53 protein-coding genes (2 of these 53 only partly in view) are annotated in these 56,360 nt (G+C 58.3%); 29 read left to right on the top strand and 24 right to left on the bottom strand.

Features of this window, described 5'->3' with window-relative positions; all coding sequences use genetic code 11:
* Positions 1 to 804, top strand: the 3' portion of a protein-coding gene (locus EA797_RS04965) for an AI-2E family transporter (protein WP_122164040.1). 273 nt of this gene lie to the left of the window's left edge; 804 of the gene's 1,077 nt are visible here — the last part of the coding sequence; its start codon lies off the left edge, out of view; the stop codon is at positions 802 to 804.
* On the opposite strand, the gene EA797_RS04960 is transcribed toward EA797_RS04965, so the two are convergent.
* A complete protein-coding gene (locus EA797_RS04960; protein ID WP_122164039.1) occupies positions 805 to 1,794 on the bottom strand; it encodes a patatin-like phospholipase family protein in 990 nt (329 codons plus the stop codon).
* Positions 1,795 to 2,001: 207 nt separating this feature from the next.
* On the opposite strand from EA797_RS04960, the gene selD reads away from it, so the two are divergent.
* The 8 genes from selD (at position 2,002) to EA797_RS04920 (ending at position 10,171) form a co-directional block, all read left to right on the top strand.
* The gene (gene selD / locus EA797_RS04955) at positions 2,002 to 3,036 is read left to right on the top strand and encodes a selenide, water dikinase SelD (protein ID WP_122164038.1); all 1,035 of its coding nucleotides are present in this window, start codon (positions 2,002 to 2,004) and stop codon (positions 3,034 to 3,036) included.
* Complete coding sequence (mnmH, locus tag EA797_RS04950) at positions 3,036 to 4,145, top strand: tRNA 2-selenouridine(34) synthase MnmH (protein WP_122164037.1); 1,110 nt, start codon at positions 3,036 to 3,038, stop codon at positions 4,143 to 4,145. Before selD ends, mnmH begins: the two co-directional genes overlap by 1 nt.
* Before the next feature lie 27 nt (positions 4,146 to 4,172).
* Positions 4,173 to 4,451, top strand: a complete 279-nt coding sequence (locus EA797_RS04945; RefSeq protein ID WP_122164036.1) for a hypothetical protein — start codon at positions 4,173 to 4,175, stop codon at positions 4,449 to 4,451.
* A gap of 72 nt (positions 4,452 to 4,523) precedes the next feature.
* Positions 4,524 to 5,126, top strand: coding sequence for a flavin reductase family protein (locus tag EA797_RS04940; protein ID WP_122164035.1), 603 nt, complete (start codon positions 4,524 to 4,526; stop codon positions 5,124 to 5,126).
* A 218-nt stretch (positions 5,127 to 5,344) separates the two neighbouring features.
* A complete protein-coding gene (locus tag EA797_RS04935) occupies positions 5,345 to 6,262 on the top strand; it encodes an AAA family ATPase (RefSeq protein ID WP_122164034.1) in 918 nt (305 codons plus the stop codon).
* 29 nt (positions 6,263 to 6,291) lie between these two features.
* Positions 6,292 to 7,254 (top strand): DUF58 domain-containing protein, encoded by a 963-nt coding sequence (locus EA797_RS04930; protein WP_122164033.1) that lies wholly within the window; start codon positions 6,292 to 6,294, stop codon positions 7,252 to 7,254.
* Entirely contained in the window at positions 7,251 to 9,275 is a 2,025-nt protein-coding gene (locus EA797_RS04925; RefSeq protein WP_122164032.1) for a transglutaminase TgpA family protein, read from the top strand. Before EA797_RS04930 ends, EA797_RS04925 begins: the two co-directional genes overlap by 4 nt.
* 98 nt (positions 9,276 to 9,373) lie before the next feature.
* Positions 9,374 to 10,171, top strand: a complete 798-nt coding sequence (locus EA797_RS04920) for an acyl-CoA thioesterase (RefSeq protein WP_122164031.1) — start codon at positions 9,374 to 9,376, stop codon at positions 10,169 to 10,171.
* 56 nt (positions 10,172 to 10,227) lie between these two features.
* On the opposite strand, the gene EA797_RS04915 is transcribed toward EA797_RS04920, so the two are convergent.
* Together EA797_RS04915 and EA797_RS04910 are read right to left on the bottom strand one after the other, a co-directional pair.
* On the bottom strand, positions 10,228 to 11,700 hold the full coding sequence (locus tag EA797_RS04915; RefSeq protein ID WP_122164030.1) for a methyl-accepting chemotaxis protein: 1,473 nt from the start codon (positions 11,698 to 11,700) through the stop codon (positions 10,228 to 10,230).
* A gap of 111 nt (positions 11,701 to 11,811) precedes the next feature.
* Complete coding sequence (locus tag EA797_RS04910; protein WP_122164029.1) at positions 11,812 to 12,621, bottom strand: TatD family hydrolase; 810 nt, start codon at positions 12,619 to 12,621, stop codon at positions 11,812 to 11,814.
* A gap of 173 nt (positions 12,622 to 12,794) precedes the next feature.
* On the opposite strand from EA797_RS04910, the gene EA797_RS04905 reads away from it, so the two are divergent.
* Positions 12,795 to 14,204 (top strand): MltF family protein, encoded by a 1,410-nt coding sequence (locus tag EA797_RS04905; protein ID WP_122164028.1) that lies wholly within the window; start codon positions 12,795 to 12,797, stop codon positions 14,202 to 14,204.
* Positions 14,205 to 14,208: 4 nt separating this feature from the next.
* Here the strand turns inward: EA797_RS04905 and EA797_RS04900 are convergent, their stop codons facing one another.
* From EA797_RS04900 to EA797_RS04880, 5 genes are all read right to left on the bottom strand, one after another.
* A complete protein-coding gene (locus tag EA797_RS04900; RefSeq protein WP_122164027.1) occupies positions 14,209 to 15,237 on the bottom strand; it encodes a lipase secretion chaperone in 1,029 nt (342 codons plus the stop codon).
* A 49-nt stretch (positions 15,238 to 15,286) separates the two neighbouring features.
* On the bottom strand, positions 15,287 to 16,222 hold the full coding sequence (locus EA797_RS04895) for a triacylglycerol lipase (protein WP_122164026.1): 936 nt from the start codon (positions 16,220 to 16,222) through the stop codon (positions 15,287 to 15,289).
* A 291-nt stretch (positions 16,223 to 16,513) separates the two neighbouring features.
* On the bottom strand, positions 16,514 to 17,011 hold the full coding sequence (greB, locus tag EA797_RS04890; RefSeq protein ID WP_122164025.1) for a transcription elongation factor GreB: 498 nt from the start codon (positions 17,009 to 17,011) through the stop codon (positions 16,514 to 16,516).
* Between the two features lie 72 nt (positions 17,012 to 17,083).
* Entirely contained in the window at positions 17,084 to 19,585 is a 2,502-nt protein-coding gene (locus tag EA797_RS04885) for an ABC transporter permease (RefSeq protein ID WP_122164024.1), read from the bottom strand.
* Complete coding sequence (locus EA797_RS04880) at positions 19,582 to 20,268, bottom strand: ABC transporter ATP-binding protein (RefSeq protein ID WP_122164023.1); 687 nt, start codon at positions 20,266 to 20,268, stop codon at positions 19,582 to 19,584. The genes EA797_RS04885 and EA797_RS04880 overlap by 4 nt, the downstream gene beginning before the upstream one ends.
* Positions 20,269 to 20,278: 10 nt before the next feature.
* Here EA797_RS04880 and EA797_RS04875 point away from each other — a divergent pair, with 10 nt between their 5' ends.
* From EA797_RS04875 to EA797_RS04865, 3 genes are all read left to right on the top strand, one after another.
* Positions 20,279 to 20,884 carry an arylesterase gene (locus EA797_RS04875; RefSeq protein ID WP_122164697.1) on the top strand — a complete coding sequence of 202 codons (606 nt, stop codon included), beginning with the start codon at positions 20,279 to 20,281 and terminating at the stop codon, positions 20,882 to 20,884.
* Positions 20,885 to 20,928: 44 nt separating this feature from the next.
* Entirely contained in the window at positions 20,929 to 21,210 is a 282-nt protein-coding gene (locus EA797_RS21950) for a hypothetical protein (protein ID WP_122164022.1), read from the top strand.
* Positions 21,211 to 21,280: 70 nt separating this feature from the next.
* Positions 21,281 to 22,243, top strand: a complete 963-nt coding sequence (locus tag EA797_RS04865; protein WP_122164021.1) for a L,D-transpeptidase family protein — start codon at positions 21,281 to 21,283, stop codon at positions 22,241 to 22,243.
* A 75-nt stretch (positions 22,244 to 22,318) separates the two neighbouring features.
* Here the strand turns inward: EA797_RS04865 and EA797_RS04860 are convergent, their stop codons facing one another.
* Positions 22,319 to 22,573: an Lpp/OprI family alanine-zipper lipoprotein gene (locus EA797_RS04860; protein WP_122164696.1), complete on the bottom strand. Its 255-nt coding sequence runs from the start codon at positions 22,571 to 22,573 to the stop codon at positions 22,319 to 22,321.
* A 413-nt stretch (positions 22,574 to 22,986) separates the two neighbouring features.
* Here EA797_RS04860 and EA797_RS04855 point away from each other — a divergent pair, with 413 nt between their 5' ends.
* On the top strand, positions 22,987 to 23,277 hold the full coding sequence (locus EA797_RS04855; RefSeq protein WP_122164020.1) for a GNAT family N-acetyltransferase: 291 nt from the start codon (positions 22,987 to 22,989) through the stop codon (positions 23,275 to 23,277).
* Positions 23,278 to 23,317: 40 nt separating this feature from the next.
* Here EA797_RS04855 and EA797_RS04850 read toward each other — a convergent pair whose 3' ends face one another.
* Positions 23,318 to 24,394: a 3-deoxy-7-phosphoheptulonate synthase gene (locus tag EA797_RS04850; protein WP_122164019.1), complete on the bottom strand. Its 1,077-nt coding sequence runs from the start codon at positions 24,392 to 24,394 to the stop codon at positions 23,318 to 23,320.
* Positions 24,395 to 24,657: 263 nt separating this feature from the next.
* Here EA797_RS04850 and EA797_RS04845 point away from each other — a divergent pair, with 263 nt between their 5' ends.
* Entirely contained in the window at positions 24,658 to 25,608 is a 951-nt protein-coding gene (locus EA797_RS04845) for a putative 2-dehydropantoate 2-reductase (RefSeq protein ID WP_122164018.1), read from the top strand.
* A 192-nt stretch (positions 25,609 to 25,800) separates the two neighbouring features.
* Positions 25,801 to 26,775: an HTH-type transcriptional regulator CysB gene (gene cysB / locus EA797_RS04840; RefSeq protein WP_122164017.1), complete on the top strand. Its 975-nt coding sequence runs from the start codon at positions 25,801 to 25,803 to the stop codon at positions 26,773 to 26,775.
* A gap of 96 nt (positions 26,776 to 26,871) precedes the next feature.
* Here the strand turns inward: cysB and EA797_RS04835 are convergent, their stop codons facing one another.
* Entirely contained in the window at positions 26,872 to 27,606 is a 735-nt protein-coding gene (locus tag EA797_RS04835) for a phosphoadenylyl-sulfate reductase (RefSeq protein WP_122164016.1), read from the bottom strand.
* 183 nt (positions 27,607 to 27,789) lie between these two features.
* Here EA797_RS04835 and thrH point away from each other — a divergent pair, with 183 nt between their 5' ends.
* Entirely contained in the window at positions 27,790 to 28,407 is a 618-nt protein-coding gene (thrH, locus tag EA797_RS04830) for a bifunctional phosphoserine phosphatase/homoserine phosphotransferase ThrH (RefSeq protein WP_122164015.1), read from the top strand.
* Between the two features lie 91 nt (positions 28,408 to 28,498).
* On the opposite strand, the gene pabB is transcribed toward thrH, so the two are convergent.
* Genes pabB through rloA form a run of 4 tightly spaced genes read right to left on the bottom strand, consistent with a single transcriptional unit; the run spans position 28,499 to position 32,944 of the window.
* On the bottom strand, positions 28,499 to 29,839 hold the full coding sequence (pabB, locus tag EA797_RS04825; protein ID WP_122164014.1) for an aminodeoxychorismate synthase component I: 1,341 nt from the start codon (positions 29,837 to 29,839) through the stop codon (positions 28,499 to 28,501).
* A gap of 50 nt (positions 29,840 to 29,889) precedes the next feature.
* Positions 29,890 to 30,873, bottom strand: coding sequence for an alpha-L-glutamate ligase-like protein (locus tag EA797_RS04820; RefSeq protein WP_122164013.1), 984 nt, complete (start codon positions 30,871 to 30,873; stop codon positions 29,890 to 29,892).
* Between the two features lie 3 nt (positions 30,874 to 30,876).
* Entirely contained in the window at positions 30,877 to 32,403 is a 1,527-nt protein-coding gene (rloB, locus tag EA797_RS04815) for an osmotic stress tolerance membrane protein RloB (RefSeq protein WP_122164012.1), read from the bottom strand.
* Positions 32,404 to 32,407: 4 nt separating this feature from the next.
* Entirely contained in the window at positions 32,408 to 32,944 is a 537-nt protein-coding gene (gene rloA, locus EA797_RS04810) for a retropepsin-like aspartic peptidase RloA (protein ID WP_122164011.1), read from the bottom strand.
* Between the two features lie 247 nt (positions 32,945 to 33,191).
* Between rloA and EA797_RS04805 the strand changes: the two genes are divergently transcribed.
* The 5 genes from EA797_RS04805 (at position 33,192) to prpF (ending at position 39,996) form a co-directional block, all read left to right on the top strand.
* Positions 33,192 to 33,914, top strand: coding sequence for a GntR family transcriptional regulator (locus EA797_RS04805; protein WP_122164010.1), 723 nt, complete (start codon positions 33,192 to 33,194; stop codon positions 33,912 to 33,914).
* On the top strand, positions 33,911 to 34,798 hold the full coding sequence (gene prpB, locus EA797_RS04800; protein WP_122164009.1) for a methylisocitrate lyase: 888 nt from the start codon (positions 33,911 to 33,913) through the stop codon (positions 34,796 to 34,798). The genes EA797_RS04805 and prpB overlap by 4 nt, the downstream gene beginning before the upstream one ends.
* Positions 34,799 to 34,884: 86 nt before the next feature.
* Positions 34,885 to 36,012, top strand: a complete 1,128-nt coding sequence (prpC, locus tag EA797_RS04795; RefSeq protein WP_122164008.1) for a bifunctional 2-methylcitrate synthase/citrate synthase — start codon at positions 34,885 to 34,887, stop codon at positions 36,010 to 36,012.
* A 75-nt stretch (positions 36,013 to 36,087) separates the two neighbouring features.
* Entirely contained in the window at positions 36,088 to 38,691 is a 2,604-nt protein-coding gene (acnD, locus tag EA797_RS04790; RefSeq protein WP_122164007.1) for a Fe/S-dependent 2-methylisocitrate dehydratase AcnD, read from the top strand.
* A 117-nt stretch (positions 38,692 to 38,808) separates the two neighbouring features.
* A complete protein-coding gene (gene prpF / locus EA797_RS04785; protein WP_122164006.1) occupies positions 38,809 to 39,996 on the top strand; it encodes a 2-methylaconitate cis-trans isomerase PrpF in 1,188 nt (395 codons plus the stop codon).
* Between the two features lie 94 nt (positions 39,997 to 40,090).
* On the opposite strand, the gene ppsR is transcribed toward prpF, so the two are convergent.
* Positions 40,091 to 40,909 carry a posphoenolpyruvate synthetase regulatory kinase/phosphorylase PpsR gene (ppsR, locus tag EA797_RS04780; protein WP_122164005.1) on the bottom strand — a complete coding sequence of 273 codons (819 nt, stop codon included), beginning with the start codon at positions 40,907 to 40,909 and terminating at the stop codon, positions 40,091 to 40,093.
* A 155-nt stretch (positions 40,910 to 41,064) separates the two neighbouring features.
* Between ppsR and ppsA the strand changes: the two genes are divergently transcribed.
* From ppsA to EA797_RS04745, 7 genes are all read left to right on the top strand, one after another.
* The gene (gene ppsA / locus EA797_RS04775) at positions 41,065 to 43,437 is read left to right on the top strand and encodes a phosphoenolpyruvate synthase (protein WP_122164004.1); all 2,373 of its coding nucleotides are present in this window, start codon (positions 41,065 to 41,067) and stop codon (positions 43,435 to 43,437) included.
* A 187-nt stretch (positions 43,438 to 43,624) separates the two neighbouring features.
* Positions 43,625 to 44,113 (top strand): ribonuclease E activity regulator RraA, encoded by a 489-nt coding sequence (gene rraA, locus EA797_RS04770; protein WP_122164003.1) that lies wholly within the window; start codon positions 43,625 to 43,627, stop codon positions 44,111 to 44,113.
* Positions 44,114 to 44,130: 17 nt separating this feature from the next.
* Positions 44,131 to 45,171: a zinc transporter ZntB gene (locus EA797_RS04765; protein ID WP_122164002.1), complete on the top strand. Its 1,041-nt coding sequence runs from the start codon at positions 44,131 to 44,133 to the stop codon at positions 45,169 to 45,171.
* 53 nt (positions 45,172 to 45,224) lie between these two features.
* Complete coding sequence (locus EA797_RS04760; protein ID WP_122164001.1) at positions 45,225 to 45,467, top strand: CrfX protein; 243 nt, start codon at positions 45,225 to 45,227, stop codon at positions 45,465 to 45,467.
* 2 nt (positions 45,468 to 45,469) lie between these two features.
* The gene (locus tag EA797_RS04755; RefSeq protein ID WP_122164000.1) at positions 45,470 to 46,294 is read left to right on the top strand and encodes a mechanosensitive ion channel family protein; all 825 of its coding nucleotides are present in this window, start codon (positions 45,470 to 45,472) and stop codon (positions 46,292 to 46,294) included.
* Positions 46,295 to 46,400: 106 nt separating this feature from the next.
* The gene (sigX, locus tag EA797_RS04750; protein WP_122163999.1) at positions 46,401 to 46,967 is read left to right on the top strand and encodes an RNA polymerase sigma factor SigX; all 567 of its coding nucleotides are present in this window, start codon (positions 46,401 to 46,403) and stop codon (positions 46,965 to 46,967) included.
* A 99-nt stretch (positions 46,968 to 47,066) separates the two neighbouring features.
* Positions 47,067 to 48,059, top strand: coding sequence for an OmpA family protein (locus EA797_RS04745; RefSeq protein WP_122163998.1), 993 nt, complete (start codon positions 47,067 to 47,069; stop codon positions 48,057 to 48,059).
* A gap of 765 nt (positions 48,060 to 48,824) precedes the next feature.
* Here the strand turns inward: EA797_RS04745 and EA797_RS04740 are convergent.
* From EA797_RS04740 to mnmA, 8 genes are all read right to left on the bottom strand, one after another.
* Positions 48,825 to 50,420 carry an isocitrate lyase gene (locus EA797_RS04740; protein WP_122163997.1) on the bottom strand — a complete coding sequence of 532 codons (1,596 nt, stop codon included), beginning with the start codon at positions 50,418 to 50,420 and terminating at the stop codon, positions 48,825 to 48,827.
* Between the two features lie 511 nt (positions 50,421 to 50,931).
* Positions 50,932 to 51,738, bottom strand: coding sequence for a secretin N-terminal domain-containing protein (locus tag EA797_RS04735; protein ID WP_122163996.1), 807 nt, complete (start codon positions 51,736 to 51,738; stop codon positions 50,932 to 50,934).
* The gene (locus EA797_RS04730; protein ID WP_122163995.1) at positions 51,735 to 52,364 is read right to left on the bottom strand and encodes a DUF7931 domain-containing protein; all 630 of its coding nucleotides are present in this window, start codon (positions 52,362 to 52,364) and stop codon (positions 51,735 to 51,737) included. Before EA797_RS04730 ends, EA797_RS04735 begins: the two co-directional genes overlap by 4 nt.
* Positions 52,365 to 52,370: 6 nt before the next feature.
* On the bottom strand, positions 52,371 to 52,796 hold the full coding sequence (locus tag EA797_RS04725; RefSeq protein ID WP_122163994.1) for a GNAT family N-acetyltransferase: 426 nt from the start codon (positions 52,794 to 52,796) through the stop codon (positions 52,371 to 52,373).
* A complete protein-coding gene (locus tag EA797_RS04720) occupies positions 52,789 to 53,955 on the bottom strand; it encodes a ribosomal protein uL16 3-hydroxylase (protein WP_122163993.1) in 1,167 nt (388 codons plus the stop codon). The genes EA797_RS04725 and EA797_RS04720 overlap by 8 nt, the downstream gene beginning before the upstream one ends.
* A 76-nt stretch (positions 53,956 to 54,031) precedes the next feature.
* Entirely contained in the window at positions 54,032 to 55,402 is a 1,371-nt protein-coding gene (gene purB / locus EA797_RS04715; protein WP_122163992.1) for an adenylosuccinate lyase, read from the bottom strand.
* Positions 55,403 to 55,511: 109 nt separating this feature from the next.
* Entirely contained in the window at positions 55,512 to 56,135 is a 624-nt protein-coding gene (gene hflD, locus EA797_RS04710; protein ID WP_122163991.1) for a high frequency lysogenization protein HflD, read from the bottom strand.
* Positions 56,132 to 56,360 carry the 3' end of a tRNA 2-thiouridine(34) synthase MnmA gene (gene mnmA, locus EA797_RS04705; RefSeq protein ID WP_167468766.1) on the bottom strand. It continues 902 nt past the right edge of the window, so only the last 229 of its 1,131 coding nucleotides appear in the window; its start codon lies beyond the right edge, outside the window — the gene reads right to left on this strand; it ends in the stop codon at positions 56,132 to 56,134. The genes hflD and mnmA overlap by 4 nt, the downstream gene beginning before the upstream one ends.

The following is a 56,360-nucleotide window of genomic DNA, read 5'->3' as shown; positions in this document are numbered from 1 at the left end:
CTGGTGCACAACCTTCAGGTCCAGGGCCTGCCAGCACCTCCGCAATGGCTGGGTGAATTACCGCTGATCGGTGACAGCCTGCTCAATCTCTGGAGCACGCTGGACGAGCAGGGCACGGCCCTGTTTGCCACAATCCGGCCCTATGTCGGTCAGGTCGGCAACTGGTTGCTGGTACGCAGTGCACGTATCGGTGGCGGGATGCTGGAACTGGCGCTGAGCCTGGTGCTGGTGTTCTTCTTCTACCGTGACGGTCCCAAACTTGCGGCTTTCGTCCACAGCCTGCTTCACCGCTTGATCGGTGATCGCGCCGACCATTACCTTGAGCTTGTGGCTGGTACGGTTCAGCGTGTCGTCAACGGTGTGATCGGCACTGCTGCTGCCCAAGCGATCCTGGCGTACGTAGGGTTCACCATTGCCGGCATTCCGGGTGCGCTGATCCTTGGATTGTTGACCTTCGCTTTCAGTTTTCTGATGGTTCCGCCGCTGATCTGGGGGCCTGCAGTCGCCTGGCTCGCTTGGCAGGGCCAATACGGCATGGCGGTGTTTCTCGGGATCTGGGGCATGTTCATCATCAGCGGTGTGGACAATGTCCTTAAGCCTTATCTGATCAGTCGTGGCGGTAATCTGCCGCTGGTAGTGGTTCTACTTGGCGTGTTCGGCGGGGTACTGGCGTTCGGTTTCATGGGCTTGTTCCTTGGCCCCACGTTGCTTGCGGTCGCCTACAGCCTGCTTGGTGATTGGCTGATCAAGGAGATGCCGGAAGCTGCCGCAGCGGAGACACCTCAAGTCTCAAAGGGACAATGACTACAGCTGCTCTTGCTCATACTTGTCCAGCGTGTCACGGGCGATGATCTGGCCGAGCTTGATCAGCTCCGGCGCTTTGTAGAATTCATAGAAGCGACACGCGCGCTTGGGGATGTTGATTAGGACGTTCGGTGGGTAGCCGGCAATCTTGTACTGAGTCAGCGAGGATTGCATCACCTCGAAACTCTGGTTGATCAGCTCAAGCAGCGAGGCGGGGCCGCCCACATCCACCACCATCGAACCTTCCGCAGATTTCGGAGCGCTTTGCGCCGATGGTGCGCCAGGCGGCTGGGCGTCTGCGCCGGATGCCTCGACCCCATTGAGCTCCGCAATCTGCTCTTCCAGCCCCTTGCTGCGCCAGAAGGGTATATGCGAGCTGATCGAGCTGACCATGGCGTCGAAGCGACCCGGTCGGATTACTTCCGGCAGCGGATACTGCCGATGATTGTTCGCATTGAGGTTGACCGCGATGATGAGGTCACTATGGCTGGAAACCACCGGTACGATCGGTAAGGGATTGAGAATCCCCCCGTCAACCAGCATCCGGTTGCCCTGCATCACCGGGGTAAACAGGCTTGGAATAGCTGCCGAAGCTCGCATCGCCAGTTCCAGATTGCCTTCCTGAAACCAGATTTCCTGTTGATTGGTCAAGTCAGCCGCGACGGCGGTGAACGGAATCGGCAGGTCTTCGATATTGATCGAGCCCAGCATCTCCCGGATGCGGCCGAATATCTTCTCGCCGCGTATCGCGCCAAGGCTGAAACTAGGGTCGACCAGCCGCAGCATATCGAGGTAGTCCAGGCTCTCGATCCAGTCGCGATACTCATCCAGCTTTCCGGCTGCATAGATCCCACCTACCACCGCACCCATGGAGCAGCCTGCAATGCAGCTGATTTCATAACCGCGCGCCGTGAGCTCTTCGATTACACCGATGTGCGCATACCCGCGCGCGCCACCCGAACCCAATACCAGTGCGACCTTGTTGCCCATGCGATTCTCCCTTTGGCAGTGGCCCTAGCTTCAAGGCTCATGGCCGTGTCATCAAGGGGTGATGGTGCCTAAATGCTTTCGATCGAGGCTTCGGCCAACAAGTCAATCGCCGCGTTGCGGGACTCGACCACATGGCGAATGCCGTCCTCCGATGGGCTTCTTGCTACAATCGGCGCCCGTTCTGCCAGCATCACGAGAGCCTTCCAGATGAGCGAAACCATCCGCCTCACGCAATACAGCCACGGTGCCGGCTGCGGCTGCAAAATCTCACCCAAGGTGTTGGATGTCATCCTCGCAGGCAGCGGGGCACAGAACCTCGATCCGCGTCTGTGGGTCGGTAACGCGTCGCGTGACGATGCCGCGGTTTACGGGATCGATGACGAGCGTGGCGTGGTATCGACTACAGATTTCTTCATGCCCATCGTCGACGACCCGTTCGATTTCGGTCGCATCGCTGCCACCAATGCCATCAGCGATATCTACGCGATGGGCGGGGACCCATTGATGGCTATCGCCATTCTTGGCTGGCCCGTTAACCTGCTGCCACCGGAGGTCGCTCGCGAGGTGATTGCTGGTGGGCGAGCCGTGTGTGACGCCGCTGGAATCCCCCTGGCTGGCGGCCATTCGATAGATGCCCCCGAGCCCATCTTCGGCCTGGCCGTGACCGGACTGGTGAACAAGGCGCAGATGAAGCGAAACGATACGGCGACCGCAGGATGCCGGCTCTATCTGACCAAGCCGCTAGGTATCGGCATCCTGACGACAGCAGAAAAGAAAGCGAAATTGCGCGCCGAGGACATCGGGCTCGCCAGGGACTGGATGTGCACCCTGAACACACCCGGCAGCCGTTTCGGCAAGCTCGCGGGTGTGCGCGCCATGACAGATGTGACCGGTTTTGGCCTGCTTGGCCATTTGGTGGAAATGGCCGACGGCAGCGGGCTGACAGCCGAGATCGAATACGCGCGAGTCCCGCGTCTGCCAGGGGTGGAGTATTACCTTGAACAAGGCTGTGTGCCGGGCGGCACGGGGCGCAACTTCGATAGCTACGGCGAGCGCATCGGTGCGCTCGACGAGGCCCACAAGCAACTGCTGTGTGACCCACAGACCAGCGGGGGGCTTCTGGTGGCCGTCGATCCAGAAGGTGAGAATGAGTTCCTTGCCCTTGCAGCTGAGCTTGGCCTCACTCTTGAGCCGATCGGGCAGATGGTCGAAGCCGGCGCCTTTGCTGTCGAGGTTCGTTGATGCGTCGCGATACCGACAATTTCCGCGAGCTGTTCCTCAATGACGTGCCGATGATGGATGCCCGGGCCCCGGTCGAGTTCGCCAAAGGCGCATTTCCGGGCACCGTCAATTTGCCGCTGATGAATGATATCGAGCGGCAGAAGGTAGGCACCTGCTACAAGCAGCAGGGTCAACAAGCAGCCATCGAGCTCGGTCATCGGCTGGTCAGCGGCCAGGTCAAGACCGAGCGTATCCAGGCGTGGGTCGACTTCACCCGCAATCACCCGCATGGCTACATCTATTGCTTCCGTGGCGGACTGCGTTCGCAACTTGTCCAGCATTGGCTAAAAAGCGAGGCGGGTATCGACTACCCACGCGTTACGGGTGGCTACAAGGCAATGCGTCATTTCCTTCTGGAAACCGTCGAACAGGCCGCTGCGCAGGACGACTTCGTGCTGGTGGGAGGCATGACGGGCACTGGCAAAACCGAAGTCCTTGCGAGGCTGGACGACAGCGTCGATCTCGAGGGTATCGCCAATCATCGGGGGTCAAGCTTCGGCAAGCGCGCCACACCGCAACCGGTGCAGATCGACTTCGAGAACATGCTCGCCATCCGCTTGCTGAAGATGCAGGCCGCCGGCGCGCGGCAGTTCATCCTCGAAGACGAAGCGCGGCTTGTCGGGCGGTGTTCGATACCTTTGCCATTATTTGAGGGGATGAAGAACTACCCGTTGGTATGGCTGGAGGACAGCCTGCCAGGACGGATCGACCGGATTCTCAAGGATTATGTGATCGACCTCTGTGCCGAATTTGTCATCGAACAGGGCGAGCAAGGATTCACGGCCTTCGCCGAGCGTTTGCAGGAAAGTCTGGTCAATATCAGCAAGCGGCTGGGTGGCGATTGCTACAAGCGCCTGGCCGCGGTAATGGATCAGGCGCTTGCCGAGCAGGCGAATACCGGAGCAGTCGATCTGCACCGGGAGTGGATCGAAGCGCTGCTTAAGCAGTACTACGATCCGATGTATGTCTACCAGCGTGAAAGCAAGGCCGCTCGCATCGAGTTCGCTGGGGAGCAGGAAGCGGTAGTGGAGTATTTGCGCGAGCGTGGCACGCGCTTGAAACAACATTAAGCAGGTCTCGAAAACGAGGATGTATCGATGAAAAACATGATCTGTTTGTCGCTCATAGCGCTGGCCTTGACCGGTTGCGCAGGCAAGACGGCTTATCGGGACAGCTGCGCATCACAGCTGAATGCCGCGTGGGAAGAGCAGAGTCTTGCAGAAGCAGAAGGGTTTGCCGGGACTGTCAGCTATTCCAAGGCGATGGCACTGCTGACCGGGGCCAAGACCCAGCAGCAGTTCGAGGCCTATCAGGGCTGTGTGGAAAAGGCCAAAAAAGCACGGTTCTATCTTCGCGAGTCGCGTGCCGGTCGTTGACTTCAGGCGGCACCTGTTCAGGTGCCGCATCCTTTGCCCAGCGCGAATGCCTGGGAGCAGCAGGATTATCGAATGCAAGTCGAGTTCTCATCCCTTTCGCCTGTCGAAGCCTACCGTTGGCTGACTTCCACTATCACACCACGACCGATCGCCTGGGTTTCTACCCGTTCACTCGATGGCGTGAGCAACTTGGCGCCGTTCAGCTTTTTTCAGGTGATCAGTAGCGATCCGCCGACACTGCTGATCAATGTCGGTTTGAAGGATGGTCAGCCAAAGGACACGGCGCGTAACGCGCGCGACACAGGGGAGCTTGTCATCCAGCTGGTGAGCGCTGATCAGGCAAATGCGATGAATGCCTCTGCCGCGACATTGCCGCATGGGCTCAGCGAGTTCGAGCATTGTGGGATCGCGAGCGAATCAGCCCATCGGGTAACGGTTCAGCGAGTTGCCGGCGCGCCGGTTGCCTTCGAGTGCCGTGTCGCCCAGATCCTGCCCTATCCGGAGCAGACGCCCAATTGCGAGCTCATCTTCGCGGAAGTGTTGCTCGCGCACATCGACGACAGGGTGCTCGACGATTCGGGGCGAATTGATCCTGCTCGTCTTGATCTGGTTGGCCGCCTGGGCGGTAGCAGCTACAGCTATACACGTGATGGCTTTCAGCTGAAGCGTCCGTGAACTGCTGAAACGCGTAGACCCAGAACTCGACAGGCCGCTTTATCATGCGGCTCGGTGTTAATTCGCGTCATTCGGATCGCGCCCGAAGTAACTGAAGTGTTTGGTAAAGGCTCAGGTCGGGATCAAGTTGGCACTTAGCACCAACCGATGCGCTTTCGGCGCTTTGCCAGGCGCATCAGGACCAGTAGGATCGAGCGATACCGGCATAGGAGAGTTGCATGCGCGCCCGATTGGATGTCTGTCTGCGAGCGGTCAATGAAGTTCTGCTCGGCAAGCAATCGCAGGTACGATTGGCCATGGCTTGCCTTTTGGCCAGGGGGCATCTTCTGGTAGAGGATCTGCCCGGCATGGGCAAAACGACCCTCAGTCATGCGCTAGCGAAAGTGATGGGGTTGGATTTCCAGCGTATCCAGTTCACCTCCGATCTGCTGCCTGGCGACATTCTTGGCACTTCCGTTTTCGATAAGGACAGCGGCCAGTTCGTTTTTCATCCAGGCCCCATCTTTGCCGAGCTGGTGCTGGCCGATGAAATCAATCGGGCGACGCCCAAGAGCCAAAGCGCGTTGCTCGAAGCGATGGAAGAGGGGCAGGTCACCATCGAAGGAGCGACCCGGCCGTTGCCAGAGCCATTTTTCGTGGTGGCTACCCAGAATCCGGTCAGCTCCGGGGGCACCTTTGCTTTGCCGGAGTCTCAGCTGGATCGCTTTCTGATGCGCCTGTCGCTGGGGTACCCGGCCAAGGCTGCAGAGAAAGCGTTGTTGCTTGGCGACTCACGCCGAGATCTGCTCCTGCGTCTGCAGCCTCAGATGGACCACGCCGGACTGGCTGCGATCCAGGAAGCTGTAAGTGAAGTCCGCGTCAGCGACGCGTTGGTCGACTATGTATTGCGATTGGTCGAGGCCACGCGGACGCAACCGCAATTTGCCTGGGGACTATCTCCCCGCGGCAGTTTGGCGCTTCTGGCGGCCGCACGAGCCTGGGCCTTTATCGAAGGGCGCGAATATGTGATTCCCGAAGACGTGCAGGCAGTACTGCCTTCTGTGGTGGGTCATCGACTACGCGAGCGCGCCGATGCCAGCGGCCATGGAGGTGGCGCGCTGGTGCAATGGTTGCTGCGCGAAGTTCCCGCGCTGTGAAGCAGGACTTGGGCTGAGGGGGAGGGTTTATGCGACTGCTACCCCGGCTACGTGACCGCTGGCTGCTGAAGCGCATTCCACCAGGGCCCAGCGTGCGGCTCGACCAGCGCCGTATTTTCATCATGCCGACCGCGGTGGGCATGAGCTTTGTCATCGCTCTGGTCCTGATGTTGATCGCTGCGATCAATTACGAGAATAGCCTGGCTTATGCCCTGACCTTTTTGCTCGGCTCGGTGTTCGTTGTGGCAATTCTGCACACGTGGCGCAATCTCGCCGGCCTGGAGTTGCAGGCCGGTGGATCCGAGGCGGTGTTCCTCGGCGAGCACGCACGCCTGCGGGTGCGCCTGGAAAGCCGAAATCGGCTTTATCAGGCTGTCTCTGTCGGCTGGCCCAGGAGTGGCCTGCAACAGGTGGACGTCCCGGCTGGAGGCACTTGTGAAATCGAGCTGAGCCTGCCTACTGAGAAACGCGGTTGGTTGAGGCCAGGGCGATTGCGCGTCGAGAGCCGATTCCCGCTGGGGATTCTGGTGGCCTGGAGCTGGATCGATCTGCAGCTGGCGACCCTTGTCTATCCGCAGCCGCTTGACGGCGATCTTCCTCAGATAGGGGGGAATGCCGAACAGGAGGCCGAGGGCGTGCACGCCCACGGCGTCGGTATCGATGATTACCAGGGTTTGCGGCCATGGCAGCCTGGCGACTCGCGCAAGCGCATGAACTGGAAAGCCTATTCGCGTGGTCAGGGCCTACTCGTCAAGGACTTCACCGCTCTGGCTGGCGAGGATCCGCTGCTGGACATAGATGCGCTCGACGGTGATCTTGAATCCCGCTTATCACTACTATGCCATTGGGTGGTGGAGTTGTCGGCACGGCAACAGCCTTTCGCCTTGTCGCTTGCAGGTTCAACTATCGGTGCGGGCGCCGGCGTCGAACATCGCAACCGATGCTTACGCGCGCTGGCACTGTTCGGTCTGCCGGTGGAGGTGCAGCAATGAGCACTGTGCAGCCAATTCCCCGGACCGGTCTGGTCTGGTTGTTGGTGGCGCAGGTGCTGGTCATACTCCCGCATCTGTCCCACCTGCCTTTGTGGATCATCGGACTTTGGCTGGGTTGTGCGGCATGGCGCATACAGATTTTCCGCATGCGCGCCCGTTACCCGCGAGCCTGGGCGAAAGCGCTGATGATGTTGGGTGCTGCGGTCGGTGTGTATTTCTCGCGCGGCGGATTGATCGGGCTCGACGCCGGCGTGGTGCTGCTGATTGCCGCATTCATTCTCAAGCTTGTGGAAATGCGCAGTCGGCGAGATGCGCTGGTGCTGGTTTTCCTCGGCTTTTTCGCTGTGGTCACCAGCTACCTGTTCAACGACAGCCTGCTCGCAGGGATTTACAGCCTCGCACCGATCATCGCGCTGCTGGCGGCCATGATCGGACTGCAGCAGAGCACCACTGACACACATCCCTGGCCAACCTTACGCCTTGCTAGTTCCCTGTTATTGCAGGCGATCCCACTGATGCTGGTGCTGTTCGTGCTATTTCCTCGGCTCGGACCTCTCTGGTCATTGCCGCAACCCAAAGACCGCGGCGTGACGGGGCTGGCCGACAGCATGTCGCCTGGCGATATTGCCGAACTGAGTCGTTCCAGTGCCTTGGCCTTTCGTGCAAGCTTCGAAGGACCGATTCCCGATCGTGACAGGCTGTACTGGCGGGCAGTGACCTTCGAGCGTTTCGATGGGCGGCGCTGGTCCCAGTCCTTCTCTTCGCAGATACCACAGGTGCCTGAGTGGACGCCGCAAGGCGCGCCGGTCGACTACAGCATCGTCATGCAACCGAGTGGGCGACCCTGGCTGTATGCATTGGACGTCGCGCAGGTCGATGCCGGCGGTGCGCGCTTGATGGCAGATTTCCACCTCGAGCGCCCGCGAGCAGTCGATAAGCCGCTGCTCTACCAGGCCAGATCCTGGCCTGAGGCGCTGCGCGAGCCCCGTGCTGCAGCCGCGACACTGGAACGGGCCTTACAGCTCCCCGAAGGTGGCAATCTCCGCAGCCGGGATTGGGCAAAATCGCTTCGGAGCCAGCATCAGACGGCTTCAGCGACGGTGCAGGCTCTGCTCAGCCATTTCAACCAGCAGCCGTACGGTTACACGTTGCGTCCGCCCCCGGTCGGTGCGGATATCGTCGATGATTTCCTGTTCGAGACACTCAATGGCTTCTGCATTCACTACGCGGGTGCCATGACCTTCGTGCTGCGTGCGGCCGGGATTCCCTCACGAGTAGTGGCCGGTTATCAGGGTGGTGAAATCAACCCCTCGGGCAACTACCTCTCGGTTCGCCAGCTCGATGCCCACGCCTGGATCGAGTACTGGGACGCGGAAAAAGGCTGGGTCAGTGTGGACCCGACCTTTCAGGTGGCGCCGGAGCGAATCGAGTTGGGTCTGGAAGAAGCACTCGCCGGGGAGCAGGACCTGATGCAAGGCGCCCTGATGGGGCTGCGCAACTATCGTGATATCGGCTGGCTGAATGAATTGCGATTTGGCTGGGACAGCCTCAATTACGGCTGGCAGCGTTGGGTACTCAACTACCAGGGCGAGCGGCAGCTGGAAGTACTGCAAGGAGTCTTCGGCAAGATGGATGCGCGCAAGCTCGGCCTGCTGATGGTCGTGTCGGGGGCGTTGTTGATCGGCCTACTGGCGCTCATGTTGCTCAAGCCCTGGCGCCGTGAGCGTGATGCGCAGCTTCGTCAGTTTCATCGCTTCGAGCGACTGCTGGCTCGACAGGGCATCGCCCGGCTAGCGGGTGAGGGCGCACGGGACTTCGCTCAGCGTGCGGCAGAGCATTTGCCGGATGCCGCCGGACCTATCAGGGAGTTCGCCAGCCTTTACGAACAGGCGCGTTATGCGGGATATCCGGCAGAGAAAGCTGAATTGCGAGCGGCACTTGCCCACTTGCGCCGCCAACTGCCCTGGCGTCGTGTTAAGTCTCCAGGCAGGGGCCGGGAGAGCGATGCCGGTGATCCATAGCGAGATGCAATGCCAGGTCATCACCAAAGGCTCAGCTGCACCGTGAGCGACGCGAGCGGCGATAAGATCTATCCGAACAACCATGAGTCGAGGTGGGAATGACCCTGTCCGAGTTGATACAAGCCGTGCGTGAGAACCCCCAAGAGGTGGTCGTTCCATCCAGTTGGGGGCAGGGGCGAGCAGGCTTTGGAGGGTTGGCTGCGGCGCTGGTGTTCGAGGCGATGCAGGCCAATGTGCCGGGTGATCGTCCGGTGCGGTCGCTGGCGATTACCTTTGTCGGGCCGCTCGCAGTCGATGTGCCTGTCAGCTTCGAGGCCGAGGTGCTGCGTGAGGGCAAGGCAGTGAGCCAGGTATTGGGCCGCGCTGTTCAAAATGGTCAGGTGGTGACACTGGTGCAGGGCAGTTTTGGAGCGCCACGTGTCTCCGCTGTCAGGGTAGAGGCCGTTCCCGCGCCGGAACTTCCTCCGGTGGAAGAGTGCCAGGAGCTGCCGTATGTCGGCGGCGCGACGCCTGAATTCACGCGCCATCTGGCCCTGCGCTGGGGCATCGGAGGCCTGCCGTTTTCCGGTAACACCTCACGCGAAATGGGCGGGTGGGTTCGCCAGCGTGGCGAGGTGGACAGAGAGCCTGTGACCGTCTCGCATTTGCTGGCACTGGTCGATGCATGGCCGCCGGCAGTGCTGCCGCATCTGAAAAGCTTTGCGCCTGGCAGTTCGCTGACGTGGACTATCGAGTTCGTGCAGCCGCTGCCGTTGCTCGATACCCATGAATGGTGCCGCTACCGTGCCGAGATCGAGCACGCTCAGGATGGTTACGGCCACTGTGCGGCGGCGCTATGGACAGGAAGTGGGGAGTTGATTGCCTTGAGCCGGCAGACCGTTACAGTCTTCGGGTAGCGACTTGCCAGATAGTTGTAATCGGGCAAGAGAGCCTTTCGCCCGATTCACAACATTCAAAGTTTGAGTTGCTGGATGGCCTTACTCAGTTCGCCAGAGAGTGCGGCCAGCTCCGCGCTGGTCTTCGCCGACGCGGCGGTTTGTTGCACCGTCTGCTCGGTGACATCCCGTATGCCCGTCACCGACCGGTTAAGCTCCTCGGCCACATCGCTCTGCTGTTCGGCTGCCACTGCGATCTGAGTGTTGCTCTCGCGCATCTGCGCAACAGCAACGGTGATAGCTTCCAGTGCGACGCCTGCCTCACGCGCTTCGCGCACACAATCGTCCGCCTGGAGAGAGCTTTCCTGCATAAACTCCACGGCATCCCGAGTCATGGCCTGCAGGCCTGCAACCATCTGCGTGATTTCGTCAGTCGAAAGCTGAACGCGTTTGGCCAGGTTGCGAACTTCATCCGCTACCACCGCAAAGCCGCGACCCATCTCGCCCGCCCGAGCCGCTTCGATGGCCGCGTTCAGGGCCAGCAGATTGGTCTGCTCGGCGATGCCGTGAATCACACTGACCACGCCGTTGATTTTCTGACTGTCAGCGGCGAGCTTGCCGATCGTTTCGGAGGTCTGCTGCACACCTCGGGATAGATTGGAAATGGACCGCTCAACCCGGACCACTACCCGGTGGCCTTCGCCAGCAAGGCGATCCGCGCTTTGTGACTGATCACTGGTTTCGCGTGCATGTTCGGCAATGTGGTGAACTGTGGCAGTCATCTCATTGATCGCAGTCGCCGCCTGATCGGTTTCACTCTGTTGGGCGAGCATGCCTTTGCGAACGCCACCCATGCTGGCGGCCAGTCGTCCGGCGTTCTCGTCAAGCCGCCCCGCTGCCTGGGCCACGGTACCGACGATGCGTTGATAGCCCGCTTGCATGGCATTGAACGCTGCAGCCATCTGACCGACTTCATCGCGGCTATCCAGGGGCACGCGAACCGCAAGATCGCCGCTGCGCTCCACGTGGATCATCACATCCTTGAGGGTGTTGAGATGGCTCAGGAGAAACTTGATCAACAACTGCGAAGCGGCCAACAGGATCAGCATCAACACTGCCACGGCTATCGCATAGCTGAAGAAATGCTCGGCCAGCAACTGACGTGTACTTGGGGCGCGAGCCTGTACCGCGAGCTTGTCACCGTTGCCTCTGGCGACCAGGTAGGCGCCAATGACTGGCGAGGTAGCAAGCAGTCGGTCGTGATCGATCTCAGCCCAGCCTTGCGCTATGGCGACCGGCGTACCGTCGACCGTAACTGCCTGTCCAGCGGAGAAAACCTGAATATCCCGGCCCTGTGGTACCGGACTCCCTTCAGGCCAGGCCCGGAGCAGGGCGCCCAGCTGCTCGGCTGTGCTTTGCGCGTCGTGGCTTCGCGATTGCTGTTCGAGTTGCAGAGCGAAAAGTACCAGCAGCAGCGTCGTAGCGAACGCCACCATGTTCAATGCCCAGAATTTGTATTTCAGGGAGAGATCGCGAATCCATAAAGCCATTGAATGCTCTTCTTTGGTCGGTGCCGGTAGGGTTAGCCCGGTCGGTGGCATTGCGCAATTTGTGAACCCGTTCTGTTAACGGCAGAAAGCGGCCTGGCTTGAGGCGTCCGATCAAGTTTTCAGTGGCTCGATCCCAAAGAAATTCTGTGCGCACGCGGTAGTGCTCTGCGCCAGCTGCTCCTCGCTCACGCTGCGATGCAGCGAGACCTCGCGCAATACCTCAGGGAGAAATGCTGGTTCGTTTTGACCACCCTTGGGTTTAGGGCGCAACGTGCGTGGCAGCAGATACGGCGCGTCGCTTTCCAGCATCAATCGTGTGGCCGGAATCTCTCGCACAAGTGAATGCAGATGCGTCCCCCGGCGCTCATCGCAGATCCAGCCAGTTATACCGATATGCAGATCTAGATCTAGGTAGGCGTAAAGCGCGCGTTTTTCTCCGGTAAAGCAGTGCACGACCGCGGCCCGTAGCCGATCTCGAAACGGACGGAGGATTTCAACCAGACGCACGTCCGCGTCCCGCTCGTGAAGAAACACGGGTAAACCGGTTTCCACTGCCAGCTGCAGATGTTCTTCGAGCACGCGTTCTTGCTGCACACGCGGTGACAGGTCCCGATTGAAATCCAGGCCGCATTCGCCAACCGCACGTACCTCGGGCTCGGCGAGCAGGCCTTTCAGCAAACCGGACGTCTCGGAACTCCACTGGCTGGCATCATGTGGATGGATACCGGCGGTGCAAAACAGGCGCTGCTGGGAGTCGTCAAGTACTCGGCAAAGCCTCAAGGCGGCTTCGCTTTCATCGAGGCTCGTACCGGTCAGGACCATTTGCTTCACGCCAGCGGCGTAGGCTCGCTCCAATACCGCGCGTGGATCGCGGGCAAACGTGGGATGGGTCAAGTTGACGCCTATGTCGACTAGCTGCATGAACCGTCTCGCTTATGAATTCAAAATATAACCATTTGAATCAGTGACTTAAAAAGTTTATCTAATGTCTTGTAAGAAGTTGGGCTGGCGGCTTGGTTGAGGCTGTGAGAATCTTCGCCGCCCGCAGCAGGATGGCTGCCTGCATTTTGTCTCATTCGAGCCGATACAGCTTCATGACCCGACTATTCGCCTTACTGCTTTGTCTGCTGGTGCTAACGCCCTGGCCAGCGATTGCGCGGGTGATGGGTCCCCAGGCCTGGCAAACACCGGCAACCGTACGCGATCTGGCTGAGATTCGCCGTAGCGGCGTGCTGCGGGTATTGGTCAATCAGAGCCGCAATAGCTCCGGCGAAGTAAAGGGTGAAGCCATTGGGGTGGAATCTGTCCGGTTGCGTGCTTTCGAACAGTACTTGAATCGCGGTAGCAAAGGTCCGGCGATCCGTTTGAAGTTGATTCCCAAAGCCAAGGATCAACTGCTGGGCGCATTGCAACGGGGAGAGGGTGATCTGGTCGCACCGGGAGAGTTATTGCCGCTTGGCACGGCGCGCCAGGTCAGTCGCAGTCGCGCCGTTGTCATGGATGTTCGAATGGTGCTGGTCAGCCGGCAGGGCAGCCATCGATACAAGAGTTACGAGCAATTATCAGGGCGCAGTGTCGCCCTGCCGGCCGGGAGTGCTGCCGGTGCCGCTCTGGAAGTGATCAATCAGAACCTGATGAAGGCTGGGCGGGCGCCAATCGTGGTCGAGTGGGTCGATCCGACACTGGCAGTGGAGGACGTGCTGGAAATGGTTCAGGCCGGCGTCTATCCGGCGACTGTTGTGGAGCAGACCATTGCGCAGCGTTGGGTGAAGGTGCTGCCCAAGTTGCGGGTCGATTCGCAGCTCACGCTGGGTAATGCAGCCGATATGCACTGGTTCCTGCGCAAGGATGCAAGCATGTTGCACGCCAGCGTTGACCGCTTTCTCCAGGCTTACACTGCCCCCGTGAATCAGGACGCAGCGTTCGAGAGCGTCTATCGAAGGCTTTACCGCGTCCAATATCCGCTCGACCGCACTGGCAGGCAGCGCCTTGAAAAGGTCCGTCCGACGTTGCAGCTGCACGCCCGGCAGCAGGAGATCGACTGGCTCAACTTGGCCGCGCTGGCTTTCAAGGAGTCGACGCTGAATCCGGCTGCCCGTGGCGCATCTGGCGCAACGGGGCTGATGCAGGTCACTCCAGCAACCGCGCGTAGTATGGGTGTCACTGACATCGGTAAGCTGGACAACAACGTGCTTGCCAGTGCGAAGTACTTGGCAAATATCCGTCGCAATTACTTCGCCAGTTCAAGGTTGAACGAGCGCGAGCGCATGGCCTTCGTCCTGGCCGCCTACAACCTTGGCCCGCAGCGCGTTCAGAGTCTGCGGGCCGAGGCGCGTCGGCAGGGGCTCAATCCGGACCAGTGGTTTTTTCAGGTCGAGCGGGTTGCCATGGCTACGATGGGAATGGGCGTGGTCAGCTATGTCAACGCTGTAAACAAGTATTTTCTGGCCTATACCCGCGAGCGGTATCTTCTCGAGGGCGGACCACAAAGCGCCGCTAATTGACTGGTCAGGTGTCCGTCGTGGTCAACAGGCGCTCCGCCGCTTCCAGTCGTAGCCGCTCGCTTTCGCCGAAGCTGTCCAACGCCAAACGATCGATTGCCGCTCGCTTATCAGCCTCTCCGAGGCCGCGGCTACTGAGAATCTTTTTTTTCTCTTCTTGGTAAGTGGTGATTCTGGTCTGCCATTCACGTCGTTCGCTATCCAGTGCTTCCAAGCGCGCTGTTGCTGCGTTGCCTACCAAGCGTTGCCGCATGATGCGCAGATCCATGGAGCCGCCGCCGCTGGCCTGCAATGCCAGGGTCTGTTCGCGCAGTTCGGTCTGCATTTGCAGCGCGACTGTGTCCTGTAGCTCAGGTGGCAAGTTGCTGCGTAACCGATCCAGCGCCGCTCCTTGATCCGTTGCGTTCAGCGTTTGGTCGTGACGGATAGCCAGTCGCTCTAGCGTAAAGCTGTCAGCCGCTTCTTCCAGCGCAAAGAACGCCTGGTGGGTAGCGTCATCGAAAATGCCGGCGCGCAGCTGCCGTACCGCTTGCAATCGCGCTCGCATGGCGTCGAGGTCGGGTTGCCGGGCGTGATTATTTTCCAGCACCATCAGCTGGCGTTTGTAATCCAGATACTGCCCTAGGAGTTGTGTGGCACGACCCGCTGCGGGTTGAGGCAGTTGCGCTTGTATGTACTGCCGTAGCCTTGTAACGCTGGCGTCAATCGATTCCTCGCCTATGGAGGCAAGGAAGTAGTCGAAGACACGGCGGATATCGCCATCGATAATCAGGTTGCCTGCTGAGTCTGCGTGAAGCCGGCCATCGACCTGCGTACCGGAAAAGGAGGGTGGGAGCTGGCTTGGCCCAGGTGGTTGTGCGGATCGTGCGAGCTGCGGTTTCGAAACTCTCTGTTCCGACACATGAGGCTTGTGTGAGACGGGCTCTGCCACGTCGGGCGTTTGTACCCTCAGGGGTTCGGGTGAGTCGTGCCAGTACACTGCGACGCAGACGGTGACGGTGACGGTCAAGAGTAAGAGGGCGGCAAGAATCTTCATCGGGAAGCCTTATGCTCAAGGAGCGGGGCTCGTCGGCCCCGCTCGTTTCTCAGAGACCTGCGTTTTTCAGCCGGTTGGCATGCTGGCGGTAGACAGTCACCGGACTGGTTTCGAACAGGCTGGTCAGTCCGAACACCTGGTTGACCTCGTCCAGATGGTTCATCCGGTAGTTGTCGCGGATGACCATGCCCATATGCGAGCTGCAACGACCCACCAGTCCGTCATTGGCTTCCGAAAATGCCAGCGAGCCTGCGCCCATCATGGCGTCACTCACATCCAGCGGATTGGTGAGCGGGCTGGTTCCGCTCCATGAGTAGTAGCGAACGCCATTTACCTTATAGGCGCCCTCGCCACATTGGCTGGTGGGAATGCCCTGCGGATACTTCGCGTTGAAGCGGGCTGCGCCTTCGCTATTGAGCGATTCAAGCGTGCCCAGGGAGTTCTGCGGATTTGTGCTGGGGCTGCCGGACAGGAAGTGGATCAGCGCACCCATGCCGTTGACCAACCCCGCGATGATGGCTTCACCTCCCGACCCCTCGGGGATCTTGCGGATCAGGTCCGCCACATCCGAGCCCTTATGTGGCGCGCCGACACTGGTAACGGATGCGATCAGGTCGGGACGTACGGCCGCGACGTAGCGTACGGTCGGGCCGCCATGGCTGTGGCCTATCAGATTCACTTTGGGTTTTCCGCTGATGGCGACAATCTCTTCGACCTGATGCAGCAGTTCTTCGCCTCGTAACTCCGACGTGTTGAGTTGGCTGACTTCCGTCACGAAGACCTGAGCTCCATCGCGACGGAGCGCCTGCGGAATGCCGTACCAGTAATCAATGCCAAGGATGCTGTCGAAACCGAGCATGCCGTGGGCAAGAACGATAGGGTATCGCGTCTGCGTATAGCCGCTGGACGTGCTTGCTTGCACGTTGCCTGAAATGGCGATGGCCGTGCCGAGGCAGAGAGCGAGCAACGTTTTATTTTTATTCATATGTGCACTCAATCAGTGGGTGAACAGGACATGGGCAATCCTTCGCCATTCACCGCGCACTGCGCGTACTGCAAGCAAGGCAATCGCAGCAATCATGCCAACCTACCGTAGCAGCGCAGCGGCGCGCTCTAATACGGCGATTGGCTTGAATAGGCAGACTTGGCTGATCGAGGCGTTTGTTACCGGATGGAACAAACGATGAGTAGGTTGGTGATGGTTGCGCAGATTCGGCGCTGATCGGCGCCTGATCGAAGATTTTGGTGACTGAACGGTCGAAAATGTACTACCCGGTCAGATGTACTCGATAGCCACGATGTACCAGGTTTTGGCGCCGGTTGGAGTCTGGACCTGCACTTCTGCATCGAGGGGCTTGCCGATCAGTGCGCGCGCCAGGGGCGAGTCAATGCTGATCGAGCCATGGCGCAAGTCCAGTTCATCTGGTCCGACGATGCGATAGCGCGCTTGATCGCCTTCCTCGTCTTCGACCGTTACCCATGCGCCGAAATAGACTTTCCCCGGATCGCTGGGTTTTTCGGCAACTACCTTGAGCTTTTCCAGCCGCTTGGTGAGGAAACGAACGCGACTGTCAATCTCGCGGAGCATTTTCTTGCCATAGGTGTATTCGGCGTTTTCCGAGCGATCTCCCTGAGCAGCGGCCTCGCTCACCGACTGGGTTACCTGAGGTCGTTTGACGTGCCATAGCTCATGCAGCTCAGCGCGCAGCCGTGCTTCTCCCTCGGGCGTAATCAGTGGCGTGCCTGCAGGGCGGGGTGGACGGTAACGGCTCATGGTCTTTCCAATTAAAGCGCAAGGCTGAACATTCTATAGGCTATAGGCACTCGTGCTACTCGCCTGCGCAGCTCAACTTTCTCTCAACACATTGAGCGGGCTCGCATTGAGAGCGCGCCGGGTCCCCAGCACCCCTGCGCTACCCACCAGCAGGGCTCCGATCAGTGGAAGCAACAGCAGCCAGGGATGAGGCTGCCAACGGAGGTCAAACACGTAGTGGTAGAGCAGGGCACTGACCAGTTCGCAACCTAGTGCGGCGAGAAGCCCGCTGGCGGCGCCCAGGACGCCGAACTCGGTCCGCCGCGCTCGAAGCAGCAACCTGCGTTCTGCCCCCAGTGCCCGCAGCAATGCGCCCTGGCGGATTCGTTCATCCAACGTTGCCTGCAGGCCTGCAAACAGCACAGCCAGGCCGGCAGCCAACACGAACATCAACACGTATTCCACTGCCAGCGACACCTGCGCGAGTATGCTGCGCAGTTGGGCAAGTAGCGCTTCCACCTGCAATATCGTCGCCGCGGGGAAGTCTCTGGCCAGCTGCACCAGTTCACGATCCTTGCCCTTCGGAAGATGGAAGCTGGTCATGTACGTTGCTGGGACGTCCTGCAGGGTCTGTGGCTCGAAAATCATATAGAAATTGGGCTGAAAGCTGTCCCAGTTGACCTCGCGCAAGCTGGTTACGCTAACGTCGCGGGTCAGGCCCCCAACAGTGAAGCTGAGCTTGTCTCCCAGTTTTACCTGAAGGCTTTCTGCGAGCTCTGCTTCCACCGAAACACCCGGCAGCTCGCCTGGCGCGCCGTCCCACCACCGGCCCGCTGTGAGTCGGTTATCCGAGGGTAGCTCCTGCGCCCAGGTCAGACTGAGGTCCCTGCGAATGGCCCGCTCGCCTTGGCTTTCCTTGGTTACCAGCTGGCGCACGGGTTCGCCATTGATGGCAACCAGGCGACCAGGGACCACTGGGTACAGCGGGGCCGCGTGATTGGACAGTGTCCCGATTCGGGCGGCGAAGGCGTCCTTATCGGCGGGCAGAACGTTTAGTACGAAATGGTTCGGTGCGTCTGCGGGCAGTTGATCTTGCCAGGTATCCAGCAGTTCCCCGCGCAGCAAGGCAATCAGCGCCATGGCAAGCAGGATCAGGCCGAAAGCCAGCGATTGTCCGGCTGCAGCCAGGGGGTGGCGCAGTAGCTGACCGAGACCAAGACGCCACGTCAGGGATGCGCCCGACAACGCGCGCCGCAGCCCTTTCAAGGCCAATAGCAGCAGGCCGCCAAGAACGAGTGTCGCGACCAAGCCGCCGCCCAGTAGCGCGAGCGTGATCTTAAGGTTCAGGCTCAGGCGCCACATGATCAAGCCAAGCGCCACTACCGCTGCGCCATACACCAGCCATGAACTCGGAGGAATGGGCATCATGTCGCGGCGTAGGACACGCAGCGGCGGTACTCGGCCCAATGCCGCGAGGGGCGGCAATGCAAAGCCTGCAAGAGCGACCAGGCCGGTGGCTATCCCAGCCAGGGCTGGCCAGAGTGTGGCGGGCGGTACTTCGCTGACCACAAGATCGCGCAACAGGAAGAACAGCCCGTGCTGAGCCGCCCAGCCCAGCAGTGCACCAACCGCACTTGCAACCAGGCCGAGATACGCGAGCTGAAGGGTATACAGCGCCAGTGCTTCATTCCGGGAGAGCCCCAGGCATCTCAAGAGGGCGCTTGCATCGAAGCGGCGTGCGGCAAATCGCGCCGCTGACAATGCCACCGCTACACCTGCAAGCAGCACGGCTGCGAGGCTGGCCAGGTTGAGATATTGCTCGGCGCGCCCTAAGGCGCCGCCTATCTGGCGGTTTCCGTCCTTGGCCGTTTCGACGCGCTGGTGGGGTTGAAGATCGGTCTTTATGGCTGATTCGTATGCGGCCAACTGCGCTGGCTCGCCCCGCCAGAGTTCGCGGTAGCTTACCCGGCTACCCGGTTGCACCACGCCAGTGGCGTCTAGGTCATCGAGATGCATCAACACACGGGGCGTGAGGCTGTAAAAGTCTCCCACCCTGTCCGGTTCGTATGTCAGCACCCGGTTGAGCTTGAGTTGCTTGTTGCCAACTTCGATAGAGTCGCCAATCTGCAGATTCAGCGCTGCGAACAGCCGTGCTTCAGCCCAGGCTTCGCCAGGGCGTGGGCCAGGTCCGGTTTGTTCAGGCTGATAAGGTGCCGCCGCGCTGCGAAGTTCACCGCGCAAGGGGTAGTTGTCGTCGGCGGCCTTGACGCTGGTGAGCTGTAGATTGTCATCTGTTGCAACGACGCTGGAAAACTCCACGACCCGAGCATGCTCAAGCCTTTGCTCAATGCCTGCGTCGATCTGTCCAGGCTCGGCGGGCGAGCTGCCGCGCAGCACCAGGTCTGCTCCCAGGAACTCGGTCGCGCGCAACAGCATGGCGTCGTTCAGTCTCGCGCCGAAGTAGCCGATGGCAGTGCTTGCCGCGACCGCAATCAGAAGCGCAAAGAACAGCACCCGTAGCTCACCGGCGCGCGCGTCTCTAAGCAGCTGGCGCAGCGCGAGACTTGCCAGACGACTGATAGGCACCTGCTTCATCGAGTCGACTCATCACGCAGCTCGCGACCGCCGTCCAGGCGAAGCAGGTGCTCGCAGCGCTGGGCCAGGCGCTCGTCATGGGTGACCAGTACCAGCGTGGTACCACGTTCACGATTCAGTTCGAACAACAGCTCGGTGATGGTTGCACCGGTATGACTGTCGAGGTTGCCGGTGGGCTCATCGGCGAATAGCACCGCGGGTTCGGCTGCGAATGCGCGTGCGACAGCGACACGCTGCTGCTCGCCACCAGACAGTTGGCGAGGATAGTGATGCAGGCGTGCAGCTAGCCCGACGCGGTCGAGTAGTTCTGTTGCTTTCGCTTGCGCGTCTCTGCGCCCGTGCAGTTCCAGCGGAAGCATGACGTTTTCCAGCGCATTAAGGCTGTCCAGTAGCTGGAAGGACTGAAACACGAAGCCGACGTTCTCGGCCCGTACGCGGGCGCGCTGATCTTCATCCAGAGCACCCAATAGATGACCCGCCAGATGCACCTCGCCCGAGCTGGGGAGGTCGAGCCCCGCGAGCAATCCGAGCAATGTTGATTTGCCTGACCCGGATGTGCCGACGATGGCGAGGCTTTCGCCTTTGTCGAGGCTCAATGACACATCGTCGAGTATCGCCAGCTCGCCTTCCGCGCTGGGTACCACTTTGCTAAGGTTCCGGGCGTACAGAATGCTGGCGCTCATGGAGATTCCGATGCGAAATTGGCTAAGAGGTGGGGCCCTGGTATTGCTGTGCTGGGCTCATGGAGCCTTGGCGGGGACGGTGCTGGTGGTCGGAGATAGTATCAGTGCCGCTTTCGGGCTGGAAACCAGCGAGGGGTGGGTACACCTGCTCCAGCAACGCCTTGATACAGAGAACCGCGATTATCGTGTGGTGAATGCATCAATCAGCGGCGACACCAGCGCAGGAGGCCTGGCAAGGCTACCTACCTTACTTGCTGAACATAAGCCGGACGTGGTGATCATCGAGCTGGGTGGCAACGATGGGTTGCGTGGCCAGCCTCCAGCTCAGATGCATCAGAACTTGGCATCGATGGTCGATCGATCACAAGAGGCCGATGCCAAGGTCGTGCTGCTCGGCATGCGCCTGCCTCCAAACCTCGGCCAGCGTTACACGACTGCTTTCGCGCACGTCTTTGACTCGCTTGCCGAGGAAAAAGATCTGCCCTACGTGCCCTTTCTTCTTGAGGGTGTCGGTGGGATAGATGGGATGATGCAAGCTGACCGCATCCATCCCACTGCCGGGGCTCAGCAACAACTGTTAGACAACGTCTGGCCTGTTCTCGAGCCCTTGCTTTGAGGCGTGCGCGCGGCTACTGTCGCGCCCCTCGTCAGGAGCCTCAGATGCCGCGCCCAGCCTGGTCCCTTTTCGCCTACCGCCTTATCGTCCCAGACGAGCAATTCGATCTGTTCGCATGTCGCGAAAACCGGCTGCATCTGGCCGTGCGGCAGTTGGAATTGAACGGAAGGGTGGATCGCACGCTTTGTGGCGGTTTCTTGCCGGCGAGTCCTCGGTGGCAGGATCTGGAACGCTCGATTCTAAAAGACCGCCGGCTCTGCCCTGCTTGTCGTGACGCCCTCAGTGCGCAGAGAAAGGGCCTTCCGTCTGCCGCCAGTGTCTGGTAGCTCGGCGCGCGTAGCCGCTTCGAGTACAATCGCCACCACTACGACATCTGTATCTCCAAGGAAACCCTGAATGCTCTCGCGTGCGTCTGCAGTCGCCTCCTGTGTGTCATTCGCTGCTTTGTTGTTGGCCGGACAAGCTGCCGCTCTTGAATTACCGCTGCCACCAGAAGGTGAGGATGTGGTTGGGCAAATTCAGGTTGTCAAAGCCAAGTACGAAGACACCTTCGCAGCGTTGGGCGAGACGCACGACTTGGGTTATCTGGAACTGGTTGCGGCCAATCCCGGCGTGGATCCATGGCTACCTGGCGAAGGGACGGACATCATTCTGCCCACCAGGTACATCCTTCCGCCCGGGCCGAGGGAGGGCATCGTCATCAACCTGCCGGAGTATCGCCTCTACTATTACCCCAAAGGCGAAGACGTGGTGCACACCTTTCCCCTCGGAATTGGTCGAGAGGGTTGGGGGTCACCAGTCGGCAATACCCGCATCACAGCGATGATCAGCGATCCGGCCTGGTATCCACCGCAGTCCATACGTGATGAGCACGCCGCCGATGGCGATCCGCTGCCAAAGGTCGTTCCGCCTGGTGCTGACAATCCGCTTGGGCCTTACAAAATGAGCCTGGCGCTACCTGGCTACCTCATCCATGGCTCGAACAAGAAATTCGGAATCGGCATGCGTGTGAGTCACGGCTGTTTTCGGATGCTCAATCACAACGTGTTGGAGCTGGCTCGGCTGGTCAAGGTCGGCACCTCGGTGCGGATCATCGACGAGCCTTACAAGTTCGGCACCAGTCAGGGGAAGATCTATCTGGAGGCTCACACGCCGCTGCAAGATGAAGACAATCACATGACACTCATGGACAAGCATGCGGTGGTAGTGAACACCTTGCTAAAGCGTGACGAGTCAGCAGGCGTGCTGCAGCTGGACTGGGAGATGGTGCGCGAAATCATTGCGGGTGAAGACGGATTGCCAATTCAGATCGCCGAGCAAGGGCAGGCGCTGGCTTCTCATGAGGAGCAAATTTTCTAAATGTGAGCGCGCGTTGCCTGAAAGACGCGCATAAAAAAGCCGACCTTCGAAGGTCGGCTTTTTTTCGCCTGAAGCTTACTTGCGGCTGGCGCGTTCCAGCATACGCAGAGCACGCTCGTTGGCTTCGTCAGCAGTCTGCTGAGCCTTGCGAGCAGCCTGCATAGCCTCGTCGGCTTTGCTGTACGCTTCGTCAGCACGAGCCTGCGCGCGGGCAGCGGCGTCTTCGGTCGCGGTCAGACGGGCTTCGCTTTCCTTGGTCATGCTGTTGCTGCAACCAGTGGCCAGAACTGCGGCGAAAGCCAGAGCAGAAAATTTCAGAACGTTGTTCATCGTGTTCCCCTTAAGGATGAAATCCATGGCAACTTCCGTTATGGAAAGTTGGCGCGCACATACTACCGATTAGTTGCGCTAAGTAAACTGAGGCATGCAGCGGGTACCGCTATTTTTCTGCAAGCTCGTTCTTTTCACGGCATCCGTCAGTCAAGTTGATTGAAAAACAATCAAAGCGAGCCGGTGCACTCGTTTACATGGACAGACGTCTTGCCCTAAAAGTTGCATTTCGGACAGGCTCTTGCTCATCGGGTATTAACACCGGCGCTACAAAGCCTATGGCTGCTAATTAAGCAATTGAAGAGAAGACTTAACCGGCGGTAGGATCGGCGTCCAGCTAACAACAATAAACGGGATCGCGCGCCGCAGCGGTTCCACGGCGCATACGGCGGCAACGCTGTCGAGGAGGCGAGATGACCGACAAGTTAACCATCCACCATGATCGAACGAATCGTCAGTTCGAAACTACCGTGGATGGACATCGCGCCTATCTGGCCTATGTCGACCTTGGCAAGCAAACGCTTGATATATACCGAACCTTTGTTCCGGATGCACTTCGCGGCAGAGGGGTGGCTGCAGTGCTGACTCAGCATGCTCTGGATTTCGCCGCCCATGAGGGTTACACGGTCATCCCGTCCTGCTCGTATGTGGAGTGGTACATCGAGCGTCAGGAAAACATTTCTGGCGATGTAAACGGGGAATGAAAAAACGCCGGCAAGCGGCGTTTTGATGATGCTGGTTGCGTCAGTCTCGAGCGCGACGTGGCAATACTTCTTTCAATTTGGTGTGCATGCCTAGTATGGCTTTCTCGGTCGCTTCCCAATCGATGCAGGCATCAGTGATCGAGACACCATACTTCAGATCCCCAAGATCCTTTGGAATAGGCTGACTGCCCCAGCCCAGGTGGCTTTCCACCATGAGACCGACGATCGAATTATTCCCCTCAAGGATCTGGTTGGCGACGTTGTCCATCACCAGGGGCTGGAGAGCTGGGTCCTTGTTAGAATTCGCGTGGCTGCAGTCAACCATGATATTGGGTTTGATGCCGGCCTTGCTCAATTCCTGCTCGCAAACAGCAACGCTGACTGAATCATAGTTCGGCTTACCGTTACCGCCTCGCAGCACGACATGGCCGTAGGCGTTGCCTTTGGTCGTTACGATCGAGACGCCACCGGATTGGTTTATGCCGAGGAAGCGGTGCGGGCTGGATACCGATTGCAGCGCGTTGATCGCTACGGTCAAGCTGCCATCCGTACCGTTCTTGAAGCCAACTGCCGATGAAAGGCCTGAAGCCATTTCCCGGTGCGTTTGCGATTCGGTGGTGCGCGCCCCAATCGCCGACCAGCTGATCAGGTCCTGAAGATATTGCGGTGAGATCGGGTCCAGCGCTTCGGTTGCGGTAGGTAGGCCCATCTCGGCAAGGTCGAGCAGCAACTGACGACCGATGTGCAACCCATCTTGGATTTTGAAAGAGTCGTCCATGTACGGGTCGTTGATCAGGCCTTTCCAGCCGACCGTGGTGCGCGGCTTTTCGAAATACACCCGCATGACCAGATAGAGACTGTCGGATACCTTTTCTGCGAGTGCCTTCAAGCGCTCCGCGTACTCATGGGCGGCTTTCAGGTCGTGAATTGAGCAGGGGCCTATCACGACGAACAAGCGATGATCCTTGCCGTCGAGAATGTTGCGTACTACCTGGCGTCCCTCGGAGACGGTCTTCAGCGCGGCGGGCGTGAGGGGAATCTCACCCTTCAACTGGTCCGGCGTAATGAGCGTCTCATTGGAGGAAACGTTAAGGTCATCGATCGGTAAATCAGCCATCGTGTTCTCGTCGGGGTCACGGATGCCGTCCGCCAGCCAATCCCGGTGCGGCGGAGCAGGGCTTGAGGGCGCAGCGGGGAAGCGGAACCTTATCGCGTAATGCGTCGCCTCGACAATGACCTTGAGGCGGGACTTTAGTCCTCCCTGCGCAAAAGTTAATCATCGGCACTTCACGTCGCTGGGCGCGGCTTTGGGACGCTGATATCGTGAAGAGAAGGCGCGTCAGCCAGACGCGATCACTCTTTAAGCTGCTGGAGCCATGTATGACTGCACCCAAACCCCGAATCGGAATAATTGGCACTGGTGCTATCGGTGGCTTCTACGGCGTGATGCTCGCGCGAGCAGGCTATGACGTTCATTTTCTATTGCGCAGCGAATATGACGCCGTAGTGCAAAACGGATTGCAGATAAACAGTGCAGTGCATGGCTCGTTGCACCTCGATTCGGTTCAGGCCTACTGCAATGTGTCGGACATGCCCGAGTGTGATTGGGTGCTGGTTGGCGCCAAAAGCACCAGCAATTTCGAAATGGCTCCTCTGATCGAGGGCGTGGCCGCTTCGAATGCCAAAGTCGTGGTCCTGCAAAATGGTCTCGGTGTCGAGGATGGGTTACGAAACGTCCTCCCTGACACTTTGCACCTGCTGGGCGGCCTCTGCTTTATCTGTGTTCACCGCTCTGCGCTGGGTGTGGTTGAGCATCAGGCTCTTGGAGGGGTCAATCTTGGCTACCATTCCGGCCCGGCTGACTCCCAGGAGCAGCAAGGGCTGATTGAAGAAGGCGTCGCGATGTTTCGCGAGGCAGGGGTGGACTCAAATGCGGCCGCGAATCTGAACCAGGCGCGCTGGCAGAAGCTCGTTTGGAACATGCCGTACAACGGTCTTTCAGTCTTGTTACGGGCTGGCACCGCCCCGTTGATGGCCAATCCAGACAGTCGTGCGCTGGTTCGATCGATCATGCTGGAAGCTTGTGGCGCCGCTGCCGCATGTGGACACGCTCTACCTGAGGGCCTGGTCGACCGAATGATGTCCTCGACCGACCACATGCCGGATTACCTGCCAAGCATGTACCACGATCAAGCTCAGGGTCGCCCCATGGAACTTGAAGCGATCTATGCCGCACCGCTGACTGCTGCGGCTGCTGCAGGGTTCGCTATGCCAAAAACCGAGGCGCTGTATCAGGCGTTGCGTTTCATATCGGCACGCTCTGTCGGTTAGCGGCCCGCTTCAACAGTTGCCAAGCGCGGCGACATTGGATTCTTGCTGGCCTGCTAAGCTCCATCAAGGCCGCGATTTCCGGGCGGCGCTCGCAGGCGGTTCATACGGAAATGGCCTAGACTTCTCAAGTTCTGGCGCACGTAGTTATAAAAAGTGGTGGCGCTCGATGCCACTGGCCTTTGAGGGATCTCTATGAAGCTTCAGCAACTGCGTTACATATGGGAGGTGGCGCATCATGACCTCAATGTATCTGCAACGGCGCAAAGCCTGTTCACGTCCCAGCCTGGTATCAGTAAACAGATTCGACTACTTGAAGACGAGTTAGGGGTAGAGGTGTTCGCGCGCAGCGGCAAGCACCTGACCAGGGTTACACCGGCCGGTGAGCGCATCATCACCACTGCCGGTGAAATTCTCCGCAAGTGCGAAAGCATCAAGCAAATCGCCCAGGAATTTTCCAACGAGAAGCGCGGCACGCTGAGCATTGCGACTACGCATACTCAGGCCCGATATGCCTTGCCACAAGTGATCAGCGCGTTCATCAAGCAATACCCCGACGTTTCGCTGCACATGCACCAGGGCACTCCTATGCAGATCGCGGAGATGGCGGCTGACGGCACCGTGGACTTCGCCATTGCCACGGAGGGGCTGGAGCTCTTTGGTGACCTGGTCATGATGCCGTGCTATCGCTGGAACCGCTGCGTGGTGGTGCCGCAAGGCCATCCGCTTGCAAAGCTAGACAAGCTCACACTCGAAGCCCTGGCCGAGCATCCCATCGTCACCTATGTATTTGGTTTCACGGGTCGATCCAAGCTGGACGAGGCGTTCAGCCACAAGGGCTTGTCCCCTAAGGTGGTATTCACGGCTGCCGATGCCGACGTCATCAAGACCTATGTCCGGTTGGGGCTAGGGGTTGGGATCGTCGCTCGAATGGCTGTCGATGCCAAGCTGGACCCTGATCTCGTGGTGCTGGACGCGAGCGAACTGTTCGAGTCGAGCGTGACCAAGATAGGCTTTCGCCGCGGCACCTTTTTGCGAGGTTTCATGTGTGACTTCATCGAGACGTTCGCCCCGCACCTTGATCGTGAAATGCTCGAGAAGGCCGTGCAGTGCAAGAACAAGGCTGAAGTGGATCAGTTGTTCGAAAGCGTCGAGTTGCCCACCTTCTAATTGGTTATACCGAGCCGGATGTCCTCCGGTTCGGTATCGATACCCGCCGCCAGATTGATATTGCCTTTGGCGTCAGCGATGCAGCTTCGCTGTGTATCAAGTCCGTGCGATCAGATTGCCTGCATGCAGGCCGCATTCTTTTTGAGTGGACTCTTCCCACCACCAACGGCCTTCGCGTTCATGCTGGTTTGGCAGCACCGGACGCGTACACGGCTCACAACCAATACTGATGAATCCACGTTCGTGAAGACTGTTGTAGGGCACCTCCAGCATGCGGATATAGCCCCATACTTCCTCACTTGTCATCTGCGCCAGTGGATTGAATTTATACAAGGCATGCTCAGGCGTTGAGAAAGCGCTATCGATTTCGAGCACCGGCACCTGGCTGCGCGTGCCGGGGCTTTGATCGCGGCGCTGGCCGGTTGCCCAAGCGCGGACGTTTGAAAGCTTGCGCCGAAGCGGCTCAATCTTGCGGATACCACAGCACTCCCCATGCCCGTCGCGATAGAAGCTGAAAAGCCCCTTCTCATTGACCATCGGCTGCAACAGGGCAGGATCGGGCGTCATGATCTCGATCGAAATACCGTAATGATCGCGCACCTGCTCAATAAAGCGATACGTCTCGCTGTGCAGGCGTCCGGTGTCCAGGCTGAAAACCTTCACACCCTTGTTCAGCTTCCAGGCCATATCGACCAAAACGACATCTTCCGCACCGCTGAAGGAGATCCAGAGATCGTCTCCAAAGAGATCGAAGGCCAGTTTCAGAATGTCCTGCGGGGATTTGCCAGCATAGGCGTTTGCAAGCTCGGCTACTTCAATTGGTTGGCTCATCAGGCTACTTCCTTGGTGGGCGCTTGGCGCTCTACTGGCCGCAGATGTTAACAAATAGGCTTTATGACTCTAAATAACCTTTGCCACAGTGAATCCTAAACTTCGGGAATAAGCCCTTGCGTTGCGTCAGTCTGTCCTTGTAGTTAGAGTGCCGCTTCAATTTTTCTACCTGAGGAATAGCCCGTGGAAATAGCCTGCCTTGACTTGGAAGGGGTACTGGTTCCGGAAATCTGGATCGCATTTGCCGAAGCCACCGGAATCGAATCGCTCCGGGCGACCACGCGGGACATTCCTGACTACGACGTGCTAATGAAGCAGCGTCTGCGCATCCTTGACGAGCATGGGCTGAAACTGGCTGACATCCAGGCCGTGATCGCCACGCTGAAGCCGCTGGAGGGCGCAGTCGAATTTGTCGACTGGCTTCGCGAGCGCTTTCAGGTCGTGATTCTGTCAGACACCTTCTACGAGTTTTCACAGCCGCTGATGCGTCAGCTGGGCTTTCCAACGCTGCTTTGTCATCGCTTGATCACGGATGAAGCGGGTCGCGTCGTCAGTTATGAACTGCGCCAGAAGGACCCTAAGCGGCAATCAGTCGTTGCCTTGAAAAGCCTGTATTACCGCGTCATCGCCGCAGGCGATTCCTACAATGACACCACCATGCTCGCCGAAGCGCATGCCGGCATCCTTTTCCATGCCCCTGAAAACGTGATTCGCGAGTTCCCGCAGTTTCCCGCTGTGCATACTTTCGCAGAGCTGAAGCAGGAATTCCTCAAGGCTTCAAATCGCGCGCTACAGCTCTAATGCGCTGAAGTGTTGCCAGGCTGAACGCCGACTGGTGGATCATGTTGTATAGATCCACCGTCGCGTCGACCAGCCTGGTCATGGAATCCCGCTAGAGCGCCTCAAGCGTTTCCATCAACACCCTCACCTTGTCGAGGGTTTCCTGGTGTTCGGCCTCCCAGTCCGAATCCGCCACGATGCCACCTCCAGCCCAGCAAGTGACTTCGTCGCGCTGTATGAGCAAGGTGCGGATGGCGATGGAGCTGTCCATCTCGCCCCGTACATCTAGATATAGCAGCGAACCGCAGTAGATTGAGCGCCGAGTAGGTTCCAGTTCATCGATGATCTGCATGGCGCGAATCTTAGGTGCCCCGGTGATGGATCCTCCCGGGAAGCTGCCCTCCAGAAGATCGAGCGGGTCTTTCCCGATTGCCAGTGTGCCGCTGACACTGCTGACCAAGTGATGAACGTTGGGGTAGCTCTCCAGCTTGAACAGCTCTGGCACTCGCACGCTACCGATTTCACAGCTGCGTCCCAAGTCGTTGCGCAGCAGGTCCACGATCATCAGGTTTTCTGCTCGATCCTTCGCACTGTTCTGCAAAGCCTGAGCTTCGATGTGATCTTCGTCCGGGTTGCTCCGGCGCGGGCGCGTACCCTTGATCGGACGTGTCTCTACAACCCCGTTTGCGAGTCGCATAAAGCGTTCGGGGGACAGGCTGACTATGGCGCCGCTTTCCACCGATACATAACCGGAGTAGGGGGTCGGGCACGCAGCGCGAAGCGCACGGTAGGCTTCCCACGGATCGCCTGCGCAGGTAGCGCGGAACCGCTGGGCATAATTGACCTGATAACAGTCGCCTGCCTGAATGTAATCATGGATCCGTTCGATGGCTTGCTTGTAACCATCGCGGTCCGTATCAGCTGAAAAGGGGGAGGTGAGACTGAATGTTGCGGGATCTGGCAGGCTTTCGCGTTCGAATAGCTCGATCAGGCGCGCGCGCTCAACCATCTCAAGCCGGGGGTGAAAGATCAGGTGAGCCGCCCGGCGATGGTGATCTGTAACCAGTGCCCAGGCATACAAGCCGAACCGGGCTGCAGGTAGCGCCAGGTCCTGTACAGCCGTAACAGGTAATCGCTCCAGCCGTGAACCGAAGTCATACCCGAGAAAACCTAACAAGCCTCCTGTGAATGGCAATTCCAGCTGTGCAGGGGGCTCGGCAGTGCCCAATGCGTGCAGGGCGCTTCGGAGCCGCGTGAAGAAAGCCGTTCCAGACTCATCAACATTCGGCTCGAGAACCTGTTGGGGCCAGGCGCTAATCAGGTCGTACCGGCCGCGTTCGGCGACGGGGCGGCCTGAATCGAGGAGTATCGCTCCTGGCGCCTTTCGAACGCGCTCGAACCAGTGCGCCGGGTCGGGATGATAGGGAAGTGGATGGACTGTACAGATGGTCATCTGGGTTTACGTTCCAAGAGCGGCCCGACGTTGAAAGGCGGGCCTTTTGCTCAAGAGTGGGCCGGTATGTGGCCAAACAGCTCCTGGGCGAAACGTACACGTTCTCCGGGCGTTTCCTGAAGGTTCTGATCCTTGAGCTCGGCAATCCTGTTTTCCACAGCATGCGCGCGGTGGGTGAGGCCGCAGTCATTGGCAATCTGGATGTTGAGGCCAGGCCGCGCGTTGAGCTCGAGGATGAGGGGGCCTTTATCCTGGTCAAGTACCATGTCGACACCGATATAGCCCAGACCGCACAGTTCATAGCAGCCCGCCGCGAGCTTCATGAAGCCGTCCCAGTTCGGAAGCTGAACGCCATCCACCGCGTTTGTGGTGTCCGGATGCTTGCTGATCTTGTTGTTCAGCCAGGTGCCTCGCAACGTGATGCCAGTGGCCAGATCCACACCGACCCCGATTGCGCCCTGATGAAGGTTGGCCTTGCCGCCTGACTGGCGAGTCGGCAGGCGCAGCATGGCCATTACCGGGTAACCCATCAGCACGATGATGCGGATATCCGGAACGCCTTCATAGCTGATGCTTTTGAATATCGGGTCTGGCGTCACGCGGTATTCGATCAACGCTCGATCACGGTGCCCACCGAGCGAATACAGGCCGGTAAGGATGTTGGAGATCTGATGCTCGATTTCATCGTGAGTCAGAATCTTGCCAGACACGGTGCGGTAACGACCCTCGAAGCGATCAGCGATAACCAGAATGCCGTCACCGCCCGCACCTTGGGCCGGCTTGACCACGAAGTCCGTATGGTCCTTGACGATGTCCTTGAGTTTCTCGATATCGCGCTCGGTCTCGATGACACCGTACATCTCGGGTACATCGATACCGGCCTCGATGGCGCGCAACTTGGTAATGATCTTGTCGTCGACGATCGGGTACAGGTTGCGCTTGTTGTACTTGAGCACGTAATCCGCATTTCGGCGGTTGATGCCCATGATGCCTTTGGCTTCCAGCGCCTTCCACGTCTTGATTAGACCGAACATGGCTCAATCCTTCAAAAAGGCTTTGAAACGAAACAGTTCGGTCAGGCGGTAGCCGCGATAGCGGCCCATCGCAAGCATGAAGCCGACCATGATCAGCAGGACTGCCGGGAAGGTGAATATGAAGTACGTCAGCTCCGGAATATTCATGAGCATGAACGCCAGCGCCGCAGCGATCAGCGTGCCGACGGCCACCTTGAATGCATGACCGCCACCGCGTTCTTCCCAGGTGATGGAGAGGCGTTCGATGGTCATGGTGAGAATGACCATTGGGAACAGCGACACGGACAAGCCGCGCTCCAGACCGAGCTTGTGGCTGAACAAGCTGATCACCGCGATCAGCACCACCACGAAGGTCAGTACGACCGAGAGTCGGGGGAGCATCTGCAGTTTGAGGTGCTCGAGATACGAGCGAAGCGACAAGCCGAGTGCGGTGATAATTGTGAACAGGATGATGCCGAAGCCGATTTGCGTTTCGCGGAAGGCGAGGGCGATCAGTACCGGGGTAAAGGTACCCAGTGTTTGCAGGCCGCCCAGGTTGCGCAGGATCAGGATTACCAGAACGCCGATCGGAATCATGATCATGATCTGATAGGTCTGCTGGGTTTGCAGGGGCAAGCCGTACAGGGAGTACTCGAGGAAGTCGGCGTCGGTATTCTCGTCGGTCAGCTTGGCCAGGCGGATTGCGTTCATCTCGCTGCTGTTGAGGGTAAAGGTCACCTGCGCGTTGCGCCCGCCTTCAAGCGTCAGCAGCGGGGCGTCTCCGGTCCACCAGATCAGACGATCCTTGGGCAGGCCTTGCTCCCCGGTTTCAGGGTTGAAATAAAGCCATTTGTCACCGTTATAGCTCCGCAGCCAGAGCTCCGGGGACTGTGCCATGTCGGCAAGCAGGCGAACGGTGTGAACGCGCTCCATGGGGACGTGCGCAATCGACAACAGCAATTCGATCACACGAGCCTTGTTAGGCGTAGACGAGTCACCTCCAAGCAGCAGCTTGACGTTGTCATCATTGGCATTGTTGACACGTTTGATGGCTTCGCTGATGAAGGTTTCCACGTCAGCAGAATGCTGGCGTATAGGAGAGAGCAGTGCTTCGGCGGCAATCTTTTCTGCGCCCTCGACCGGAATGCTGTCGCGGAAGATCGGGCCGGTCGCCTTGGTCTGCTCGCCGCTGTAGCGGCGAGTCAGGACCAGTCGGTAGTAAAGCGTCTGGTTGCCGTTGACGCGTCGTGCGGACCAGGTGACGCGACGATTGCCGTCGGCTCGGTTGATGCTCACGCCGTAATTGTTGGAGATGAAGCTCTCATTGAGGCTGACGAATTCCTGATTGAGCGGCGGCACATACATCTGCAGCTTCACCGGCTCACGGGCATTAGCCTGGAATTCGACTTTTGCGTCGATGTTCCACAGATCATCGGTTTCGTCTTCTGTAACCGGTATGCCAAGGATAAAGATCTGGTACGCGGTAATCGCGATGCCGAGCGTGACGAGTATGAAGATCAGTACTTTCAGGTGCAGGGTAAGGGCGCGCATGGAATTACTCGTCAGCGTCTGATTCGATGATGCAGCCGGGCTTGCCAGCAGCGTACTTAAGGCTTGGGTCTACCAGGGCTTCGAAGCGAGCAAGCGCATCGGAACCTATCAAAAGTGGGTATTGGAATGCAGTTCGGTCCGTGAGGTTCACTTCAATGCTGCGTTTTGCCTTTCCCATGCACAGTTCGAGCTCGACGACAGGACGGGGCGTATAGGTTTTTTCTTCTTCTGGATCGAAGTCGCCCGCACGGCGCTTGATCTTGCTGATTCGCTGTAACGGCAATTCGATGGGCTGGCTGTGAGCCTCGTCGAGAGCAAGATAAAACCGAACCCAGTTCTTGCCGTCGCGCTTGAATCGCTCGATGTCTCGTGCGCTCAGCGAAGCAGTCTGTGCACCTGTGTCGAGTTTTGCCGGCACCTCGATACCAAAATCGGGGAGTGCTACATGCTCGTTCAGGCCGTATATGGTTTTTTCATTGGCCAGGGCCAGAAGTGGGCAACTTAATAGGCACAGCAACAGGAAACGGGTTTTAGCGAGCATAGATCCAGTGAGTCGAGTCGATAAGTGCGGCCGGTAATACGACCTTGGATTGGGCATGGCAAGCAGGCGCCAGGCGCGGCATAGCGGCGCATTCTAGCACGGGCTTCGCCTCTCGCTACCAAGGGTGCCACGACAAGAATGATGTGAATGGCAAACGACGGATTGTCGACAATCGACCATCGTATTAATTGACTTGATGGCTGCCTGCACCTAGCTTGTGCGAATTACTGAGGTAGGTGTCAACAATATGCTCGATGCCCTTGAAATCTCCCGGCCTGACCAGCTCGATAGTGGAACGCTGTCAGAGCACGTCTTCAGGTCGATCCAAGCCGCCATAGTGCGTGGTGACATCCCTCCGGGCAGCAAAATTTCCGAGCCGGAGCTCGCGCGAACCTACGGCATAAGTCGTGGCCCTCTGCGTGAGGCTATCCACCGGCTTGAAGGGCAGAAGTTGCTGGTGCGAGTGCCGCACGTAGGGGCTCGCGTGGTTTCGCTCAACCACGCGGAGCTGATCGAACTCTATGAAATCCGTGAATCGCTCGAAGGAATGGCTTGCCGTCTGGCTGCCGAACGTATGAGCGAGGCGGATATCGACGAGCTTAGGCGTGTGCTGGACACCCATGAGCGTGACGAAGCCTTTCAGGCTGGTGTGGGCTACTACCAGCAGGAGGGTGACTTCGATTTCCATTACCGGATCATCCAGGGCAGCGGCAATCGCACGCTCGCTCAGATGCTGTGCGGTGAGCTGTATCAACTCGTGCGTATGTACCGCATTCAGTTTTCCGCAACGCCTAACCGTCCGCGGCAGGCATTTGCAGAGCATCACCGGATTCTCGACGCCATCGCCGATCGAGACGGCGAGCTCGCAGAGTTGTTGATGCGACGGCATATCTGCGCATCCAAGCGAAACATTGAGCGGCACTACCTGCCGGCTCAGCAACAGACCCCAAAACCAAGAGGTGAGGCATGACACTTCCTACCCCCGGCCAGCGATTTCGCGATGCGGTTGCCAGCGAGCATCCATTGCAAGTAGTTGGCGCTATCAATGCCAACCATGCGCTGCTGGCCAAGCGTGCCGGATTCAAGGCCATCTACCTGTCCGGTGGTGGCGTCGCGGCTGGCTCTCTGGGCTTGCCGGACCTGGGGATCACGGGTCTCGATGATGTGCTGACTGACGTGCGCCGCATCACCGACGTTTGTGATCTACCTTTGCTGGTGGATGTCGATACTGGGTTCGGCTCCTCGGCTTTCAACGTCGCGCGTACCGTCAAGTCGATGATCAAGTTTGGCGCTGCGGCGATCCATATCGAAGATCAGGTCGGGGCCAAGCGCTGCGGCCATCGCCCGAACAAGGAAATCGTCTCGCAGCAGGAAATGGTCGACCGCATCAAGGCGGCCGTGGACGCGCGCACCGACGACAGCTTCGTGATCATGGCTCGTACTGATGCGCTTGCGGTGGAAGGGCTTGAATCGGCGTTGGATCGTGCGGCTGCGTGCATCGAGGCGGGCGCCGACATGATCTTTCCCGAGGCGATCACTGAGCTGGCGATGTACAAGACCTTCGCCGATCGGGTGAATGCGCCGATCCTGGCCAATATCACCGAGTTTGGCGCAACCCCGCTGTATACAACCGAAGAGTTGGCCAGTGTCGACGTCTCGCTTGTGCTCTATCCGCTGTCCGCGTTCCGCGCCATGAACAAGGCGGCCGAGAACGTCTATACCGCCCTGCGCCGTGACGGCACGCAGAAGAATGTGATCGACACCATGCAGACCCGTATGGAGCTCTACGATCGGATCAATTACCACACGTTCGAGCAGCATCTCGACGCGCTGTTCGCCCAGAAGAAGAGCTGAGCCCAGGGCTCATCGGTAGGTGGGCTTAAATGAGCGGTTAAAGCGTGAATTGCAGTATCCAGAACAAATCCAAGAAGGAGAAAGCAATGGCTGAAGCAAAGGTGTTGAGCGGGGCCGGCCTGCGAGGGCAGATCGCCGGACAGACCGCCCTGTGTACCGTCGGCAAGACCGGCGCCGGATTGACCTATCGCGGTTATGACGTGCGTGATCTGGCCGCCGACTGCGATTTCGAAGAAGTGGCCTACCTGCTGTTCTACGGCGAGCTGCCGAATACCCAGCAGTTGGCCGATTACAAGAGCGGCCTCAGAACCATGCGTGAACTGCCGCAGGCGCTGAAGGAGGTGCTCGAGCGCATTCCGGCAGGCGCCCATCCAATGGATGTCATGCGTACTGGCTCTTCCGTGCTTGGCACGCTTGAGCCGGAACTCAGCTTCGACCAGCAGCGCGAGGTGGCAGAGCGGCTGATGGCGGCTTTCCCGGCGATCATGTGCTACTGGTATCGCTTCACCCACGACGGTGTTCGCATCGACTGCATCAGCGACGAAGACACGCTGGGCGGTCATTTCCTTGCGCTGCTGCACGGCAAGAAGCCGAGCGATCTGCACGTCAAGGTCATGAACGTCTCGCTGATTCTCTATGCCGAGCACGAGTTCAACGCCTCGACCTTCACCGCGCGCGTCTGCGCCTCGACCTTGTCCGATCTCTATTCCTGCGTGACCGGTGCCATCGGTTCGCTGCGCGGTCCGCTGCACGGCGGTGCCAACGAAGCGGCGATGGACATGATCCAGCAATGGAAAAGTCCGGAGGAAGCCCGTGAAGCGATCCTCGGCATGCTCGAGCGCAAGGACAAGATCATGGGCTTCGGCCATGCGATCTACAGCGAGTCCGACCCTCGGAACGAAGTGATCAAGGTCTGGGCCAAGAAGCTCGCCGATGAAGTGGGTGACACCGTGCTGTACCCGGTTTCGGTTGCTGTAGACGAAACCATGTGGGAGCAGAAGAAGCTGTTCCCCAACGCTGACTTCTACCACGCCTCGGCTTATCACTTCATGGGCATTCCCACCAAGCTGTTCACGCCGATCTTTGTCTGCTCGCGCGTTACCGGCTGGGCGTCCCATGTGTTCGAACAACGCAGCAACAACCGGATCATTCGGCCGAGTGCCGAGTACATCGGTCCGGAGCAGCGCAAGGTTGCCCCGATCGGCCAGCGTTGACCGGCGCTGGGGAGCTCATCGCCGGGCTCCCCGAACCTCGCCCCACAGAACATCACTGGATTGAGTTATTCCGGCATGAATACAGAACACCGCAAACCTCTGCCAAGCACTGGGCTTGACTATTTCGATACCCGCGAGGCGATCGAAGCCATTCAGCCGGGGGCCTACGACAAGCTGCCCTATACCTCCCGCGTCCTGGCTGAACAGCTGGTGCGTCGCTGTGAGCCCGAAACGCTGACCGATTCGCTGAAGCAGATCATCGAGCGTAAACGCGATCTGGACTTTCCCTGGTATCCGGCTCGTGTGGTCTGCCATGACATCCTCGGTCAGACGGCGCTGGTCGACCTGGCAGGGCTGCGCGACGCCATTGCGGAGCAGGGCGGTGATCCGGCTAAGGTCAATCCAGTGGTGCCGACTCAGCTCATCGTCGATCACTCACTTGCCGTCGAGTTTGCGGGCTTCGATCCGGACGCGTTCGAAAAGAATCGCGCCGTCGAAGAGCGACGCAACGAGGACCGTTTCCACTTTATCGAGTGGACCAAGACGGCCTTCAAAAACGTCGATGTGATTCCGGCCGGCAACGGCATCATGCACCAGATCAATCTGGAAAAGATGTCGCCGGTGATCCAGGCCCGCGGCGGTGTGGCCTTCCCGGATACCTGTGTCGGTACCGACTCGCACACGCCGCACGTCGATGCGCTGGGTGTCATCGCCATCGGCGTCGGCGGCCTGGAAGCTGAAACCGTGATGCTCGGCCTGCCTTCGATGATGCGTCTGCCCGACATCGTCGGCGTACGTCTGACCGGCAAGCGTCAGCCTGGCATCACTGCTACCGATATCGTCCTGGCGTTGACCGAGTTCCTGCGCAAGGAACGTGTGGTCGGAGCCTGGGTCGAGTTCTTCGGCGAAGGCGCCGACAGCCTGACCATCGGCGACCGCGCAACCATCTCCAACATGTGCCCGGAATACGGGGCCACCGCTTCGATGTTCTACATCGATCAGCAGACCATTGATTACCTCAAGCTGACCGGTCGCGAGCCGGAGCAGGTTGCGCTCGTAGAGCAGTACGCCAAGGAAACCGGCCTATGGGCGACGGCACTTGAAGGTGCCGAATACGAGCGTGTGCTTGAATTCGATCTGTCCAGCGTAGTGCGCAACATGGCCGGCCCCAGCAACCCTCACAAGCGCCTTCCGACATCGGCTCTGCACGAGCGCGGCATTGCTGACGACAGTATGTTAGCGGCGGCGCGTGCAGAGGAGGCCAAAGGTCTACTGCCCGACGGTGCCGTGATCATCGCTGCGATTACAAGCTGTACCAATACGTCTAATCCGCGCAACGTGGTAGCCGCCGGCTTGCTGGCAAAGAAGGCCAATGAGCTGGGGCTGGTTCGCAAGCCCTGGGTCAAGACTTCATTCGCCCCAGGTTCCAAGGTCGCCAAGCTGTACCTGGAAGACGCAGGACTGCTTTGCGAACTAGAAAAGCTCGGTTTTGGCATCGTTGCCTACGCCTGCACCACCTGTAATGGCATGTCCGGCGCGCTGGACCCGGTGATCCAGAAAGAAATCATCGAGCGAGACCTGTACGCCACGGCAGTGTTGTCCGGCAATCGTAACTTTGACGGGCGGATCCATCCGTACGCCAAACAAGCATTCTTGGCCTCGCCGCCGCTGGTGGTTGCTTACGCTATCGCCGGTACCGTGCGCTTCGATATCGAGCAGGACGTGTTGGGCACCGACCAGCATGGCAACCCGGTTACGTTGAAAGATCTGTGGCCGTCCGACGAAGAAATTGACGCCATCGTGGCCGCTTCGGTGAAGCCGGAGCAGTTCAAGCAGATTTACATCCCGATGTTCGATCTGGGGACCATCGAGGAGGCCGAAAGCCCGCTGTACGACTGGCGGCCGACATCCACTTATATCCGCCGTCCGCCTTACTGGGAAGGCGCGTTGGCTGGCGAGCGCACACTGAAAGGCATGCGTCCGTTGGCGATCCTGCCGGACAACATCACCACTGATCACCTGTCGCCGTCCAACGCCATCCTGCTGGATTCGGCAGCCGGCGAGTACCTGGCGAAGATGGGCCTGCCGGAAGAGGACTTCAATTCCTACGCTACCCACCGCGGCGATCACCTGACCGCCCAACGGGCTACCTTTGCCAACCCGCAGCTGGTCAACGAGATGGCTGTCGTCGATGGCAAGGTGCAGAAGGGGTCCTTGGCACGCGTCGAGCCGGAAGGCCAGGTTATGCGTATGTGGGAAGCGATCGAAACCTACATGACGCGCAAACAGAACCTGATCATCGTGGCCGGTGCCGACTACGGCCAGGGGTCATCGCGTGACTGGGCAGCCAAGGGCGTGCGCCTGGCGGGTGTCGAGGTGATCGTCGCCGAAGGCTTCGAGCGTATCCACCGTACCAACCTGGTGGGCATGGGCGTGCTGCCGGTGGAGTTCAAGCCCGGTACCACTCGCTTGACCCTTGGCCTCGATGGCACTGAAACCTTCGATATTGAAGGGGCGTTGTCGCCGCGTTGCGACTTGACGTTGGTCATACATCATAAGAACGGAGAGCACACTCGCGTCCCGGTTACTTGCCGTCTCGACACGGCTGCCGAAGTCAGTGTTTACGAAGCTGGTGGGGTACTGCAGCGTTTCGCCAAGGATTTTCTCGGACAGACGTGACCGTCAGAGCTCGTAGGGTGGATGGTGCTTTCTCCATCCACCACGCCAGCTTGAGCGGTGGATTGGGGACGCTTGATCCGCCGTATAAGCCCATTAATTTTCAGCCGGGACTCACTCATGGCTCATCAACCCCAGATCAAGATTCCCGCAACCTACATGCGCGGCGGTACCAGCAAGGGCGTTTTCTTCCGGTTGCAGGACCTGCCCGAAAGCTGCCAGGTCCCGGGTGCGGCCCGAGACAAGCTGTTCATGCGCGTGATCGGTAGCCCAGACCCTTACTCTGCACATATCGACGGCATGGGCGGCGCCACGTCCAGTACCAGCAAATGCGTGATCCTGTCGAAAAGCAACCGGCCTGATCACGACGTCGAGTACCTATATGGTCAGGTATCTATCGACAAGCCCTTCGTCGATTGGAGCGGCAATTGCGGCAACCTGTCGACCGGAGCCGGTGCGTTTGCCCTGCATGCCGGCCTGGTAGATGCCGAGCGCATTCCTCAGAACGGCACCTGTGTTGTGCGGATCTGGCAGGCAAATATCGGCAAGACCATCATTGCTCACGTACCGGTCGCCGACGGCCAGGTTCAGGAAACCGGTGACTTCGAACTCGACGGCGTGACCTTTCCATCCGCAGAGATCGTATTGGAGTTTCTCGATCCGTCCGATGAAGGCGAGGAAGGCAGTTCGATGTTCCCCACCGGCAACCTGATCGACGACTTGGACGTGCCTGGCATTGGAACCCTCAAAGCGACCATGATCAGTGCGGGTATTCCCACCGTGTTCGTCAACGCTGAAGACATCGGTTATCAAGGTATCGAGCTGCGCGAACAGATAAACGGCAGTCCTGGAGACCTTGCCCGGCTGGAGGCGATTCGCGTGGCCGGCGCATTGCGCATGGGGCTGATCAAGACGGCGGATGAGGCGCTGACCCGTCAGCACACACCTAAGGTCGCTTTCGTTTCTCGGCCGAAAAACTACCGGGCGTCTTCCGGCAAGGATATCGACGCTGCCGATGTCGACTTGCTGGTTAGGGCACTTTCCATGGGTAAGCTGCATCACGCCATGATGGGCACCTGCGCGGTTGCCATCGGCACTGCTGCTGCGGTGCCAGGCACACTGGTCAACCTCGCGGCCGGCGGCGGAGAACGTGAGGCGGTGCGCTTCGGGCACCCCTCCGGCACGCTGCGTGTCGGTGCAGAGGCCAAGCAGATAGAAGGGAATTGGTGCGTGACCAAGGCCATCATGAGCCGCAGCGCTCGTGTACTGATGGAAGGCTGGGTTCGTGTGCCCGGTGAAGGCCTATGACAGCGTTACCGACCGATAACGCACGAATTCTGGTGCGCTAAAAATCAAAAAGTCCGCACCAAGCGGACTTTTTGTTGTCTAGCGATGCGGCACTTCATTTGAGTCGACGCTCAACGCCTTTTTCCACCAGGATCTTGGCCGAGATCTCCTCTACCGAGAAGTGCGTCGAGTTGATGTAGTTGATGTTCTCGCGGCGGAACAGGTTCTCCACCTCGCGGACTTCGAATTCGCACTGAGAGAAGCTTGCGTAACGGCTGTTGGGTTTGCGCTCGTTGCGGATGGCGGTAAGCCGGTCCGGATCGATGGTCAGACCGAACAACTTGTCGCGGTGGGTTTTCAAGGCGGTAGGCAGTTGCAGGCGTTCCATGTCGTCTTCGGTCAGTGGATAGTTCGCTGCCCGAATGCCGTACTGCATTGCCATATAAAGGCAGGTGGGCGTTTTGCCGCACCTGGAGACACCGACCAAAATCAGGTCTGCCTTGTCGTAGTAGTGCGTGCGGGCGCCGTCGTCGTTATCCAGAGCGAAATTGACTGCGTCAATTCGCTCCATGTAGTTGGCGTTATGGCTGATCGAATGAGATTTGCCGACAGAATAAGAAGAACGTGACATCAGCTCATGTTCAAGCGGAGCAAGGAAAGACGAAAAGATGTCGATCATGAAGCCATTGGACTCGGCGAGGATGTCGCGGATCTCCTGGTTCACCAACGTATCGAATATGATCGGGCGCGCGCCGTCGTTTTCTGCCGCTTTATTGATTTGCTGTACCATTGCTCGCGCTTTTTCGGCTGTATCTATGTACGGCCGGGTGAGCTTGGTGAAGCTTATGTTTTCGAACTGTGCCAACAGGCTCTGGCCGAGCGTTTCGGCTGTGATTCCGGTACCGTCGGAGATGAAGAATGCAGTTCGTTTCATTGCTTCTGGGACCTTAAGTCAAGAACGGCTCTCAGCTATAGTAGGCTCTTCGCCGAGCCTCGATTGGCGGGCATTGTTACTTATTTCGCAGGGCCAGGCCATCGTGCCGCGGATGGGCACGAACCGAGTTTCCAACAAAACGTGGAGAGATCACCTTGGTAGAGTACGTAGTTTCCCTCGATAAGCTCGGCAATCATGATGTTGAGCGTGTAGGGGGCAAGAACGCCTCCCTAGGCGAGATGATCAGCAACCTCGCAGGCGCGGGCGTTTCGGTGCCAGGCGGTTTCGCCACTACGGCCCAGGCCTATCGTGATTTCATGGAGCTCAGCGGTCTCAACGAGCAAATCCATGCGCTTCTCGATGCGCTGGATGTTGATGACGTCAACGCCCTTGCCAAAGCCGGCGCTCAGATTCGTGGCTGGGTTATGGAGGCCGAATTCCCTCCGAAACTCGATGCCGACATTCGTACAGCGTTCGCGCAGATGTCGGGCGGCAACGACAACATGGCCGTTGCTGTTCGCTCCTCGGCTACAGCCGAAGACCTGCCAGACGCCTCGTTCGCCGGTCAGCAGGAAACCTTCCTGAATATCCGTGGCGTGGACAATGTCATCCGCGCTGCCAAGGAAGTATTCGCATCACTCTTCAATGATCGTGCTATCGCCTATCGCGTCCACCAGGGCTTTGACCACAAATTGGTCGCCCTGTCGGCCGGCGTGCAGCGTATGGTGCGCTCCGAAACCGGTACAGCTGGGGTGATGTTCACTCTCGATACCGAATCGGGCTTCCGTGACGTGGTGTTCATCACTGGCGCCTATGGCCTGGGAGAGACCGTAGTGCAAGGCGCGGTCAATCCCGATGAATTCTACGTTCACAAGCACACCCTGGAAGCCGGTCGTCCCGCCATCCTGCGCCGTAACCTCGGCAGCAAAGCGATCAAGATGATCTACGGGGAAGAGGCCAGCGCCGGCAAGTCGGTTAAAACCGTCGACGTTGATCAAGCAGACCGTATGCGCTTCTGCCTGACCGACGAAGAGGTGGCCAATCTCGCCAGACAAGCCATGACCATCGAGAAACATTATGGTCGTCCGATGGACATCGAATGGGCTAAAGACGGCGACGACAATCAGCTGTACATCGTTCAGGCACGTCCGGAAACAGTTAAGAGCCGCAGTAGCGCAAACGTTATGGAGCGTTACCTGCTGAAAGAGAAAGGTAAGGTCCTGGTCGAGGGCCGTGCCATCGGTCAGCGCATCGGCGCTGGCCCGGTCAAGATCATCCATGACGTATCCGAGATGGACAAGGTTCAGCCGGGCGACGTACTGGTCTCCGACATGACCGATCCGGATTGGGAGCCTGTGATGAAGCGCGCCAGCGCCATCGTCACCAACCGCGGTGGCCGTACTTGCCACGCGGCCATCATTGCGCGCGAGCTGGGTATCCCGGCTGTCGTTGGCTGCGGTAACGCAACCGAGCTGCTGCAGGATGGCCAGCGTGTGACAGTCACCTGCGCCGAAGGCGACACCGGGCTGATATTCGAGGGCGAGCTCGGCTTCGATATCCGCCAGAACTCAATCGACGCCATGCCCGAATTGCCGTTCAAGATCATGATGAACGTCGGCAACCCGGATCGAGCGTTCGATTTCGCGCAACTGCCAAACGAAGGCGTCGGTTTGGCACGTCTAGAGTTCATCATCAACCGCATGATCGGCGTTCACCCCAAGGCCTTGCTCAACTTCGACGGACTGCCTGCAGACGTTAAAAGCAGTGTCGAAAAGCGTATTGCCGGTTACGGTGACCCCGTCGACTTCTATGTAGAAAAGCTGGTTGAAGGCGTAAGCACGTTGGCAGCGGCTTTCTGGCCGAAAAAAGTCATCGTGCGTTTGTCTGACTTCAAATCCAACGAGTACGCCAACCTGATCGGTGGCAAGCTTTACGAGCCGGAAGAAGAAAACCCGATGCTGGGCTTCCGTGGTGCGTCGCGCTATATCAGCGAGTCCTTCCGCGATTGCTTCGAGCTCGAATGCCGTGCCATGCGCAAGGTTCGCGACGTGATGGGGCTGACCAACGTCGAACTGATGGTACCGTTCGTAAGAACTCTGGGCGAGGCGTCGCAGGTCATCGATATCCTCGGTCAGTTCGGTCTGAAGCGCGGCGAGAATGGTCTGCGCATCATCATGATGTGTGAGCTGCCTTCTAACGCATTGTTGGCTGATGAATTCCTCGAATTCTTCGACGGTTTCTCCATCGGTTCCAATGACATGACTCAGCTTACGCTGGGCCTTGATCGGGATTCCGGCATCATTGCCCACCTGTTCGATGAGCGTAATCCTGCAGTGAAGAAGCTTCTTGCGAATGCCATCGAAGCCTGTAACAAGGCAGGCAAGTACATCGGGATCTGTGGTCAGGGCCCATCCGATCACCCGGACCTGGCCAAGTGGCTGATGGAGCAGGGGATAGAAAGCGTATCGCTCAACCCCGATTCCGTACTCGATACCTGGTTTTTCCTCGCCGACGCCGAGATCAAGTAATAATCAGGCTTAACAAGGGCGCTTGCGCCCTTGTGTACCTCTGTCACCAGGCTGCCTGTAGTACCTGTTTATTTGACGGTCGTCGGGCCGCTTCGTGCCGATACCTCGATCATAGACGGTAGCCGACAGTACTCTTCATCGAGCTCCAAAGCCTGGACATGATTGTTCCTTCTCAGGGAGATTCTCCATGCAATACGTCACTCCAGATTTGTGCGACGCCTATCCCGAACTCGTGCAGGTGGTAGAACCGATATTCAGCAACTTTGGAGGGCGCGATTCTTTCGGTGGTGAGATCGTGACCATCAAGTGTTTCGAAGACAATTCGCTGGTCAAAGAGCAGGTCGATGTCGATGGCACAGGCAAGGTGCTAGTGGTCGATGGTGGCGGTTCTTTGAGACGGGCTCTGCTGGGCGACATGCTTGCCGAAAAGGCCGCGCGCAATGGCTGGGAAGGACTGGTCATCTATGGCTGCATTCGCGACGTTGATGTCATTGCCCAGACTGAGTTGGGTGTACAAGCGCTGGCCAGCCATCCCATGAAGACTGACAAGCGTGGCATTGGCGACCTCAATGTCCCCGTCACCTTTTGCGGCGTCACGTTCCGTCCCGGTGAATACGTTTATGCTGACAACAACGGCATCATCGTTTCCCCTGAGCAGTTGAAAATGCCCGCCTGAACGAAGGGCTGCCATACATGAAGCCCGGCTATGCCGGGTTTTTACGTTTTGAGAGGAAAGCGGTCTTGCCGGAACAACTAGCACAATCGGGGCTTCTTCACGCTCTTGTTCTTGACGGGCAGGGCGGAGCGCGAAGGCTTGGCTTTGCCGAACTGTCCTTATTGAAGCTCGAAGGGCAAGAAAGCTTGTGGCTGCATTGGGATCGCAGCCATGTCCAGGCTCGTGAATGGCTCAGGACACAAAGCGGCTTGAGTGCCTTCGCCTGCGACGTACTGCTTGAGGAAAACACCCGACCGCGGGTGCTTGCGTTGCCAGACGACGAACTGCTCTTGTTCCTTCGTGGCGTAAATCTGAATCCTGATGCAGAACCGGAAGACATGGTTTCGCTGCGGGTGTTTGCCAGCGCAAAACGAGTCATTTCCTTGCGTTTGCGACCGCTGCGCTCGACGGAGGTAGTGATTCAGCAGCTGGAAGCAGGCATGGGCCCAAAAACCTCATCGGAAGTCCTGCTTGCGCTCGCAGATGCTTTGACCGAACGGGTAGATGAGCTCGTCGCTGTTCTTACCGAGAAGGTTGATAGCGAGGAAGACCGTGTCGAAGCAGACGATCGCTATACCCCGCCTCAGGACAAGCTTCTGTCTTTAAGGCGACAAGCCGCGGGGCTGCGGCGTTTTCTGCTTCCGCAACGTGAGATCTACGGACAGCTCACGCGAAACCGCTTGCCCTGGTTCGTCGATGACGATACGGACTACTGGAACGAGCTCAGCAATCGGCTGATCCGTTACCTCGAGGAGCTTGAGCTGGTTCGTGAGCGCGTCAATCTGGTACTCGAAGCCGAGGAAAGGCGAATGCGGGAGCGCATGAACAGGACCATGTACTTGCTTGGCATCATTACCGGGTTTTTTCTGCCCATGAGCTTTCTCACCGGCCTGCTTGGAATCAACGTCGGCGGTATTCCGGGGTCGGAAAATCCTTATGGCTTCGTGGTGGCATGCTCGCTCATCGCAGCAGTGGCTGGATTTCAGTGGTGGATCTTTCGCCGATTGAAATGGGTGTGATGTGACTGCTGGTATAGCTATGCCGTCAGAGTCACATTGTTAACGAGGTAGGCATGCGCGATCCCTTCGAAGAATCCCTACGGGACATGCTCAATACTCAGTCAGCGCGTCATGACGACGCGCGTCTGGACCGTGTACTGAAAACGGCTAATCGCCAGGTTGGTGCCGGTGACCTTTTCAGCCTGCTGGGGAACTGGCTACAGGCCGTTCTGATTGCTTTCAGCAGTGCACCGAATGCCTCGGCTACTACGCGTCGCCATGGCCGCTCACGTTCTTCTTTCGATAAGGCCGATTGATCATGGAATTCGACCCTTGGAGCCAGAGTTTCCTGGGTGCGATGAGCGCGCTGTGGGCGCCCATTGCTGCGTTCATCCCGCGTTTGTTTGGCGCATTGCTGGTGGTGGCTATTGGTTTCGTAGTCGCCAAGTTGCTGGATGCTCTTCTGTCCAAGGTATTGGCGAAATTAGGCCTCGATCGTCTCGTCGCTGGTACTGGAGTCACGAAGATGCTGGCGCGGGCTGGCATTCGCACCCAAGTGTCGGCGTTGCTCGGCAAGATCGTCTATTGGTTCGTGTTGCTCATCTTTCTGGTTTCTGCAGCTGAGTCGCTCGGCCTTGCTCGCGTATCGGCGACGCTCGATATGCTTGCGTTGTACGTGCCCAAGGTGTTTGGCGCAGGTCTGATTCTGCTCGTTGGCATATTGCTGGCCCAATTGGTAAATGGGTTGGTGCGTGGCGCTGCCGAGAGCGTTGGTCTTGAGTATTCAAGTGGGCTGGGTAGGATCGCGCAAGGTCTGGTGATCATCATCATCATCTCCGTGGCAATCGGCCAGTTGGAAGTGAAAACCGAGCTGCTGAATTACGTCATCGCCATCGCGTTGATTTCTGTCGGGTTGGCGGTTGCACTGGCGCTCGGCTTGGGTAGCCGCGAGCTGGTCAGCCAGATTCTCGCTGGGATTTATGTCCGTGAGCTTTACGAAGTGGGCCAGCGGGTTCGTTTTGACGAACTGGAGGGAGTCATCGAGGAAATCGGTACGGCTAAGACGTTGCTGCTCACTGATGAAGGCGAGCTGGTCTCGGTTGCAAATAGAGTACTGCTTGAGCAACGCGTAGGCAGCCGATAGGTCGGGGATCTGTTAAAGTGCGCCGCCCCTTTTGCGGGATACCGCGAACGGCCGCCACGACTATTGCCGGTTCGAAAGCGTCTTGACTAAAGCCCATCCGCCCACCATGAGCTACGACCCACGCCAGCTGACCGACGAGGAGCTGGTTCAGCGTGCTCATGCTGAACTTTTTCATATAACTCGTGCTTATGAAGAGCTCATGCGTCGTTATCAGCGAACGCTATTCAACGTATGTGCACGTTACTTGGGAAACGACCGAGACGCTGATGATGTTTGTCAGGAAGTGATGTTGAAGGTTCTGTATGGCCTCAAGAACTTCGAAGGAAAATCTAAGTTCAAGACTTGGCTGTACAGCATCACGTACAATGAGTGCATTACTCAATACCGGAAAGAGCGTCGCAAACGCCGTCTACTTGATGCGCTTAGCCTGGATCCTGTAGAAGAGGCATCCGAAGAAAAGGCCCCGGGCCTTGAGGAAAAGCCAGCGCTAGATAAGTGGTTGATTCATGTCAACCAAATTGATCGGGAGATTCTTGTTCTTCGCTTTGTGGCTGAACTAGAGTTTCAAGAAATTGCCGACATCATGCACATGGGACTAAGCGCAACGAAGATGCGCTACAAGCGGGCCCTGGATAAATTACGCGAAAAATTTTCGGGAATCACTGAAACTTAACGGCATTAAGCTGTCCTATTGATAGCGAACAGCTTGGGCCTACAGACAGCCGGTTTCCTTAGATTGTTCTGATACTCACCACCAGATGGGGATTTACGGATGAAACTTAAAAACACCTTGGGCGTTGTAATTAGCTCATTGGTTGCTGCCACTTCTCTTAATGCGCTGGCTCAAGGCCAAGGCGCGGTTGAAGTGGAAGCATTCGGTAAACACTACTTTACCGATAGCTCTCGCGACGTTCAGCGTGACGGCGAACTGTACGGAGCTGGCGTCAGCTACTTCCTGACTGACGACGTTTCGCTTGGCCTGTCGTACGGCGAATACCACGACCTGACCTCTAAGGACCCGGTTGGCGCGGGCGGTCACAAGAACATCAAGGGCAGCCTGACTTCCTTGGATGCTGCCTATCACTTCGGTCAGCCGGGTGTCGGCCTGCGTCCTTACGTATCGGCAGGCGCTGCTCATCAGAGCATCGGACAAGCCAATCGTGGCGGTCGTGATCGCAGCACCTTCGCTAACATCGGTACCGGCGTTAAGTACTACTTCACCGAAAACTTCTTTGCCAAGGCGAGCGTTGATGGGATGTACAACATCGATGCTGACGAAGGCGAGTGGATGGCCGGCGTAGGTGTTGGTCTGAACTTCGGTGGCGGTGCGCAGCAGCAAGTCGCTCAGGTTGAACCTACTCCTGAGCCAGCTCCAGCACCTATCGTTGATAACGAGCCAGAGCCGGAACCAGAGTTGGTTCGCGTAGAGCTGGACGTTAAGTTCGATTTCGACAAGGCTCGCGTTCGCGAAGAAAGCTACAGCGACATCAAGAACCTAGCCGATTTTATGCAGCAGTATCCTCAGACCAGCACCACGGTCGAAGGTCACACTGACTCGGTAGGTACTGACCAGTACAACCAGCGCCTGTCGGAGCGTCGTGCTCAGGCTGTTCGTGAGGTTCTGGTCAACCAGTATGGCGTTGAAAGCCAGCGCGTCGACTCAGTCGGTTACGGCGAGAGCCGTCCAGTTGCCGACAACAACACCGAGGAAGGCCGTCAGGTCAACCGTCGCGTTGAAGCGGAAGTCGAAGCTCAGGTCCGTTAATTCGTACCTGGCCTTTGAAGATCGTGTAGCTAGGCTGTCACTATAGATATAGCGAAGCGTCAGCACCGGTCTTACCAGATAAATCCGACACCCTAGGGTGTCGGATTTTTTTTGCTGTGTCTTTTTTTTAGCCACGGCAGCGTAGGATCGCTAAACCAGCCAATCTGACGTCATCCGGATCTGCGAGGAAGGAGCATTCCGCTGATGCTCCATCGCCAGGTTATTGGAGTCATTATCTTGATTGGCGTCATGATCATTCTTTGTGCCTAGCTAAAGCATCCGTGATCAAGGGCTCTGCGCCAGAAGCTGTCAGTCCATGTTCGCCTTTTCACAGTATCCCGGCAGCGTCGTAGAGCTACAGCTAGTGAAAATGCCCTTGCAGTCCGAAGATGCCAAGTTTTGCTATAGGCGCGCGGCAAAGCGCACCGCGGATTAGAGCAAGTGCCGATCAGGGTGGGTCGTTGCAGTTGCAGTTCGTTGCGAGCGCGAAAGATGTGCAAGCCAGGCAAGCGAAGAGTTGTAAGCAGTTAAGCGAAAAAGTTCGGCTGAGCTGCGATCGGGGTTGTTGAAGGCGGCGCTTAACAGCAGCGGCCGCACGGCAACGCAAGAACACCTAGAGCTCCCTAGTGGCCGCAGTCTACCTACGTTTCCACACCCAATCACATACGCAAAAAAAAGCTGCTCCAGAGGAGCAGCTTTAGAGCAGATGCCTAGACACCTGATAGCATCGAACTGGGTCTCGCGACCCAGTTCGAGACCAGCTTTTTAGTGGAACTGGTTCATGGTGTTGTCTTTACCGCTTGCCTTCAGAGCAGCCTCGCCAGCGAAGTACTCCTTGTGGTTGTCGCCGATGTCGGAGCCAGCCATGTTCTGGTGCTTGACGCAGGCAATACCCTGACGCAGTTCCTGGCGCTGAACGCCTTTCACGTAGGCCAGCATGCCCTGATCGGCGAAGTAGCCCTTAGCCAGGTTATCGGTGGACAGCGCCGCAGTGTGGTAGGTCGGCAGGGTGATCAGGTGGTGGAAGATGCCGGCGTGGGCCGAACCGTCGCGCTGGAAGGTGCGGATCTTCTCGTCGGCGATCTGGGCCAGCTCGGTCTCGTCGTACTCGACGCTCATCAGCTTGGCGCGGTCGTAGGCAGAGACATCCTTGCCTTCGGCAACCATCGCGTCGAACACCTGCTGGCGGAAGTTCAGGGTCCAGTTGAAGGACGGGCTGTTGTTGTAGACCAGCTTGGCGTCCGGGATGGTCTTGCGGATTTCGTTAACCATGGCGGCGATCTGACCAACGTGCGGCTTTTCGGTCTCGATCCACAGCAGGTCGGCACCGTTCTGCAGCGAAGTGATGCAGTCCAGTACGCAGCGGGCTTCGCCGGTGCCAGCGCGGAACTGGAACAGGTTGGACGGCAGACGCTTGGGACGTAGCAGCTTGCCTTCGCGCTTGATGACGACATCGCCGTTGCCCAGTGCGGCTTCGGAGACTTCTTCGCAATCCAGGAAGGAGTTGTACAGGTCGCCCAGGTCGCCCGGCTCTTTGGTCACGGCGATCTGCTTGGTCAGGCCGGCGCCCAGGGAGTCGGTACGAGCAACGATCACGCCGTTGTCGATGCCCAGCTCGAGGAAGGCGTAGCGAACGGCAGCGATTTTGGCGAGGAAGTCGGCATGCGGAACGGTTACTTTACCGTCTTGGTGGCCGCACTGCTTCTCATCGGATACCTGGTTTTCGATCTGGATGCAGCAAGCACCCGCTTCGATCATGCGCTTGGCCAGCAGGTAGGTGGCTTCCGGGTTACCGAAGCCAGCGTCGATGTCGGCGATGATCGGGACGATGTGGGTTTCGTAGTTGTCGATCTGGTTCTGGATTTCAGCAGCCTTGGCGGTGTCGCCCGCTTCGCGAGCGGCGTCCATGGCGGTGAACAGCAGGTCCAGTTCACGGCTATCGGCCTGACGCAGGAAGGTGTACAGCTCTTCGATAAGGTCGGAAACAGCAGTCTTCTCGTGCATGGACTGGTCCGGCAATGGGCCGAACTCGGAGCGCAGTGCAGCGACCATCCAACCTGAGAGGTAGAGGTAACGCTTGTTGGTCGTCTTCAGATGCTTCTTGATGGAGATCATCTTCTGCTGGCCGATGAAGCCATGCCAGCAGCCCAGCGACTGGGTATATACAGATGTGTCGGCGTCGTACTCAGCCATGTCTTTGCGCATGATGTCGGCTGTGTACTGGGCGATTTCCAGACCGGTCTTGAAGCGGTTCTGGGCACGCATACGAGCTACGGACTCAGGGTTGATAGCGCTCCAGCTGCTTCCAGCTGCTTCTTTCAGAGCGGCAACGGCCTTGATGTCGTTTTGATAAGCGGACATGGGTCAATCCTTCAAAAAATTCGTGTTTGGTGAGCACCGACTGTTCCCACTGAAACCTACGCGCTTACGCTGGTGATGCGGTCAACACGTGGCAGAGCGTCGAAATACCGACCGGAGACGAGGATTGAACCAAGAAGAGGAGGGGTGTGCAGTTACGACCTGCAGGGGACTTCGGCTGGCTGCGGAATGATTCGTGGCATTCCTGCACTCATCGGCATGGAGCCGTTGCGTGGTTCAGCAAACTGACGTCTCGAGCTGATGCGCTAATCGCTTCCCCGTCCCTCAGGACGACTCGTTCCAGTCGCAACCTCGTCAGTCCGCCTTGTGGGCAGTACAGTCACGGAACGCCTCTGCTGGTTGGCTGAGTGCGATCCGGAGACCCTTGCCAGGGCCCCTGGTTAGCGGGAGCGGGGCCATAATGCGCTGGCAAAAAAAGTTCGTCAATTGTTTTGTAGTGCTTTTTTAGGGTCACTACATTTTTTTACCTGGCGACTGGGCATAGCGAACTTTTCTAATCCAGCGTGTCTACTTTCAGTCGTAGCGACAGGTCTTGGCGACCTTGGGTGGAATAGCGGCGCAGCGTACCGCTTTGAGAGGAGCTGGCACTTTCGTCGATGCCTCCAAGTGTGATCCATTCACCCAGCTTTCCCCGAACGCTGGTGTTCGTCTCCTGCACATCAATGCCGCCAGGACGTGAGGAGCTCATGCGATCCTGGTGACTGCTGATGGTCACTTGGACCTGATCTCCATGGATAGTGGCTGTCGCATAGAACCCGCGGGTGACATCTCGGAACTGAGTCTGCTGATAAATTTGTCCGTATCCGTCATGACCGCTGGTGGTGATGGGTACGCTTTGGCCTACCTGGATGAGTGCCGGGTAGCCCTCAGTGGCTTGTACCTGTTGAATTCCGCCGCCCTCACTGGTCGTGCTGTGCCGAATGATACGCACCTGATCCCGCCCGTTTCGTTCGCCCCGGCCTGTTTGCACCTCGACGTTCCCCGCCCGAGCTGAGCCGTCGACGCTGTACCCACTCGCTCCGCTGGTCGCAGAGTTTTGCGAGTCGATGCTGATGAGCAGTTGTCTAGGCTCGTTATCAAGCTGAGCCAAAACGTCGCGCAATTCATTGATGACCGAGGCAGGAGCGTTAATTATCAGTTGATTGCCATAAGCATTTATCTTGCCTTGATCACCTACAACCGACTCTGCGATTGGCAGTACGTCTTCGGCCATCCGAAATTTCAGCGGGATGACTTCCGTCGCAGCCTGAAGCGACAGGGTGACCATGAGGGTGAGGACGGCAATTAACGAACGGGTCATAACAAAAAGCTCCGCAGATCGGGGTCAGACAGGCTATGTTCCCACGCCATGTCGAATTGTCTTTGTAGCTGACGAGCACGGCCCGGATCGTTATACAGCACGTAGCCTTTAAACTCGTCCGGCTTGGGCCGTATCAGTACGCCGCAATCATCCACAACGAGAAACGCATCAGTTTGTGCCGGGTAGTCGTGGTGCACTTTGCGGATGTGCATGTTGCTGCTCAATCTTCGAGACAAGCTAAGCAATTGATGCCCCTGCTTAACCGCTCGCGACGAATCCCCGAGCAAGGCTCGCAATCGATTTCGCGGGTTATCCAAGAGGAAGCGTGTGCAGGCTTGCCGAACGCTACTGTGGTTGTACAGCCAGGGTTCGAAATCAGGGGAATACAGGCGCAAGCTGCGGCGGGCCTGGCCTATCAACGCCATCAAGTGTCTGTGTGCCTCGTTGGCTGATCCAAATGACTGGAGCTCCGCCGTTAGGCCAAGACTGAATGGCGCCTGATCCTGCTGAGCGGGTTCGGCCAGGGTCGCAGACGGGTTGGCGATGGTGAATCGACCCGGTGAATTGAACTCGATCAAGGCCAGCTCAGCCTCAGTTTTTGATCGATCCGGGCCGTCAATGCTCATGATGCCTCAGTTACGCTTTCTCAACATCTCGACATGGGGCAGGCCGGCTTCCAGGAATTCATCACTGATAACCTCGAACCCGAGCCGCTCATAGAAGGGGGTGGCATGCACCTGTGCGGTCAGTCGCTGTTCGTCGAGTCCGCGTCGCTCGGCTTCTTCGATGGCGGCTTTCATCAACGCATCGCCGACATTCATTCCGCGCCAGTCGCGAAGCACTGACACCCGCCCGATATGTCCGTCACTGAGCAACCTGGCAGTGCCGACGGGATAGCCGCTTTCAAGTGCGAGGAAGTGCACCGCATCCGTGTCGTCTGCATCCCACTCCAGTTCTGGTGGAACCGACTGTTCAGCGACAAAAACTGTTTCCCGAATACGGCGCAGATCAGCGTTGTCCTTTTGCCAGTCGGCGATGCGAACTTCTATATCACTCATCAGCAAACTCCAGACTTCCCTGTTTGACCAGTTCCAGCACCAGACTACGCCCATCCTCGTCGTTGAGCCAGGGTGCGAGATTTGCAGCATGTAGCGCATCGGCCGAGCAGATCAGTTTCAACAGGTCTTTCAGATGCGCCGGAAGAAGTCGGCTCTGCCCGCTCGCGAATAGCAGCAGGCCGATGTCAACCTCGCTCCAGGCAAGGCGGGCACTCAGGTTCCTTACGAGAATGGCACCGTCATCCAATGCACCGAACAATTGAATCTCGTCAAGCTCAGACCCCTGAACTCGCTCTGGATAGCGTGGTTCCGTCATGAACTGCCCGAACCAGGTGAGCAGCAGTCGCTCGTCACCCATGTGCTCGGTGAGCATAGCGCGCAAGCGATCCAATGCGTCGCTCTGGATTTGATAAGGGTCTTCTGCGGGCGTCAGATCTGCATCGCTGTAACGCTCTTCGTCAGGAAGAAATTGCGCGAGGAAGTCGGTGAAATGAGTCAGTACCTCTGCTGCGCTGGGCGCCCGGAAGCCTAGCGAGTAGGTCATGCACGCGTCTTCCGCGGTGCCGAAATGTGCCAGCTTTGGCGGTAGGTAAAGCATATCGCCCGGCTCGAGCACCCATTCATCGGTCCCATGAAATTCCGAAAGGATGCGGAGATCGGGGTGCGGCAGGATCGGGCTATCGCCATCGCATACTTGCCCGATGCGCCATCTACGCTGGCCGTGGGCCTGGAGCAGGAAAACATCGTAGTTATCGAAATGTGGCCCGACGCCGCCACCAGGTGCGGCGAAGCTGACCATCACATCATCTATTCGCCAATTGGGCAGGAAGCGGAAATGCTCGATGAGTTCTGCGACCTCTGGAACCAGTTGGTCGACTGCCTGGACCAGCAGGGTCCAATCCCGCTCTGGCAGATTCTGATAAGTGTCATCGCCGAAGGGACCGCGGCGCAATTCCCATGGAGTTTCGCCGTGTTCGATCACCAGACGAGACTCGACTTCGTCTTCCAATGAAAGGCCCGCCAGTTCGTCCGGCGAAATGGGGCTTTCGAACGAAGGGAGCGCCTGCCGGATCAGTAATGGCTTCTTCTGCCAGTAGTCACGCAGGAATTCGCGTGCGCTGATGCCGCCAAGGATCTGCAAAGGGATATCGGAAGTCATGCCAGCTACCTTGCTCTGCTACAGAGCTGAAATAAAAACGCCCGGCACAGCCGGGCGTGCAAATAGAAAGGGACGATTAGATGCGCTTGGCCTGGGCGGCCGCGTTACCAACATATGTGGCTGGGGTGAGTTGGCGAAGCGCTTCCTTGGCTTCTGCCGGCATATCCAGGCTATCGATGAAAGTCTGCAGGGCCGCTGGAGTGATGCCTTTACCGCGGGTCAATTCCTTGAGCTTTTCGTAGGGATTCTCGATGGCGTAACGGCGCATGACGGTCTGAATCGGCTCGGCCAGTACTTCCCAGCAAGCGTCCAGGTCTTCAGCGATGCGCGCTTCGTTGAGCTGCAACTTGCCGATGCCCTTCAGGCTTGCCTCATATGCGATGACACTGTGCGCAAAACCGACGCCTAGATTGCGCAGCACCGTGGAGTCGGTCAGGTCTCGCTGCCAGCGGGATATCGGGAGCTTGCTCGCCAGATGCTGAAGCACGGCATTCGCGATTCCCAGGTTGCCTTCAGAGTTCTCGAAGTCGATTGGATTGACCTTGTGCGGCATTGTTGAAGAGCCGATCTCTCCGGCCACGGTGCGCTGTTTGAAGTAGCCCAGCGAAATGTATCCCCAGATATCTCGGTCAAAGTCGATCAGAATGGTATTGAAGCGCGCCACTGCATCGAACAGTTCCGCTATGTAGTCATGCGGCTCGATCTGGGTGGTGTACGGGTTCCAGGTAAGTCCCAGATCGCCTTCGATGAACTCCCGTGCGTTGACTTCCCAGTCGATATCCGGATAGGCGGAAAGATGGGCGTTGTAGTTGCCGACGGCGCCGTTGATCTTTCCTAATAGCGGTACAGCCGCCACCTGCGCGATCTGGCGTTCAAGGCGATAGACCACGTTGGCCAGTTCCTTGCCAAGGGTCGTCGGCGATGCAGGCTGGCCATGTGTGCGCGACAGCATCGGCACGTCGGCATGCTCGATAGCCAATGCACGTATGGACTCGGCCAACTGACGCATCAGTGGCAGGAGTACGTCGTCACGACCTGCACGCAGCATCAGCGCATGGGAAAGGTTGTTGATGTCTTCACTGGTGCAGGCGAAGTGGATGAACTCGTTGACTTTCGCTAGTTCTGGTAGCTGCTTGGCCTGCTCCTTGAGCAGATACTCCACCGCTTTGACGTCGTGGTTGGTAGTGCGCTCGAATTCCTTGACGCGTTCGGCCTGCTCCAGCTGAAAATCGTCGGCCAATTGGTCGAGCAGGGCGTTGGCCTGCGCAGAAAAGGGCGGGACTTCTTGAATTGCGCTATGTGCGGCCAGCCGCTGAAGCCAGCGTACTTCTACCTGAACGCGGCAGCGAATAAGGCCGAATTCGCTGAAGATGGGGCGTAGGGCGCCGGTTTTGCTGGCGTAGCGGCCATCGACAGGTGAAACCGCGGTGAGCGAGGAAAGCTGCATAGAGGGCATTCTCGGACAGTCGAGCGACGAAAAGAGGGCGCAGATTATACATGAAAGATGACGGTGGACGTCCGCGCCGGAAAGTCAGTGGTCGAGCCGCGCGTCGCGCTTATTCAGCTCGGAGTAACGGGTACAGTTCGTCGAGCAATTTGCGTCGGCTGAATATCATCTGCCAACGGTGCCCGCCAAGCTGACGCCAGAGCCGTGCCGAGCGGATGCCTGCGAGCAGAAGTGCGCGGATCTTTGCAGCATTATCGCTTTGCTGGAGGTGGCGCATATCGCCCTGGACCTGAATGCGCTGGCGGAATGTGCTGATCGTGTCCTGGTACAAGCCGCCGAATGATGCGATGACGTTTTCGTGCGTGAGGCCGAAGTGATCGGCCTGTTGCTGTATCTGATCCAGCCGGCTGCCGATCACCTGCAGCATATCGCTGCGCTTATCCAGCTGACGCTCGAGCCCGATCATCGCCAGCGCGTAACGCAACGGTTCGCGCTGCAGGCTGCTGGTATCTCGCTCGAGGGCGCCGACCAGTGCGCGATAACCTTCACGGAGGTTGAGGTCATCCCCTCCGTAGATTTCCAATGCTGGCTTGTCTTCACGTACAAGCAGACTGCCCAGCACACTTCCGAGCGCGGCGTTCGGCACCTGCCCCGTTCTAGCTATCCGGTCGACCAGCGCGGCGGTTTCGAATACCGCTCCCAGGGCGACCAGCTGTTCCTGAAGAGGCGTCATGAGCGGTCCCCGGTAAACCAGGGTTCAGCACTCTCGATTACTCCACCGCCAAGGCAGACCTCGTCCCGATAGAACACTACGGATTGACCTGGCGTAACGGCACGCTGGGGCTCGTCGAACACCGCTTTATAACCGTTAGATGTACGCTCGAGGGTGCAAGCCTGGTCCGCCTGGCGGTAGCGAACCTTGGCGGTAAGCTTCAGGGGAGCGCTCAACCCGATTTCA

This window comes from Stutzerimonas zhaodongensis (genome assembly GCF_003696365.1).
Taxonomy (GTDB): Bacteria; Pseudomonadota; Gammaproteobacteria; order Pseudomonadales; family Pseudomonadaceae; genus Stutzerimonas; species Stutzerimonas zhaodongensis.
Note: the sequence above shows the minus strand (reverse complement) of the source record. Positions and strands in the feature narration are given on the sequence as shown.

Coding starts and splice junctions, on each gene's coding strand:
- EA797_RS04960 (WP_122164039.1), bottom strand. CDS start 1,794: ATGGGCAACAAGGTCGCACTGGTATTGGGTTCGGGTGGCGCGCGCGGG.
- selD (WP_122164038.1), top strand. CDS start 2,002: ATGAGCGAAACCATCCGCCTCACGCAATACAGCCACGGTGCCGGCTGC.
- mnmH (WP_122164037.1), top strand. CDS start 3,036: ATGCGTCGCGATACCGACAATTTCCGCGAGCTGTTCCTCAATGACGTG.
- EA797_RS04945 (WP_122164036.1), top strand. CDS start 4,173: ATGAAAAACATGATCTGTTTGTCGCTCATAGCGCTGGCCTTGACCGGT.
- EA797_RS04940 (WP_122164035.1), top strand. CDS start 4,524: ATGCAAGTCGAGTTCTCATCCCTTTCGCCTGTCGAAGCCTACCGTTGG.
- EA797_RS04935 (WP_122164034.1), top strand. CDS start 5,345: ATGCGCGCCCGATTGGATGTCTGTCTGCGAGCGGTCAATGAAGTTCTG.
- EA797_RS04930 (WP_122164033.1), top strand. CDS start 6,292: ATGCGACTGCTACCCCGGCTACGTGACCGCTGGCTGCTGAAGCGCATT.
- EA797_RS04925 (WP_122164032.1), top strand. CDS start 7,251: ATGAGCACTGTGCAGCCAATTCCCCGGACCGGTCTGGTCTGGTTGTTG.
- EA797_RS04920 (WP_122164031.1), top strand. CDS start 9,374: ATGACCCTGTCCGAGTTGATACAAGCCGTGCGTGAGAACCCCCAAGAG.
- EA797_RS04915 (WP_122164030.1), bottom strand. CDS start 11,700: ATGGCTTTATGGATTCGCGATCTCTCCCTGAAATACAAATTCTGGGCA.
- EA797_RS04910 (WP_122164029.1), bottom strand. CDS start 12,621: ATGCAGCTAGTCGACATAGGCGTCAACTTGACCCATCCCACGTTTGCC.
- EA797_RS04905 (WP_122164028.1), top strand. CDS start 12,795: ATGACCCGACTATTCGCCTTACTGCTTTGTCTGCTGGTGCTAACGCCC.
- EA797_RS04900 (WP_122164027.1), bottom strand. CDS start 15,237: ATGAAGATTCTTGCCGCCCTCTTACTCTTGACCGTCACCGTCACCGTC.
- EA797_RS04895 (WP_122164026.1), bottom strand. CDS start 16,222: ATGAATAAAAATAAAACGTTGCTCGCTCTCTGCCTCGGCACGGCCATC.
- greB (WP_122164025.1), bottom strand. CDS start 17,011: ATGAGCCGTTACCGTCCACCCCGCCCTGCAGGCACGCCACTGATTACG.
- EA797_RS04885 (WP_122164024.1), bottom strand. CDS start 19,585: ATGAAGCAGGTGCCTATCAGTCGTCTGGCAAGTCTCGCGCTGCGCCAG.
- EA797_RS04880 (WP_122164023.1), bottom strand. CDS start 20,268: ATGAGCGCCAGCATTCTGTACGCCCGGAACCTTAGCAAAGTGGTACCC.
- EA797_RS04875 (WP_122164697.1), top strand. CDS start 20,279: ATGCGAAATTGGCTAAGAGGTGGGGCCCTGGTATTGCTGTGCTGGGCT.
- EA797_RS21950 (WP_122164022.1), top strand. CDS start 20,929: ATGCCGCGCCCAGCCTGGTCCCTTTTCGCCTACCGCCTTATCGTCCCA.
- EA797_RS04865 (WP_122164021.1), top strand. CDS start 21,281: ATGCTCTCGCGTGCGTCTGCAGTCGCCTCCTGTGTGTCATTCGCTGCT.
- EA797_RS04860 (WP_122164696.1), bottom strand. CDS start 22,573: ATGAACAACGTTCTGAAATTTTCTGCTCTGGCTTTCGCCGCAGTTCTG.
- EA797_RS04855 (WP_122164020.1), top strand. CDS start 22,987: ATGACCGACAAGTTAACCATCCACCATGATCGAACGAATCGTCAGTTC.
- EA797_RS04850 (WP_122164019.1), bottom strand. CDS start 24,394: ATGGCTGATTTACCGATCGATGACCTTAACGTTTCCTCCAATGAGACG.
- EA797_RS04845 (WP_122164018.1), top strand. CDS start 24,658: ATGACTGCACCCAAACCCCGAATCGGAATAATTGGCACTGGTGCTATC.
- cysB (WP_122164017.1), top strand. CDS start 25,801: ATGAAGCTTCAGCAACTGCGTTACATATGGGAGGTGGCGCATCATGAC.
- EA797_RS04835 (WP_122164016.1), bottom strand. CDS start 27,606: ATGAGCCAACCAATTGAAGTAGCCGAGCTTGCAAACGCCTATGCTGGC.
- pabB (WP_122164014.1), bottom strand. CDS start 29,839: ATGACCATCTGTACAGTCCATCCACTTCCCTATCATCCCGACCCGGCG.
- EA797_RS04820 (WP_122164013.1), bottom strand. CDS start 30,873: ATGTTCGGTCTAATCAAGACGTGGAAGGCGCTGGAAGCCAAAGGCATC.
- rloB (WP_122164012.1), bottom strand. CDS start 32,403: ATGCGCGCCCTTACCCTGCACCTGAAAGTACTGATCTTCATACTCGTC.
- rloA (WP_122164011.1), bottom strand. CDS start 32,944: ATGCTCGCTAAAACCCGTTTCCTGTTGCTGTGCCTATTAAGTTGCCCA.
- EA797_RS04805 (WP_122164010.1), top strand. CDS start 33,192: ATGCTCGATGCCCTTGAAATCTCCCGGCCTGACCAGCTCGATAGTGGA.
- prpB (WP_122164009.1), top strand. CDS start 33,911: ATGACACTTCCTACCCCCGGCCAGCGATTTCGCGATGCGGTTGCCAGC.
- prpC (WP_122164008.1), top strand. CDS start 34,885: ATGGCTGAAGCAAAGGTGTTGAGCGGGGCCGGCCTGCGAGGGCAGATC.
- acnD (WP_122164007.1), top strand. CDS start 36,088: ATGAATACAGAACACCGCAAACCTCTGCCAAGCACTGGGCTTGACTAT.
- prpF (WP_122164006.1), top strand. CDS start 38,809: ATGGCTCATCAACCCCAGATCAAGATTCCCGCAACCTACATGCGCGGC.
- ppsR (WP_122164005.1), bottom strand. CDS start 40,909: ATGAAACGAACTGCATTCTTCATCTCCGACGGTACCGGAATCACAGCC.
- rraA (WP_122164003.1), top strand. CDS start 43,625: ATGCAATACGTCACTCCAGATTTGTGCGACGCCTATCCCGAACTCGTG.
- EA797_RS04765 (WP_122164002.1), top strand. CDS start 44,131: ATGAAGCCCGGCTATGCCGGGTTTTTACGTTTTGAGAGGAAAGCGGTC.
- EA797_RS04760 (WP_122164001.1), top strand. CDS start 45,225: ATGCGCGATCCCTTCGAAGAATCCCTACGGGACATGCTCAATACTCAG.
- EA797_RS04755 (WP_122164000.1), top strand. CDS start 45,470: ATGGAATTCGACCCTTGGAGCCAGAGTTTCCTGGGTGCGATGAGCGCG.
- sigX (WP_122163999.1), top strand. CDS start 46,401: ATGAGCTACGACCCACGCCAGCTGACCGACGAGGAGCTGGTTCAGCGT.
- EA797_RS04745 (WP_122163998.1), top strand. CDS start 47,067: ATGAAACTTAAAAACACCTTGGGCGTTGTAATTAGCTCATTGGTTGCT.
- EA797_RS04740 (WP_122163997.1), bottom strand. CDS start 50,420: ATGTCCGCTTATCAAAACGACATCAAGGCCGTTGCCGCTCTGAAAGAA.
- EA797_RS04735 (WP_122163996.1), bottom strand. CDS start 51,738: ATGACCCGTTCGTTAATTGCCGTCCTCACCCTCATGGTCACCCTGTCG.
- EA797_RS04730 (WP_122163995.1), bottom strand. CDS start 52,364: ATGAGCATTGACGGCCCGGATCGATCAAAAACTGAGGCTGAGCTGGCC.
- EA797_RS04725 (WP_122163994.1), bottom strand. CDS start 52,796: ATGAGTGATATAGAAGTTCGCATCGCCGACTGGCAAAAGGACAACGCT.
- EA797_RS04720 (WP_122163993.1), bottom strand. CDS start 53,955: ATGACTTCCGATATCCCTTTGCAGATCCTTGGCGGCATCAGCGCACGC.
- purB (WP_122163992.1), bottom strand. CDS start 55,402: ATGCAGCTTTCCTCGCTCACCGCGGTTTCACCTGTCGATGGCCGCTAC.
- hflD (WP_122163991.1), bottom strand. CDS start 56,135: ATGACGCCTCTTCAGGAACAGCTGGTCGCCCTGGGAGCGGTATTCGAA.